At 54.1% G+C, this 56,548-nt stretch carries 59 protein-coding genes and 1 tRNA gene (2 of these 60 running past the window's edge); 22 read left to right on the forward strand and 38 right to left on the reverse strand.

Features of this window, described 5'->3' with window-relative positions:
- The 4 genes in view from JEM67_RS22515 to JEM67_RS22530 are tightly spaced (at most 21 nt apart) and all read left to right on the forward strand, a layout consistent with a single transcriptional unit that may run on beyond the window.
- Positions 1–559: the 3' portion of an HlyD family secretion protein gene (locus tag JEM67_RS22515; RefSeq protein WP_233527803.1), read on the forward strand. The gene continues 503 nt to the left of window position 1, outside the view; 559 of the gene's 1,062 nt are visible here — the last part of the coding sequence; its start codon lies beyond the left edge, outside the window; the stop codon is at positions 557–559.
- Positions 556–2,001, forward strand: coding sequence for an efflux transporter outer membrane subunit (locus JEM67_RS22520; protein ID WP_199637785.1), 1,446 nt, complete (start codon positions 556–558; stop codon positions 1,999–2,001). Before JEM67_RS22515 ends, JEM67_RS22520 begins: the two co-directional genes overlap by 4 nt.
- Entirely contained in the window at positions 1,982–2,752 is a 771-nt protein-coding gene (locus JEM67_RS22525; protein WP_199637787.1) for a siderophore-interacting protein, read from the forward strand. Before JEM67_RS22520 ends, JEM67_RS22525 begins: the two co-directional genes overlap by 20 nt.
- Before the next feature lie 21 nt (positions 2,753–2,773).
- On the forward strand, positions 2,774–3,217 hold the full coding sequence (locus JEM67_RS22530; protein WP_199637789.1) for a universal stress protein: 444 nt from the start codon (positions 2,774–2,776) through the stop codon (positions 3,215–3,217).
- Between the two features lie 16 nt (positions 3,218–3,233).
- On the opposite strand, the gene JEM67_RS22535 is transcribed toward JEM67_RS22530, so the two are convergent.
- Positions 3,234–4,778 carry a BCCT family transporter gene (locus JEM67_RS22535; protein WP_199637791.1) on the reverse strand — a complete coding sequence of 515 codons (1,545 nt, stop codon included), beginning with the start codon at positions 4,776–4,778 and terminating at the stop codon, positions 3,234–3,236.
- Positions 4,779–4,936: 158 nt separating this feature from the next.
- Here JEM67_RS22535 and betI point away from each other — a divergent pair, with 158 nt between their 5' ends.
- Complete coding sequence (betI, locus tag JEM67_RS22540; RefSeq protein WP_199637793.1) at positions 4,937–5,560, forward strand: transcriptional regulator BetI; 624 nt, start codon at positions 4,937–4,939, stop codon at positions 5,558–5,560.
- On the opposite strand, the gene JEM67_RS22545 is transcribed toward betI, so the two are convergent.
- The gene (locus JEM67_RS22545) at positions 5,518–6,462 is read right to left on the reverse strand and encodes a LysR family transcriptional regulator (RefSeq protein ID WP_199637795.1); all 945 of its coding nucleotides are present in this window, start codon (positions 6,460–6,462) and stop codon (positions 5,518–5,520) included. The two genes, betI and JEM67_RS22545, sit on opposite strands and share 43 nt — an antisense overlap.
- 148 nt (positions 6,463–6,610) lie before the next feature.
- Here JEM67_RS22545 and JEM67_RS22550 point away from each other — a divergent pair, with 148 nt between their 5' ends.
- Complete coding sequence (locus JEM67_RS22550) at positions 6,611–7,000, forward strand: tautomerase family protein (RefSeq protein ID WP_199637797.1); 390 nt, start codon at positions 6,611–6,613, stop codon at positions 6,998–7,000.
- 51 nt (positions 7,001–7,051) lie between these two features.
- Here the strand turns inward: JEM67_RS22550 and JEM67_RS22555 are convergent, their stop codons facing one another.
- Positions 7,052–8,812 (reverse strand): ABCB family ABC transporter ATP-binding protein/permease, encoded by a 1,761-nt coding sequence (locus JEM67_RS22555; protein ID WP_199637799.1) that lies wholly within the window; start codon positions 8,810–8,812, stop codon positions 7,052–7,054.
- Between the two features lie 369 nt (positions 8,813–9,181).
- On the opposite strand from JEM67_RS22555, the gene JEM67_RS22560 reads away from it, so the two are divergent.
- Genes JEM67_RS22560 through JEM67_RS22570 form a run of 3 tightly spaced genes read left to right on the forward strand, consistent with a single transcriptional unit; the run spans position 9,182 to position 12,796 of the window.
- Entirely contained in the window at positions 9,182–9,745 is a 564-nt protein-coding gene (locus tag JEM67_RS22560; protein WP_199637801.1) for a sorbitol dehydrogenase family protein, read from the forward strand.
- A 10-nt stretch (positions 9,746–9,755) separates the two neighbouring features.
- Entirely contained in the window at positions 9,756–11,411 is a 1,656-nt protein-coding gene (locus JEM67_RS22565) for a GMC family oxidoreductase (protein ID WP_199637803.1), read from the forward strand.
- Entirely contained in the window at positions 11,408–12,796 is a 1,389-nt protein-coding gene (locus tag JEM67_RS22570) for a c-type cytochrome (protein ID WP_199637805.1), read from the forward strand. Before JEM67_RS22565 ends, JEM67_RS22570 begins: the two co-directional genes overlap by 4 nt.
- A gap of 49 nt (positions 12,797–12,845) precedes the next feature.
- Here the strand turns inward: JEM67_RS22570 and actS are convergent, their stop codons facing one another.
- On the reverse strand, positions 12,846–13,601 hold the full coding sequence (actS, locus tag JEM67_RS22575; protein WP_199637807.1) for an amidase activator ActS: 756 nt from the start codon (positions 13,599–13,601) through the stop codon (positions 12,846–12,848).
- 145 nt (positions 13,602–13,746) lie between these two features.
- Here actS and JEM67_RS22580 point away from each other — a divergent pair, with 145 nt between their 5' ends.
- The 3 genes from JEM67_RS22580 to cbpM all read left to right on the forward strand — a co-directional run bounded on the left by JEM67_RS22580 (position 13,747) and on the right by cbpM (position 15,440).
- Positions 13,747–14,151, forward strand: a complete 405-nt coding sequence (locus tag JEM67_RS22580; RefSeq protein WP_199637809.1) for a DUF308 domain-containing protein — start codon at positions 13,747–13,749, stop codon at positions 14,149–14,151.
- A gap of 64 nt (positions 14,152–14,215) precedes the next feature.
- Positions 14,216–15,142, forward strand: a complete 927-nt coding sequence (gene cbpA, locus JEM67_RS22585; protein WP_199637811.1) for a curved DNA-binding protein — start codon at positions 14,216–14,218, stop codon at positions 15,140–15,142.
- Positions 15,135–15,440: a chaperone modulator CbpM gene (gene cbpM / locus JEM67_RS22590; RefSeq protein WP_013814347.1), complete on the forward strand. Its 306-nt coding sequence runs from the start codon at positions 15,135–15,137 to the stop codon at positions 15,438–15,440. The genes cbpA and cbpM overlap by 8 nt, the downstream gene beginning before the upstream one ends.
- Positions 15,441–15,597: 157 nt before the next feature.
- Here the strand turns inward: cbpM and JEM67_RS22595 are convergent, their stop codons facing one another.
- The gene (locus JEM67_RS22595) at positions 15,598–16,509 is read right to left on the reverse strand and encodes a LysR family transcriptional regulator (RefSeq protein WP_013814348.1); all 912 of its coding nucleotides are present in this window, start codon (positions 16,507–16,509) and stop codon (positions 15,598–15,600) included.
- Between the two features lie 81 nt (positions 16,510–16,590).
- On the opposite strand from JEM67_RS22595, the gene JEM67_RS22600 reads away from it, so the two are divergent.
- From JEM67_RS22600 to JEM67_RS22620, 5 genes are all read left to right on the forward strand, one after another.
- Positions 16,591–17,769 (forward strand): alpha/beta fold hydrolase, encoded by a 1,179-nt coding sequence (locus tag JEM67_RS22600; RefSeq protein WP_199637814.1) that lies wholly within the window; start codon positions 16,591–16,593, stop codon positions 17,767–17,769.
- A 1,150-nt stretch (positions 17,770–18,919) separates the two neighbouring features.
- Complete coding sequence (cspE, locus tag JEM67_RS22605) at positions 18,920–19,132, forward strand: transcription antiterminator/RNA stability regulator CspE (RefSeq protein ID WP_004952373.1); 213 nt, start codon at positions 18,920–18,922, stop codon at positions 19,130–19,132.
- Between the two features lie 588 nt (positions 19,133–19,720).
- A complete protein-coding gene (locus JEM67_RS22610) occupies positions 19,721–19,849 on the forward strand; it encodes a hypothetical protein (RefSeq protein WP_255520019.1) in 129 nt (42 codons plus the stop codon).
- A gap of 996 nt (positions 19,850–20,845) precedes the next feature.
- A protein-coding gene (locus JEM67_RS22615) for an IS3 family transposase (RefSeq protein ID WP_370576173.1) occupies positions 20,846–21,957 on the forward strand; the annotation gives its coding sequence in 2 pieces (ribosomal slippage) (positions 20,846–21,107 and positions 21,107–21,957; 1,113 coding nt in all).
- A gap of 994 nt (positions 21,958–22,951) precedes the next feature.
- Positions 22,952–23,386, forward strand: a complete 435-nt coding sequence (locus tag JEM67_RS22620) for a hypothetical protein (protein ID WP_199637818.1) — start codon at positions 22,952–22,954, stop codon at positions 23,384–23,386.
- A 1-nt stretch (position 23,387) separates the two neighbouring features.
- Here the strand turns inward: JEM67_RS22620 and JEM67_RS22625 are convergent, their stop codons facing one another.
- The 12 genes from JEM67_RS22625 to JEM67_RS22680 form a co-directional block, all read right to left on the reverse strand.
- Complete coding sequence (locus JEM67_RS22625) at positions 23,388–24,044, reverse strand: hypothetical protein (RefSeq protein WP_199637820.1); 657 nt, start codon at positions 24,042–24,044, stop codon at positions 23,388–23,390.
- Complete coding sequence (locus JEM67_RS22630; protein ID WP_199637822.1) at positions 24,041–24,934, reverse strand: DNA-processing protein DprA; 894 nt, start codon at positions 24,932–24,934, stop codon at positions 24,041–24,043. The genes JEM67_RS22625 and JEM67_RS22630 overlap by 4 nt, the downstream gene beginning before the upstream one ends.
- 136 nt (positions 24,935–25,070) lie before the next feature.
- On the reverse strand, positions 25,071–25,262 hold the full coding sequence (locus JEM67_RS22635; protein WP_199637824.1) for a hypothetical protein: 192 nt from the start codon (positions 25,260–25,262) through the stop codon (positions 25,071–25,073).
- A 406-nt stretch (positions 25,263–25,668) separates the two neighbouring features.
- Entirely contained in the window at positions 25,669–26,193 is a 525-nt protein-coding gene (locus tag JEM67_RS22640) for a hypothetical protein (protein WP_199637826.1), read from the reverse strand.
- Positions 26,194–26,247: 54 nt separating this feature from the next.
- Positions 26,248–26,766, reverse strand: coding sequence for a hypothetical protein (locus JEM67_RS22645; RefSeq protein WP_199637828.1), 519 nt, complete (start codon positions 26,764–26,766; stop codon positions 26,248–26,250).
- 21 nt (positions 26,767–26,787) lie between these two features.
- Positions 26,788–28,002, reverse strand: coding sequence for an XRE family transcriptional regulator (locus JEM67_RS22650; protein WP_199637830.1), 1,215 nt, complete (start codon positions 28,000–28,002; stop codon positions 26,788–26,790).
- Between the two features lie 5 nt (positions 28,003–28,007).
- Positions 28,008–28,637: a hypothetical protein gene (locus JEM67_RS22655; protein ID WP_199637832.1), complete on the reverse strand. Its 630-nt coding sequence runs from the start codon at positions 28,635–28,637 to the stop codon at positions 28,008–28,010.
- 66 nt (positions 28,638–28,703) lie between these two features.
- Positions 28,704–28,898 carry a PerC family transcriptional regulator gene (locus JEM67_RS22660; protein WP_199637834.1) on the reverse strand — a complete coding sequence of 65 codons (195 nt, stop codon included), beginning with the start codon at positions 28,896–28,898 and terminating at the stop codon, positions 28,704–28,706.
- A 518-nt stretch (positions 28,899–29,416) separates the two neighbouring features.
- Positions 29,417–31,549 (reverse strand): DUF927 domain-containing protein, encoded by a 2,133-nt coding sequence (locus JEM67_RS22665; RefSeq protein ID WP_199637836.1) that lies wholly within the window; start codon positions 31,547–31,549, stop codon positions 29,417–29,419.
- Positions 31,546–31,869: a DUF4222 domain-containing protein gene (locus JEM67_RS22670; RefSeq protein ID WP_199637838.1), complete on the reverse strand. Its 324-nt coding sequence runs from the start codon at positions 31,867–31,869 to the stop codon at positions 31,546–31,548. The genes JEM67_RS22665 and JEM67_RS22670 overlap by 4 nt, the downstream gene beginning before the upstream one ends.
- Positions 31,870–31,879: 10 nt before the next feature.
- The gene (locus tag JEM67_RS22675; protein ID WP_199637952.1) at positions 31,880–32,236 is read right to left on the reverse strand and encodes a hypothetical protein; all 357 of its coding nucleotides are present in this window, start codon (positions 32,234–32,236) and stop codon (positions 31,880–31,882) included.
- Positions 32,229–32,693: a host cell division inhibitor Icd-like protein gene (locus JEM67_RS22680; protein ID WP_370576174.1), complete on the reverse strand. Its 465-nt coding sequence runs from the start codon at positions 32,691–32,693 to the stop codon at positions 32,229–32,231. Before JEM67_RS22680 ends, JEM67_RS22675 begins: the two co-directional genes overlap by 8 nt.
- Here JEM67_RS22680 and JEM67_RS22685 point away from each other — a divergent pair.
- Positions 32,620–32,934: a YlcI/YnfO family protein gene (locus JEM67_RS22685; RefSeq protein ID WP_199637842.1), complete on the forward strand. Its 315-nt coding sequence runs from the start codon at positions 32,620–32,622 to the stop codon at positions 32,932–32,934. The two genes, JEM67_RS22680 and JEM67_RS22685, sit on opposite strands and share 74 nt — an antisense overlap.
- Positions 32,935–33,111: 177 nt before the next feature.
- Here JEM67_RS22685 and JEM67_RS22690 read toward each other — a convergent pair whose 3' ends face one another.
- From JEM67_RS22690 to xerD, 10 genes are all read right to left on the reverse strand, one after another.
- Positions 33,112–33,921 (reverse strand): antA/AntB antirepressor family protein, encoded by an 810-nt coding sequence (locus JEM67_RS22690; protein WP_199637844.1) that lies wholly within the window; start codon positions 33,919–33,921, stop codon positions 33,112–33,114.
- A 96-nt stretch (positions 33,922–34,017) separates the two neighbouring features.
- Positions 34,018–34,215 (reverse strand): helix-turn-helix transcriptional regulator, encoded by a 198-nt coding sequence (locus JEM67_RS22695; RefSeq protein WP_199637846.1) that lies wholly within the window; start codon positions 34,213–34,215, stop codon positions 34,018–34,020.
- Between the two features lie 184 nt (positions 34,216–34,399).
- A complete protein-coding gene (locus JEM67_RS22700) occupies positions 34,400–35,020 on the reverse strand; it encodes a hypothetical protein (RefSeq protein WP_199637848.1) in 621 nt (206 codons plus the stop codon).
- Between the two features lie 189 nt (positions 35,021–35,209).
- Positions 35,210–36,424 carry a tyrosine-type recombinase/integrase gene (locus JEM67_RS22705; protein ID WP_199637850.1) on the reverse strand — a complete coding sequence of 405 codons (1,215 nt, stop codon included), beginning with the start codon at positions 36,422–36,424 and terminating at the stop codon, positions 35,210–35,212.
- Between the two features lie 164 nt (positions 36,425–36,588).
- A tRNA-Gly gene (locus JEM67_RS22710) sits at positions 36,589–36,662 on the reverse strand.
- A 170-nt stretch (positions 36,663–36,832) separates the two neighbouring features.
- Entirely contained in the window at positions 36,833–38,350 is a 1,518-nt protein-coding gene (lysS, locus tag JEM67_RS22715) for a lysine--tRNA ligase (RefSeq protein ID WP_199637852.1), read from the reverse strand.
- A gap of 9 nt (positions 38,351–38,359) precedes the next feature.
- Positions 38,360–39,458 (reverse strand): peptide chain release factor 2 gene (gene prfB, locus JEM67_RS22720; protein WP_013814375.1). Its coding sequence is split into 2 segments (ribosomal slippage): positions 38,360–39,382 and positions 39,384–39,458, totalling 1,098 coding nucleotides; the frame shifts between segments, so codons are not numbered across the junction.
- Positions 39,459–39,626: 168 nt separating this feature from the next.
- A complete protein-coding gene (gene recJ, locus JEM67_RS22725; protein ID WP_013814376.1) occupies positions 39,627–41,360 on the reverse strand; it encodes a single-stranded-DNA-specific exonuclease RecJ in 1,734 nt (577 codons plus the stop codon).
- Between the two features lie 6 nt (positions 41,361–41,366).
- The gene (dsbC, locus tag JEM67_RS22730; protein ID WP_199637855.1) at positions 41,367–42,083 is read right to left on the reverse strand and encodes a bifunctional protein-disulfide isomerase/oxidoreductase DsbC; all 717 of its coding nucleotides are present in this window, start codon (positions 42,081–42,083) and stop codon (positions 41,367–41,369) included.
- A gap of 27 nt (positions 42,084–42,110) precedes the next feature.
- Positions 42,111–43,010, reverse strand: a complete 900-nt coding sequence (xerD, locus tag JEM67_RS22735; RefSeq protein WP_013814377.1) for a site-specific tyrosine recombinase XerD — start codon at positions 43,008–43,010, stop codon at positions 42,111–42,113.
- A gap of 106 nt (positions 43,011–43,116) precedes the next feature.
- Between xerD and fldB the strand changes: the two genes are divergently transcribed.
- On the forward strand, positions 43,117–43,635 hold the full coding sequence (gene fldB, locus JEM67_RS22740) for a flavodoxin FldB (RefSeq protein WP_004952413.1): 519 nt from the start codon (positions 43,117–43,119) through the stop codon (positions 43,633–43,635).
- A gap of 37 nt (positions 43,636–43,672) precedes the next feature.
- Here the strand turns inward: fldB and creD are convergent, their stop codons facing one another.
- The 5 genes from creD to sdhE form a co-directional block, all read right to left on the reverse strand.
- The gene (gene creD / locus JEM67_RS22745) at positions 43,673–45,037 is read right to left on the reverse strand and encodes a cell envelope integrity protein CreD (protein WP_199637858.1); all 1,365 of its coding nucleotides are present in this window, start codon (positions 45,035–45,037) and stop codon (positions 43,673–43,675) included.
- An 84-nt stretch (positions 45,038–45,121) separates the two neighbouring features.
- Positions 45,122–46,540, reverse strand: a complete 1,419-nt coding sequence (gene creC / locus JEM67_RS22750) for a two-component system sensor histidine kinase CreC (protein ID WP_199637861.1) — start codon at positions 46,538–46,540, stop codon at positions 45,122–45,124.
- Positions 46,537–47,232 (reverse strand): two-component system response regulator CreB, encoded by a 696-nt coding sequence (gene creB / locus JEM67_RS22755; RefSeq protein ID WP_013814380.1) that lies wholly within the window; start codon positions 47,230–47,232, stop codon positions 46,537–46,539. Before creB ends, creC begins: the two co-directional genes overlap by 4 nt.
- The gene (locus tag JEM67_RS22760) at positions 47,232–47,654 is read right to left on the reverse strand and encodes a protein YgfX (RefSeq protein WP_013814381.1); all 423 of its coding nucleotides are present in this window, start codon (positions 47,652–47,654) and stop codon (positions 47,232–47,234) included. The genes creB and JEM67_RS22760 overlap by 1 nt, the downstream gene beginning before the upstream one ends.
- Positions 47,635–47,901 carry an FAD assembly factor SdhE gene (gene sdhE, locus JEM67_RS22765; protein WP_199637864.1) on the reverse strand — a complete coding sequence of 89 codons (267 nt, stop codon included), beginning with the start codon at positions 47,899–47,901 and terminating at the stop codon, positions 47,635–47,637. The genes JEM67_RS22760 and sdhE overlap by 20 nt, the downstream gene beginning before the upstream one ends.
- 324 nt (positions 47,902–48,225) lie before the next feature.
- Between sdhE and ygfZ the strand changes: the two genes are divergently transcribed.
- A complete protein-coding gene (ygfZ, locus tag JEM67_RS22770) occupies positions 48,226–49,218 on the forward strand; it encodes a tRNA-modifying protein YgfZ (RefSeq protein WP_199637867.1) in 993 nt (330 codons plus the stop codon).
- Positions 49,219–49,355: 137 nt separating this feature from the next.
- Here ygfZ and trhA read toward each other — a convergent pair whose 3' ends face one another.
- On the reverse strand, positions 49,356–50,033 hold the full coding sequence (gene trhA / locus JEM67_RS22775) for a PAQR family membrane homeostasis protein TrhA (protein WP_004952439.1): 678 nt from the start codon (positions 50,031–50,033) through the stop codon (positions 49,356–49,358).
- A 190-nt stretch (positions 50,034–50,223) separates the two neighbouring features.
- On the opposite strand from trhA, the gene JEM67_RS22780 reads away from it, so the two are divergent.
- Complete coding sequence (locus tag JEM67_RS22780) at positions 50,224–50,832, forward strand: HD domain-containing protein (protein ID WP_013814383.1); 609 nt, start codon at positions 50,224–50,226, stop codon at positions 50,830–50,832.
- Positions 50,833–50,878: 46 nt separating this feature from the next.
- Here JEM67_RS22780 and JEM67_RS22785 read toward each other — a convergent pair whose 3' ends face one another.
- The 4 genes from JEM67_RS22785 to JEM67_RS22800 are packed head-to-tail and all read right to left on the reverse strand — an operon-like array spanning position 50,879 to position 54,969.
- Positions 50,879–52,204 (reverse strand): MFS transporter, encoded by a 1,326-nt coding sequence (locus JEM67_RS22785; protein ID WP_199637869.1) that lies wholly within the window; start codon positions 52,202–52,204, stop codon positions 50,879–50,881.
- Complete coding sequence (locus JEM67_RS22790; RefSeq protein ID WP_199637871.1) at positions 52,201–52,854, reverse strand: DUF4286 family protein; 654 nt, start codon at positions 52,852–52,854, stop codon at positions 52,201–52,203. The genes JEM67_RS22785 and JEM67_RS22790 overlap by 4 nt, the downstream gene beginning before the upstream one ends.
- Before the next feature lie 52 nt (positions 52,855–52,906).
- The gene (locus tag JEM67_RS22795; protein ID WP_199637874.1) at positions 52,907–54,256 is read right to left on the reverse strand and encodes an amidase; all 1,350 of its coding nucleotides are present in this window, start codon (positions 54,254–54,256) and stop codon (positions 52,907–52,909) included.
- The gene (locus JEM67_RS22800; RefSeq protein ID WP_199637877.1) at positions 54,256–54,969 is read right to left on the reverse strand and encodes a DUF2848 domain-containing protein; all 714 of its coding nucleotides are present in this window, start codon (positions 54,967–54,969) and stop codon (positions 54,256–54,258) included. Before JEM67_RS22800 ends, JEM67_RS22795 begins: the two co-directional genes overlap by 1 nt.
- A gap of 128 nt (positions 54,970–55,097) precedes the next feature.
- Here JEM67_RS22800 and JEM67_RS22805 point away from each other — a divergent pair, with 128 nt between their 5' ends.
- Positions 55,098–55,775, forward strand: a complete 678-nt coding sequence (locus JEM67_RS22805; protein ID WP_063200112.1) for a GntR family transcriptional regulator — start codon at positions 55,098–55,100, stop codon at positions 55,773–55,775.
- Positions 55,776–55,896: 121 nt separating this feature from the next.
- Here the strand turns inward: JEM67_RS22805 and JEM67_RS22810 are convergent, their stop codons facing one another.
- On the reverse strand, positions 55,897–56,548 hold the 3' portion of the coding sequence (locus tag JEM67_RS22810) for an SDR family oxidoreductase (RefSeq protein WP_013814389.1). It continues 95 nt past the right edge of the window; only the last 652 of its 747 coding nucleotides appear in the window; the start codon falls outside the window, past its right edge; its stop codon occupies positions 55,897–55,899.

A 56,548-nucleotide genomic window follows, 5' to 3' on the forward strand; every position in this document is an offset into this window, starting at 1 on the left:
CGTAGCTCAGACGGAAGCGGCGCTTAAGGCAGCGAAAAACATGCTGCAAGTGTTGCAGGCCCGGCAGGCGGACAGCGATGCCGAACTGACGCTGGCGCAGGCTAAAAAATCCATGGCTGAACTAAACCTGTCCTACACCCGCATTACCGCGCCGATCGGTGGCATTATCGGCAAAAAAAGTCTGCGGGTCGGTGAATTTGTCAAACCGGGCGATGCCCTGCTGGCCATCGTACCGCAGGACAAGCTGTACATCATCGCCAATTACCAGGAAACCCAATTGGAAAAAGTGGTGCACGGGCAACCGGTAGACATCCGCATCGATACCTTTCCCGGGCAAATGCTGAAAGGCCGGGTGGACAGCATTTCTCCAGCCTCCAGCGTCAGTTTTTCAGCCGTGGCGCCGGAAAACGCCACCGGCAATTTCACAAAAATTGTTCAGCGCATACCGGTAAAAATTGTTTTTGATATCAATAAAGAACACGCCACGCTGCTGAATGCCCTGCGCGTCGGTATGTCTGCGGACGTCCGCATCAATACGCTGGACAGGGGGCTGCAATGAACAGAACCGTCATTCCGCTACTGTTCATGGCGTTAACCGGCTGCCAACAGGTTGGCCCGAACTATGCCCCACCGCAAAATGTTCTGCCCAGAGATTGGGATCTTCACTCCGGCCGCGATCCGTTACCGGTAGCCTGGTGGTCAATATTCAATGATTCGCAGTTGTCGCAGCTGGTGCAACGTGCGGCGGTAAACAATCTGGATCTGCAATTAGCTACCTCGCGCATGCAACAAAGCCGCACATTGCAGGGGATCGCTGACGCGGCCCTAACGCCGGATCTGAGCCTGGACGGCAGCTACCAGCGCCAGCACGCTACCTCAGCAGGCAGCATGGATCCGTCCGGTAAAAACGGCGAGGCGGACTTTAATCTTTGGCGCGGCGGATTCAGCACCGTCTGGGAGTTGGACATGTGGGGCAAGCTGCGCCGCTCATCGGAAAGCGCCCGGGCCGGTTTCGCCGCTTCGCAAGAGAACCGTCGAGCGGTACTGACTTCGGTGACGGCAGAGATAGCGAGTGATTATCTGCGCCTGCGCGCCACTCAGAGGTTGCTGGAGGTCGCGCGGGAAAACCGCGCCACGGCACTGCGCACGCTGCAGTTAACTCAGAATCGATACCAAAACGGCGCCGGCAACGAGCTGGATATCGACCAGGCACAAGTGCAATTGGACAGGGTGGAAGCCCTGTTACCGGAGCTGGACGACCGGCAAAATCGGCTAATAAATGCCATCAGCCTGCTGCTGGGTGAACGGCCCGGTGCGCTGAAAGCGGCATTAACGCCGCCGGGTCCACTACCGTTGCTGACTCGCCCCGTGCCGATGGGGATGCCTTCGGAACTCGCACTGCGCAGGCCGGATATCCGTGAAGCGGCAGAGCGTTTGCATCAGGCCACCGCAGAGATCGGCGTGGCCACCGCCGACTATTATCCGCGAATTACGCTGACCGGTAACGCAGGCTATCAGGCTCTGGCCTTATCGGACATGGGCAATTGGTCCACCCGAACCTTCGCCATTGGCCCCGCATTATACCTGCCGATTTTCGACGGGGGGAAAATCACGCAGCGTGTACGTTTGAGCGAATATCGGCAACAGGAAATGGCCATTGCTTATCAGCAAACGGTTCTTCGCGCCTGGCATGAGATAGACGACGCCCTTTCCGGTTATCAATCTCAACAACGGCGCCAAGCGCATCTGGCCGACGCACTGGCCGCTAACCAACACGCTTTCGCGCTGGCTCGCGATAGCTACCTGAACGGTGCCAGCGATTTTATCAACGTCCTGAACACGCAGCGCGCATTGCTGGATCTGCAATCTGCTCAGATCGTTTCCCAACAGGAAACGGCACTCGCCGTAGTTAATTTATATCAAGCGCTGGGCGGCGGCTGGGAGCAAACCTATCCGTCAGCAGCGCCTAAGGAGCCCGTTTATGCACAACACGCTGAATAAAATTGTCGACGATATTCTGGAAAAAGATACCCGCCGCAAGCGTGAAGCCAGAGTCAGCGCAGTGAGGCAAATGACCGCGAAAACCAAGCGCATTACCCTGAGCGGGGACGAAGTGGATAAATTTATTGCCGATCCGCGCACGCTTGAGCCGGCCTCTTGGATCAAGGTGTTTTTCCCCTGCCGCGATACCTTGGCAGGCCGTGCTTACACGCTGAGCGGCATCGACAAATTCGCCCGTACCTTCGACATCGATATGGTGCTGCATGGCGAAGGTCCGGCATCAGACTGGGCACGAGATGCGATGCCGGGCGATAAGTTAGGGTTTGCCGGCCCTTGTTCCGGCGGTTTTCGGCTGTTGCCGCAAACCCGTTGGCTGCTGCTCGGCGATGAAACTGCCCTGCCCGCCATGCGTACCATCCTCGCCTCGCTGTCAGAGCCTTTACCGGTGTTGTGGTTTGCCGAAGTGAGCGATGCGCAGGAAATTCAGACCGTCGATTACCCCTTTCTGCGGGTTAACAGTTGGCAAATTCGCACCCGACATTTTGACAGCGTAATGAACAGCCCGTTGGTGCAGGCCGTCAGTCACTTCGCTCTGCCCGCCGGTCAGGGCCAGGTGTGGATAGCCTGTGAATGCCAGATCGCCGCTTATCTGAAGGACCGATTTATCAATGAATTGGATATCCCCAAAACCGCGCTGTTCGCCAAAGGTTATTGGAAAAAAGGGGAATCTAATTTCAAGGGTGCAATTTAAACCGCACGAACGGGAGTCACTATGATTGGTAAAGTGCTATTGGCAGTAGATAACTTTGAACACAGCGGCAACGCCCTGCAATTTATGCAACGCATGCAAAGCTGCATTTCCGGCATTATAGTGCTGACGGTGGTGGATAACGCTTTCACACTCAGCCACAGTGGGCTGCGCTTCGGCAGCGATGAAAGCGACGAATATCCGGCCGCTCAGCACGAAGAGGCATTGGCGCAAAAACAGTTGGGGCAAGTGATCCGGGCGCTGAACCAAATGGGGTTCCGTGCCCAAGGTCTGCTGGCCAGCGGCGCGCCCATCGACGTGATCCCTGAGCAAATGGTGCTGTTCAACTGTGACCTGTTAATCATCTCGCATCGGCATCTGTCTTCACTGGGGCGCTGGCTGAATGCCTCCGTTACCCGTGGCCTGCTGGACGAGATCGGCCAGCCGGTGCTGGTGATCCCGCGCTGATACCTGCACTCACGCCTCAAGACGTCACCGGCTTCATGGCGTAGCGATGCAGATCCTTATGCAGACTGACCATATACAGCACGATCACCGCCGAGAACGGCAGGCCGCACAGCACTACGGCGGTCTGCATCGCGCTGAAGCTGCCTGCATACAACAGGCCGATGCACACCACGGTGGTCACCGCGGCCCAGAAAATGCGCAGCCAGGCCGGCGCATCATCTTGCGCCGAGCCGCCTTGGCAAGACAGGTTGGCGATCATCAGCGTGCCGGAATCGACCGGCGTCAGGAAAAGTACAAAGCTGATCAACACGGTGAAACCGGCGGTGAGTTGGGTATAAGGCAGGTATTCGAACAGCTTGAATACCGCCATCGGCGGATCGCTCACCGCCACCTGGCCGAGGATCGCCTGCCCGCTTTCCAGCACCAGACTGATGGCGGTGTTACCGAAGATCGACAACCACGCCAGGGTAAAGCCCAGCGGGATCAGCAACATGCCGAAGATCAATTCACGAAGGGTACACCCTTTGGAGATGCGCGCGATAAACAGGCCGACAAACGGCGCCCATGCTACCCACCAGGCCCAGTAGAACAGCGTCCAGGCGCCCTGCCACTGGCGCGCCTTGCCGTACAGGTACATGTCAAAGCTTCTGCTGACAATCGAGGTCAGATAGTCCCCCACGTTCTGCAACATGCCGTTGACCAGGTTTAGCGTCGGGCCGGCCAGAAACACGAACAGCAGCAGCAGGCACAAAAAGCCGACGTTGATATTGGACAGTATCGCGATGCCCTTTTCTACGCCGGTGACCGCCGCCAGCGTGGCCACCACCATCATCACCACGATCAGCACCAACAACACGCCGTTGCTTTGCGGAATATCGAACAGGTAAAACAGCCCGGAGTTAACCAGTAAGGCACCGATCCCCAGATTGGTCACCATCGAGATCACCGTGACCAAAATGCCGAAGCTGTCCACCAGGTGGCCGATACCACCGTGAATGCGCTCGCCGAAAATCGGATACAGCGCCGAGCGCAACGCCAGCGGCAGGCCGCGACAATAGGCGAAATACGCCAACGCGGTGGCGATCAGCGCATACAGCGCCCAGCCGTGCAGCCCCCAGTGCAGAAAAGTGAGCGCCATTGCCTGACGCGCGGCCTGCACGCTGCCACCGCTGCCTTCCGGCGGCGACAGGAAGTGATCCAGCGGCTCGTAAGCACCGTAATAAACCAGCGCAATGCCGATACCCGATGAAAACAGCATCGCCACCCAAGAGGGATAACTGAACTGCGGTTGCTCGTCGTCCGGCCCAAGGCGGATATGGCCGAAGCGCGACAACGCCAGCCAAAAAACAAACGCCATACAGGCAACCATCAATAACATGTAGTACCAGCCGAACACATCGGCTACCCAGCTCTGAGCCAGGTTAAGCCACTGCTTGCTGCCGGCCGGGAACAGCACGATCAATACGCCCAGCAGCAGGATCACTGCCGCCGAGCTGAAAAATACCGGTGCATTTAACCTAATCGGTTGTTCACCGTGAGAGGGGAGACTATTCACTGTCATTGGCAGGGTTCCATGATGCAAAAGACAGACGGTTTAAATGCAACCTTTAGTTAACATTTAATCGCCATTTATTTGACATTTTTGCAGCATATAGAGTATTGATTGACCGTTCAATCAATCAAATTAAAACTGTGATTTGCCTATCAGTCGGGGAAAAAATGTACCGTAAAGACATTCCGGAGCAGCGTAAGGAACAGCTGATTAACGCGGCCTTCGAGGCCATTAACGTCGTCGGCCTGGCCGGCGTCACTCTGTCGCAGGTGGCAAAAGAAGCGGGGCTGTCTACCGGTATCGTCAGCCACTACTTTGGCGATAAAGAGGGATTACTGAGCGCCACCATGCGCAAGATCTTGCGCGATCTGCGCGACGCGGTCGCCGAGTGCCGCAGCCAGGCGGCCGCCGACAGCCAATCACAGCTATTTGCCATTATTCAGGGTAACTTTCATCCCAGCCAAACCAATGCGATCTCGATGCGCGCCTGGCTCGATTTCTGGGCGGCCAGCATGCACCAGCCGCCGCTGCGCCGCTTGCAGCGCGCCAACGATCGCCGGCTCTATTCCAATATCTGCAGCCAGTTCCGCCGTGAACTGCCGCAACAACAGGCGCGCGATGCCGCTCGCGGGCTGGCGGCGATGATCGATGGATTGTGGCTACGTGGCAGCCTGGCCGGTGGCGAAGCGGATCTCAGGCAGGACTGTCGCATTGCCTGCGACTATGTGGTGCGCATCCTGAACGAAGGTCAGCCGGCGGAAAACCCTTCGGCAAAAGCGCCGCGCAAGTAGCTGCTGAACTCCGTTACCGCACGCGACACCTGCGGTGCATAGGGCCGCACTACGTAAAGACTATCGGCGAAGGCGCCAATCGGGCGCCAGGCCGGCAGTACCTCAATCAACCGCCCGTCCGCCAGCGCCTGCTGCGCGCTGAAATCCGGTAGCAGAGCAATGCCCAGCCCTTCCGCCGCCGCATCGCGTATCGATTCGCTGTTGTTAGTGGCAAACGGGCCGCTGACCGGCACGCGAACCTTGTCCACTTTCCCCTCAGGCGAGTGCCTGGCGACAAAACTCCAGCCCGGCTGCTCACTCCCCCGCGGATAGTAAAGGCACTGATGCCGTTGCAGCTCGGCGGGGGATGCTGGCATGCCGTGCCGTTTAATATAGTCCGCCGACGCCACCGCCAGCGTTTCCGTCGGGCACAGCCGCCAGGCGACGTGCGTATCCGGCAGGTTATCGCTATGGCGGATCGCCAGATCGAAACCTTCGGTGGTTAACGATACCAGCCGGTCCGACACCTCGAGCTGTACCCGCACCTCCGGGTTGGCGCGCAGAAAGCCGGTAATGCGCGGCACCAACTGCTGGCGGGCAAACGCCACCGGCGCCGTTACCCGCACCGAACCGCGCAACGGCCCGGTGGAGTCGCAGATGCCGGAGAAACTCTGTTTAATCTGCGCGAAAGGCTGGCGCAGTTCCTCTACCAACCTCAGCCCGGCATCGGTCAGCCGGACGCTGCGGGTTGTACGCTGCACCAGCGGTACCCCGGCCAGCATTTCGATCTCTTTTATTTTCTGGCTCATGGCCGCTTTACTGACGTCCAGCCGCTCCGCTGCACGGGTGAAACTGCCCTGTTCGGCCAGTACGGTAAGCCAGTGCAAATGGGTCCACAGGGTGTCTATTTTTGGATTTTTCATCGCCAACTGTTCATTTATATAAACAATGAGTTCAAGTATAGCGCTTCTTCCCCTGCTGCGGCTTGGCTAAGATGGATTATCGGAAGCGATGCAAAAACGCTGCCCTACGCATCTGAAATTTTTTTAACTCACTGACAGGATTATCCAAATGCCATTACTTATCTTCGAAGTTATCGAGGGCCGCGGCGAAGCCGAACTGAAAATCCTGCTCGATGCCGCCCACCGTGCCGTGCTCAGCGCCTTTGAGGTGCCGCAGCGCGATCGCTATCAGATTGTTCATGAAAACAAGGCTCACCATATGGTGATCGAAGACACCGGCCTTAACCTGACGCGCACCCGCGATCTGGTGGTGGTGCGGGTGATCACCAGCCCGCGCGCCGAAGAGCAGAAACAGCGGTTTTACGCCGATCTCAGCCGTGAGCTGAAAGAAAGCTGTGGAATCGAAAGCAGTGACCTGATGGTGTCTATCACCACCAACAGCAAGGGCGATTGGAGTTTTGGCAACGGCGTGGCGCAGTATCTGACAGGCGAATTGTGATGCCTGCGGCTAACGCCCGGTTCGTTAGTGCCCGGACGTTAGCCAATGAAATTATGACTCCTCGCTGTACTGGTTTTGCCACATCGCGGCGTAACGGCCATTTCGCTGCAGCAGATCCTCATGACGCCCACGCTCGACGATTTCTCCCGCCTCCAGCACAATGATTTCATCGGCGTCCACTACCGTGGACAGGCGATGGGCAATCACCAGAGTCGTATGATCACGGCTCACTTCACGCAGATGTGCCTGGATCTCGCGTTCGGTTTGGGTATCCAGTGCGCTGGTGGCTTCGTCAAACACCAGGATCGCCGGGTTTTTCAAAATGGTGCGGGCGATCGCCACCCGCTGCTTCTCGCCCCCGGACAGCTTAAGCCCCCGCTCGCCCACCCGAGTTTCATAGCCGTCAGGCAGGCTGGCGATAAACTCGTGGATATGTGCCAGCTTCGCCGCCCGTTCGATCTCTTCTTTACTGGCACCGGTTTTGCCATAACCGATGTTATAGCCCAGCGTATCGTTGAACAGCACGGTATCTTGCGGCACGATGCCGATCGCCGCGCGCAGGCTAGCCTGCTTCAGGTTGCGGATATCCTGGCCGTCAATAAGTACCGCCCCCCCGTTCACGTCATAGAAGCGGAACAGCAGCCGGGACAACGTAGATTTGCCGGCACCGGAAGCGCCGACCACCGCCACGGTGTGACCGGCCGGAATGGTGAAGCTGACGTCTTTCAAAATCGGCCGACGCGCATCATAGCCAAAGCTGACCGCCTCAAAGCGCACTTCGCCACGCGACAACTGAAGGGCCGCGGCATCAGGACTATCGACAATTTCCTGCTCTTCCTGCAGCAAATCGAACATGTTTTCCATATCGATCAGCGCTTGCCGGACTTCGGCATAAATGAAACCGAAAAAATTCAGCGGCTGATACAGCTGAAGCAGATAAGCATTCACCAGCACAAAGTCACCCACCGTCAAGCGCCCCTGCACAATGCCTTGCGCCGCCATCGCCATCATCACTATTAACCCGATGGAGATAATGGCGGTTTGCCCGAGGTTGAGGGCGGTAAAACTGAACTGATTTTTGATGGCGGCATATTCGTACAATCGGCGTGACATATTGAAACGCTCGGCTTCAAAATCTTCGTTACCGAAGTATTTTACCGTTTCATAGTTCAGCAAGCTGTCGATGGATTTGGTGTTCGCATCGGCGTTAGCTTGGTTAAGCTCACGCCTAAATCGGGTTCGCCAACTGACCGCCATCACGGTAAACAGGATATAACAGCCGACCGTTGCCACAATTGCCAAGGCAAACCAGCCGTTTAACAGGTGCCACATAATCACCGACACCAAGGTGATTTCGAACAGGATAGGAAAAATAGAGAACAGCAACCGTGAAAGCACTGTCGCCACCGCTTGGGTGCCGCGTTCGATCGACAGCGACAGCCCGCCAGTCTGGCGTTCCAGATGAAAGCGCAGGCTCAGAGAGTGCAACTGCCTGAATACGCGCAACCCCAGCAATCGGGTGGCATTCTGGCTGACGTGCACAAACATCACGTTACGTAATTCTTCAAATAGCGCGGCACCGACGCGCGCGACGCCGTAAGCCACGATAAACACGATGGGAATGGCCAACACTTTGGCGCTTTCACCGCTCAGCCCGTCGACCATGGCCTTATACGCCAGCGGTACCAATGTGGTACTGACCTTGGATATCACCATGAAAATAAAAGCGATCACCAAGTAATAGCGCAGTTTGGGATTATCTTTAGGCCAGAGATAAGGCAGCAGAAAAGTCAGTAAACGGGAGCGATCCATAAGGTAATATTTATCTTCTTAGTCAAAGTGGCGACGTCGGCTAGTGATCCATTTTGGCACGTATGACGGCGAAACCCTTATGAAATCCGCTATCGCCGCCTTTTTTGTATCGCTGGAGCAAGCCCCCATAGCTCGGCGATTTTGCCGCTTTCCTTCGCCCCATTTATTCTTAAAGTGCGATCTTTCAGGCTCACCGTTAAAACTTGTTGTTGAGAAGTTATCACCACGTTAATATCCGAAAAAATTATTATAAAATGAATTATTGGCTATCGATCAATAATCAAAAGTATTTTATTTCATCATCTTGTATTCAGTATCTGCCCTACCTTCGCCTACTCAGGCTTTAACACCCGTTGCGAGAAATTCACCATGAGCACTGCATTACCCAGCGAAAATTTGCGTTCGGATAACAATGGAACCGGTTTCAGAAGAAGAGAGGTGTTATTCGGCATGGCTTCCGTCCTTGTCGCCACCTCCCTGCTTGGCTATCCATTTCTGACCCAGGCTGAGCAGCAAACCGCAGCAGCCAACCCGCTTGTCTTTGCACGTTTCTTCACTCTGTCCCGGACTATTACCGAACATCAGGACATCGATCAGGGCATGTCGGCGCGAATATTCACCGCCTTGAGCGACAGCATCCCCAATTTCTCTGCTCAGATTAAGCAGCTAAGCGCCCTGCTGCAGCCGGAGCAAAGTGCCAAACAGCTGCAAACGCTGGCAATCCAGGCCGGCCTGCAGGATCTGATCACCGCCATTATCAGCGCCTGGTATACCGGCACCGTCGGGCATGGCCAGCAAGCTGTGCTGATCGCCTACAAGGATGCGCTGATGTACCGCCCCGCCAGCGATGCGCTGATCGTACCGACCTATTGCGGCAACGGCCCACTGTGGTGGACCGCCGCTCCGCCGATGACCATGACACCCGTTCGCTGAGATTATCCTGATGAAAAAACCTGAATTTACCGCCAATGGCGACGCATCGGCCGATATCGTGATCGTCGGCTCCGGCATTGTCGGCGGCATCATGGCCGACCAACTGGTCAGCCTCGGCTATTCCGTCCTGGTGTTGGAGGCTGGCCTGCGCATCGATCGCGCCCAAGCGGTGGAAAACTGGCGCAACATGCCGTTCGATAACCGGGCGGGCTCAGATTTCCAGGGGCTGTATCCGCAATCTGAATACGCCACCGCACCGCTCTACTTCCCGGAAAACAACTACGTAGCCCTTAGTGGCCCCAGCGCCGGCAGCTTCAAACAGGGCTATCTGCGCACCGTCGGCGGTACCACCTGGCACTGGGCAGCATCTTGCTGGCGCCATTTGCCGAGCGATTTCCAGATGAAAACCCTGTACGGCGTCGGTCGCGACTGGCCAATTTCGTATAACGATCTCGAACCCTACTACTGCCGTGCGGAAGAGGAAATCGGTGTCGCAGGCCCCAACGATCCGGCGCAGCAATCGCCGGTGGAGCGCAGCAAACCTTATCCGATGGACATGGTGCCCTGGGCCTATGGCGACACCCGCTTCGCCGAAGTGGTCAACCCGCACGGCTACCGATCGGTGCCAATCCCGCAGGGTCGCAGCATCCGCCCGTGGAAAGGCCGCCCGACCTGCTGCGGCAACAACAACTGCCAGCCGATTTGCCCCATTGGCGCCATGTATAACGGCATCCATCATGTCGAACGCGCGGAAATGAAAGGCGCAGTGGTGCTGGCCGAGTCGGTGGTCTACAAAATTGATACCGACGACCAGAATCGCGTTACCGCCGTGCACTGGTTGGATAATCAAAAACGCTCGCATAAAGCCAGTGCCAACGCCTTCGCGCTGGCCTGCAACGGTATCGAAACGCCGCGCTTGCTGCTGCTTGCCGCCAATAAGCAGAACCCCAACGGCATCGCCAACTCTTCCGATCAGGTTGGGCGCAATATGATGGATCACTCCGGCTTTCACTGCACCTTCCTGGCTAAGGAGCCACTGTGGCTCGGCCGCGGCCCGGCGCAGAGCAGCTGCCTGGTGGGACCGCGCGACGGCGAGTTCCGTAAGGACTATTCTGCTAACAAGATGATACTTAATAATATCAATCAGATAGTTCCCGCAACGCAAAAAGCGCTGGCGCAGGGCCTGCTAGGTAAAGTGCTGGATGAAGAGATCCGTCGGCGCGCGGCCTATGGCGTTGATTTGTCGATTAGCCTGGAACCGTTACCAGACCCGAACAACCGCCTGACGCTGAGCGCCAACCGCAAGGACGCTCACGGCCTGCCGTGTCCAGATATTCATTACGACGTCGGCGATTACGTGCGCAAGGGCGCCGAAGCCGCGCATAAACAGCTGGAGCATATTGGACGCCTGTTCGATGCCGATGAATTCAAAATCACCACCAGCCTGAACGCCAATAATCACATCATGGGCGGCACCATTATGGGCCGCGATCCGCATGACTCGGTGGTGGACGGCAACTGCCGCACCCACGACCATGCCAACCTCTGGCTGCCGGGTGGCGGCGCCATTCCTTCCGCCAGCGTAGTCAACAGCACGCTAACCATGGCGGCGTTGGGCATCAAGGCCGCCGACGACATCGCCCAATCGCTGGCGGTAAAATCATGAAGATACAGCTTGGATTGACCCTGTTGCTGGGGCTGAGCGGCGCCGCCCTGGCGACCGACGATGGCACGGCGTTACTTAAACAGGGTGAGCAGCTTGCCGTAGCTTCGGACTGCCAGGCCTGCCACACCCAACCTGGCGGCGGCAAGCCCTTTGCCGGCGGCTACGGCATCAACTCGCCGATGGGCGTAATTTACTCCACCAATATCACCCCTTCGGCGCAAGACGGCATCGGTGGCTATACGGAACAACAGTTCGCTCGTGCACTGCGCGATGGGGTACGCGCCGACGGCAGCTATCTCTACCCGGCAATGCCCTATACCTCCTACAGCAAATTGAGTGATGCGGACATCCACGCGCTCTACACCTACTTTATGCAGGGAGTGAAGCCGGTAGAGCAGAAGAATACGCCGACCGCACTGCCCTTCCCGTTCAATATGCGCTTCAGTATGGCCGGCTGGAACTTGCTGTTTCTGGATAAGAACCGCTTTCAGCCCAATGCCGAGAAAAGCGAGCAGTGGAACCGCGGCGCCTATCTGGTCAACGGCCCTGGGCATTGCGATACCTGCCATACGCCACGCAACCTGCTGATGGCGGAAAGCGCCGATAAACCGCTGGCGGGGGGCATGGTGGGAAGTTGGTATGCACCGAACATTACGTCGGACGCCGTCAGCGGCATCGGCGGCTGGAGCAATGAAGAACTGGTGCAGTATCTCAAAACCGGGCGAGTCGCCGGGAAAAATCAGGCCGCTGGCGGCATGGCAGAGGCGGTGGAAAACAGCCTGCAATACCTGCCTGAACAGGATCTGATGGCCATTGCCGTCTACCTGAAAAGTACCGTACCGATCCGCGATGCTCAGGATAAGCAGGCGGCGGACCGCTTTGGTCAACCGCTGAACGTCGAACCGACGCTACGCGGTCTGCATCCGTCGAATGCCAATAATACCGTCAGCGACGGTGCGGCCTTATTCAGCGGCAACTGCGCCAGTTGCCACCAACCGGACGGCAGCGGCAGCAAAAACCAGGCCTATCCTTCGCTGTTCAACAATACCGCCACCGGTTCCGGCAACCCGGCCAACCTGATCTCCGCCATTTTGTTCGGCGTGCAGCGCAAAGCGGGCAGCGAGGACGTGCTGATGCCGAACTTTGGCCCGCAATCCTACGTCAATCCATTAACCGATCGGCAAATCGCCGCCATCAGCAATTATGTGCTGAAAAACTACGGCAACCCGGAGGTGACGGTAAGCGAGGAGGACGTGGCGATGCTGCGCACCGGCGGCCCGGTACCGCTGCTCGCGAAGCTGCAGCCTTATATGGCTCCGGCCATCGGAGTTGCAGTCGTGGTGCTGTTGGCGTTGATCTGGCTATGTGGAAGGAAGCGGAAATAGCCCGCGATAGGGGCCCGCTCCCTGTGGGAACGGGCCGTTATCTCCAGGCTTAACAGGATGGCGAAGAGCCCTGCGGCGGCAGATAGCGCTGCGGATCGAGTGCGGAGGCGCGATAGCGGATCTGGAAATGCAGGAACACCGAGTCGGTACCCGTGCTGCCCATGGTGCCAATCTTTTGCCCTGCCTTCACATCCTGACCATTGCGCACCAGCGTGGTGTCGTTATGCGCATAGGCGGTGATGAAGTCTTCGCCGTGCTTAATCATGATCAGGTTGCCGTAGCCGCGCAGCTGGTTACCGACGTACACTACTTTGCCCTTGGCGGAAGCGAAGATCGGCTGGCCGCGAGCGCCGGCGATATCTATGCCTTTATTGCCGCCGTCTGCTGTGGAATATTTTTGGGCAATTTTGCCGGTAGCCGGCCAGCGCCAACAGCGGGAAGTCCCCGGCGGCGGCGTCGATTTAGCCAACACCGCACCGGAAGAGGTATTTTTACGCCGGTTTGACGCAGTTTTGGTTGGCGCGCTGCCGCTCAGGCGCAGCTTTTGCCCGACTTCCAGCCCGTAAGGCGGGCGTATCTTGTTGATTCGGGCCAGTTCGCTGACTTCGCTGTCAGTGATCCAGGCGATGTAATACAGCGTATCGCCACGTTTGACGGTATAGGATTTGCCGCTGTAGCTGCCCTTCGGCAGTTTGTCGTAGTCGCGGTTATAGCTGTTTTTGCCCGAACAACCGGCCAACAGCAGGCTCAATGTCAGACACACTGCGGCGCGGCGCCACCACGCAAGTTTGCTTCCTGTGCTCAAATCCTGTCCTCAATCATATTTCCGGGCGCTGATACGCGTCAGCCGTCAATAGTAACATTTGCACCGGGGCAGTCAAAAAGCGCCAAAAGGACTATGCTAAACAAGTAGGGATTACTGAGTGCCAGACGACAAATGGAGGACTGTCATGTTAAGTGCTGACTATAAAAATCTGCCCCCCCTGAGTGAAGAACGTCTCAAAAAGCAACGCACTGCCCTGCTGATCATTGCCTTCCTGCTCTTGGTGGGCGGTATTCTGCGCCTGATTATCCCCCTGGCATCCGGCACAGTGCTGAGCATTCTGGTCGGCGTATTACTGCTGCTGAGCGGCACAACGTTGGTGGCAGGCATGATAGCCAATTGGGCGCAAAACGCCTGGCCGCTGATCGGCGGCATATTACTGGGCGAGGCTTATCTGATTGTCGGCTACCGGTTCATCACCAGTCCATTAGCCGGCATAAGGGGGGAGTTATCGTCCCGGCTTTTTCGCTCATTGGCGCCCAACCGCACAATTATGTCGACGTCCCGGTGGCAAGTGCCCCACCATGAGTAAGGTTTCATGCAATGCAGGCTCAGCCATTCCCTCAGATGAAAGATTGAAATGAGATGATAACGTTATGGAATTCAAGGATTATTATGCCATTTTAGGGGTTAAGCCCTCGGACGATCTCAAGGCTATCAAAACTGCCTATCGTCGTCTGGCGCGAAAATATCACCCCGACGTCAGCACCGAATCGAATGCCGAAGCGCAGTTCAAGGAGGTCGCGGAAGCCTATGAGGTGTTAAAAGACGATGAACGTCGCGCCGAATACGATCAATTGGTGCAACACCGCAACGACCCCAATTATGGCCGCCAGACACAGCACGGCAACGCCAATAACGCCGAAGATTTTTCCGATATCTTTTCCTCCATGTTTGGCGAGCGCACGCGTTCGCAACACCGGCGCCAAAGCCGCGCCATGCGCGGGCAAGATATCGAGATGGAAGTGGCGGTTTTCCTTGAGGAAACCCTGGCCGAGCAAACCCGGACCATCCGTTATAGCCTGCCGGTTTATAACGCTTTCGGCATGGTGGAGCAGGAAATACCCAAAACCCTTAATGTGAAGATCCCCGTCGGCGTGGGCGATGGCGAACGCATCCGCCTGAAAGGCCAGGGTGCGCCGGGTACTGACGGCGGCGCCAACGGCGACCTCTATCTGATCATCCGCATCGCGCCGCACCCGCTGTTCGACATCGTCGGCCATAATCTGGAGATCGTCTTGCCGGTAGCGCCATGGGAAGCGGCGCTCGGCGCCAAGGTACCGGTTCCGACCCTGAAAGACGCTATTCTGCTGACCATTCCCGCCGGCAGCCAGACCGGCCAGCGGCTGCGTATCAAGGGGAAAGGCCTGGTCGGCAAGAAAGAAACCGGGGATTTATATGCGGTGATCAAGGTCGTGATGCCACCGAAGCCGGACGAAAAAAATGCGGCGCTGTGGCAACAACTGGCGGAAGCTCAACCCGCTTTTGACCCACGCAAAGAGTGGAGTAAGCAAAATGGCTAACGTACAAGTCACTTTAACCATTACCGAATTTTGCCTGCATACCGGTGTTTCAGAGGATGAGTTAACGGAAATTGTCGGGCTGGGGGTGATCGAACCACGTAACCCGGCGGCTACAGACTGGGTATTTGACGATCATGCGCTGACCATTTTTCATCGCGCTCAACAGCTGCATCGCGAATTGGCGCTGGACTGGCCCGGCATTGCGGTCACCTTGACGCTGCTGGAGGAAATTGAGCACTTACGTAAAGAAAACAGCCAATTGCACCAACAGCTTGCACGGTTCGTCAGCAGGCCCTGATATCCTGGGATCGGCCCGTTGCGCCAGCAGCGGGCTACGCCAGGCGTCGAATAGCGGTTTCTGCGGCAACATAAAATCGACGCATTAACGTCTCCCCGCCCCGTACTTCGCAATTCTGAGCGACTCAAGGTCGTAATGCATACTGGCAGCCCATTATCTAGTCAGACAAATCAGCACTGCCACTCAACTTCTGTTGAGCATCCGAAAAAACACCGCGCAGAAATTCAATGGTGGCATGAATGCGTGGAACTCGGCGTATATCACGATGTGAAATCAGATATATGTTCTGAAGCAATCGTGCCTGCCCCACCGGGACAAGACCGTCAGCAAGAAATGAAGGCAATGCAGCAATCCCCATGCCTGCTGCTGCCGCCTCAATCTGACTGCGCAGTGACGAAGCCGTGAAACATGTTTTACTCGCAGGAATGACCTCTTCGAGCCATTGGGCAAGCGGTAAATCCTGAAGTGTGTCATCCCAACCGATACGTAAATGGCCAGCACCATCATCGGCCAGGGCTTCCGCATGGGCGGCCAGGTAAGCTTGGCTCGCATAGAGCCTACTCTCCATCTGTCCGACGCGTAACATAAAGAAATTACCCTGGATCGGCCTCGACAAACGGATAGCCATATCGGCATCACGGCGAGTGAGATTCTCCATTCGAACATGTGTCACGATTTCAATTCGAAGGTCTGGGTATTTTTCCTGAAAAGGAGATAAGGATGGAATGACCAGCTCTGTGGCAAAGTTTTCCGGGAGAGCAATGCGAACACTTCCCGCAACATTGAGGGAAAAACCGGAGCTTTTCCTGATGAAATCATCAATAGCCGACTCGGCCGTTTCAGCATGCTGGAGAATCATCCTTGCAGCATCAGTAAGGGTATAACCTTGAGGGGTACGCTGAAACAATATTGTTCCAAGCTCAGCTTCAAGATGTTCAATATGACGAGCAACCGAAGATGGAGCCATCTTTAGTTTTTGAGCTGTCGCAGTGAGCGTGCCAAGACGGGCAAGTATCAAAAAAATGGGAACACCTTCCCATCCGATCGTTTTCGATTTTTCGAAACCCATAATCAATAACTGCCTGTTCGCTTTCGATATATAGAAAGATAGAGTGTTCTTCTACTAGTTTCCAGCAGAACAGAGGCAACAATGACTTATAAGCAGATCGGACGGAAAGAATTGACGGCAATCACTGGCCCACTGGGTAAAAATAGTGTGAAGAAAATGAGAGAAATATCTCCTCTATTAGCGGAAAGCCTTGTTGAACATGCCTTTGGCAACATATTAGCTGCATCAACGCTGCCACGCCGCGAGCGAGAACTTGTCACCATCGGTTTGCTCGGTGCTATGGGCGGCGCAGAGCCGCAACTGCGCACACACCTTGAGGCCGCATTGCGCGTCGGTGCCGATCCAGATGAGCTTATTGCACTTGCTGAACACCTTTCTGTTTATGCTGGCTATCCACGAGCATTGAACCTATTGCGTGAGACTCGATCCATCTTGGCAGATAAAAATCTATGCACTCTAAAGGAAACGCGTAAGGTCAGCCTCAATGATCATAACACTCGCGTTTTCGACAGTGGCGGCGTCAAACCTGCCTTGGTGCTAATCCATGCTCTCGCAATGGACTGGAGAATGTGGCGAGAAGTCATCCCAAATCTCACCACAAACTTTCGGGTGATAGCCTATGATATTCGCGGCTTTGGCTGCGCGGCTGGAGCGCCGCCTGCTCAGGGTCTTGAAACCTATGCGCTTGATCTCTCTAGTTTGCTGAATAAACTTGGTGTAGCTAAGGCACATATTGCAGGCTTGTCATTGGGTGGTTCAATAGCTCAACATTTGGCACTGAAGGCCCCCTCCAGATTCCATTCGCTGACAATTATCGCCACGACAGCTTGGCCATTCGAGGCTTTCGCACAACGCGCTGACGCGGCCATTTTTACCGGTATGGATGCCCAGATCATTCCAAGCTTGACCCGTTGGTTCAGGCCGGAAGACCTGGCCGAGAATGGCTGGGGCGTTCGCTATGCGCGCGAGAACGTTCAGCGAGTTTTCGTTTCCGACTGGCAAGCCGGTTGGATGGCTCTTGCCACTATCGAGACAGGAAAACGACTGAATGAGATCACGGTCCCAACACATATCGTCGCTGGTGAGCTTGATGCGTCAACTCCCCCCGAATTGATGAAAGGCTTTTTGGACATACCCAAAGCAAGTTTCGAGATGATCGCAAATGCTCCTCACATGATATCGCTGGTTTATCCACATGAACTTGCAGCCGCCATTACTCGAGGTACAGGCCTGAAACCGCCAGCACCGAATACTAAGTAAGTTACTGGTTTATAATAAGTTTATGGCTAACACCTGAACATTGTTTTCGGCGAGGAGACTCATGAAGAATCATACAACTTAACTAAACAGGTTCGTTGGTAGATAGAAAAAGTTAAAGCAGAATTCACATTGTGGGCACACTCATCATGAAGCATTCCAGGATCGTTATCGCTGGATAAATTATTTCATATAAACACTGTAAATAAAAACATGTTATTAAAAACATGTCATTAAAAACAGTATTGACACCCTTTTAAAAACCCGTAGATTGGTTATCAGCAGCAGCGAAATGGTAGCTAGCTGTTATTACCAAAAGTGTTAATCAAGTTGATTTGAATTTATTTTGCGATAAAGGCCACGAAGTATTTTTTGTATGGGCATCAATGCCGAGGAAAATTTACACCCTTGCTTGATGACGCTTTAAGGCCACGTAGTCAGTATCTACAATCGCAGGGTGTGGACCAAAACGCGATGATGTAAGGCCATGATTTGATTGTTTTTTGTTTGCGATTGATTTTCAAGATAGTGTAGAAAACAGTGCAACAAGATCGCAATGGAAGTGAGGCTACGCATCAAAAGTCTATATCGCGAGGGGAGATGTACTTGTTTAAAATGCCATACCTAGGAATATTCACTCAGGTTGGCGGATAATGTGAACTGGTAAATAGAGGGGAGGTTTTAGTTAGTATTAGCACCCAATATTATCTGTGATAAACGTGTACATTTAAAAGTAGTACCTTAGCAGTAAGAAATATTAAGTTCATTAATGTTAAATCTGAAGTCAATAGTACCATAAAAGCCCTGGCTGCAACGGTCAGGGCTTTTATCTTTTATGCATCAACCACATTAGCCTGTCCCACGCTCCAATTCCTCGGACAATCATCACACAGCATCAGGAATGTGATAGCCAACCCACGACATTAATAAAATTAATCCTTGCTTAATAAATCAAACCAAGCCTACTATGACGTCATCGGTTTGGAACACAGACCTTATGAAAGCAGTTTTAGTAAAGCAGTCCTCAGTCCAAGCGTTATCTCTAGATACCCCTTCTTCATGAGCCTCCTCCTAAGTGCCCCATAAGTAAAATTCTGCAAAACAGGCCATGTTCGCCACGATGAGTGGCTCAAAAATGAAAAAGGATGTATCTATGTCTACTAAAATGACTGGTTTAGTAAAATGGTTTAACGCAGATAAAGGCTTCGGTTTTATCACTCCACAAGATGGCAGCAAAGATGTATTCGTACATTTCTCCGCTATCCAGAGCAGCGATTTTAAAACCTTAGACGAGGGTCAGAAAGTGGAGTTCTCTGTTGAGAGCGGCGCTAAAGGCCCTTCTGCTGTAAACGTTATCGCGCTTTAATCGCCGATAATCTCGCTAAAACTTACAATCGCGATGAAGGCAACAGCCTGAGCAGTTAAGTATTAGTGATCAAAAACCCGCTTATGGCGGGTTTTTGCATTTCTGTAATGTAGAAAAATGCTTCTAAACCCATAAAATGGAACGCGGTGTTTCACTTTTCCCGTTGAAAAGAGAACCAGAAACCCAAAGCGCAAAGCCAGTCATCGCAGGAAACAATAGACCAATCCCCTGCCATAAGTTCACCTGCTCTCCTGTCAGATTGATAATGCTTTATGTTCATTCCAATATGCCGCAAAAACCTGTATGCAAGCCGGCAGCGCAGAGGTTGAGCGGGCACAAAAGCGGGTGCTGGCCACGCTGGCACAGGAAGGAAAATGCCATTGAACTTTAGGTTCCAACCAAAACCGGCGAAAGATAGCAACCCAACGAAACCATATTAAAATCATTGTTTTTGTTGGTATTTTATCGGCCACCCCTCATGTTTTGTTAAGATTTTTACCCAAAAATACGCATTAAATTTAATAGCATTAAGATTCATCTTAAAATATACCCACAGGAATTTAGGGATGTTAATTTCCAGGGAATGTGATGAAAAGAAAGGATGTCAGCCCCGATTATCGGGTTGAATATGGCGAAGAATGGAAGCCGGAAAAAACCTCTAAATGGTTTTGGGTCGTGTCGATCGCAATTATCGGTTTTTTGGTCGCCATTTCATAAAGCTGACCAGCAGGTAAGCATGACACGACAAAAGAAAGTTTGAAGAAGGTCTTGGAGCGGTGAAGGGAGTAGAACGCCGCAGCAAAAACCCAGTGAAACTGGACCACATCGACTTTATAAAAACCAAACTACACACATTTCTATACACATTAGTTTTTGCTTGGGCTTCTGTCCTCACGCCTTTCCTGTCTCAATGGCCAAAGTGGGAACGATCTGAACTGCTGACGCCAGACAGCACCAAATCTATTAGGTGAAACTTGCCCCGGCTTCTGGCCGCCTACTCTAGTACCTAAGACTGCACAACGCTTGACCAAAGTTATCAACCCACTTTATAACTCTACAATACTTTAATCATCGATACAGATAGCTAACAATATGAATTATAAGCCTCTTATATTTACCCTATTAATAAGCCTACCGGCGATGGCATCAGAACCATCCCTTATCGTGTGTGAACCGCAAAATGCAAATGATCAAACCGCTACAGGTATTTGGCCTGCACCATATTTGTCACAGAATCAACTATGTTTCGACATTCGAGTAGATTCCGGTAATGCATGCGTCAGTAACATGCAGACCACGACTTGGTTTACGGAGGCAGTGATCGTTGACATAGACGGTGAATCACGGGGCCGGGATGATACCTGGTTCAGAGTCGTACACCCGACCATCACCGACAAGAGCATTGAGTACAAAATAGAAGGCTCAAGGGATAAGAAAACTTGGGGGTTAGTGTCAAACGTGTCAATTAATCGACTTTCAGGACAAGCTGTAGATTGGCTTATTGGCGAACATGGCGGAACTTCTTACAAATGCCATCTGGAAGGGCGAAAGATCTGAATTGGCATAATGTGTATATATACAGAAAATGTGTCAGTTCAGTTGGTTCACGGGCATCTAGCCCTTACCACTCCTGGTGTAAGTATCCCAGCAAAACGAACCATTCACTTTTAGAGATCTTCCGACATACTGATTATGTCCCCTGAGGAGATCGCCATGCGTAAAGCCCGATTCACCGAACACCAGATCATTACCGTTCTGAAGTCCGTCGAAACCGGACGTACCGTCAAGGATGTTTGCCGTGAAGCCGGTATATCTGAAGCCTCGTACTACAACTGGAAAGCAAAGTATGGCGGTATGGAAGCCTCTGATATCAAAAAGATGAAAGACCTGGAGGATGAAAACCGACGCCTCAAACAGATGTTTGCTGATCTCAGCCTTGAGTGCCGGGCACTTAAAGACGTCATCGAAAAAAAGCTTTAAAACCAGCGATAAAGCGAGAACTCGTCAGCTATCTGACGGCGCAATTTGCCATGAGTTTACGCCAGGCCTGCAGGACGTTATCGCTGAGCAGGACAGTATATTTTTATCAGCCCGATGCCCGGCGTGATGAACCGGTGATCCATGCGCTGACTGAACTGGCAGAACGCTATCCGCGCTACGGTTTTAAGAAGCTGTTCCAGCTGCTGCGCAGGCAGGGCAATACCTGGAACCATAAACGCGTTCACCGGATTTACTGCCTGCTGAAACTGAATTTTCGTCGTAAGGGAAAACAGCGGCTGCCAGTGCGTAATCCAGCACCACTGGCGACGCCGCAAGCGTTAAACCAGAGCTGGTCCATCGATTTTATGCACGATGCGCTGGTCTGCGGCAGACGCTTCCGGACCTTCAATGTGGTGGATGATTTTAACCGTGAAGCTCTGGCGATAGAAATCGACCTTAATATCCCGGCGCAACGCGTCGTCCGGGTGCTGGACAGGATCGTGGTAAATCGCGGCTACCCGTTGAAGATGAGGATGGACAACGGGCCAGAACTGGTTTCACTGGCGCTGGCGCAATGGGCCGAAGTACATGGCGTGCAGCTCGAATTTATCAAGCCGGGTAAGCCAACACAAAATGCTTTTATCGAACGGTTCAACCGGACATACCGGACAGAAATCCTGGATTTTTACCTGTTCAGAACACTGAATGAAGCACGGGAAATTACAGAGCGCTGGCTGACGGAATATAACAACGAGCGGCCTCATGAATCCCTGAATAACCTGACGCCGGAAGAGTACCGGCTGATGGCTGAAAAACCGGAACTCTCAAAAAGTGCGTGGAACTAATGCTGGGATACTTACACTGGGTTTGGCTGAACCAACACACACGAAAAAATGTTGGTTCATCCAGAGGTAGAACCTTTAACATGATCTATCCCCTTACCGTAACCTTACCGCCGTGCATTTTTGCACTCTGCCAAAAACCTTGCCGTAATCTTGCTCTACTCATGGGGTAAGTATTTTAGAAAGAGCGTTTTAGTGCGTACCTGGCTGTGTACCATTCCACGAAACGCCGAGCTATGTCTAAGTAACCATTAATGGTAACCACTGCGAACTGGTTACCAATCTGTAGGAGCGCACCTTCTGACCAATTTTTTGTTTTACATGCTCCGCCTTTGGGTGGCCCTATAAAGCTGACCAAAGGCAAGGTGCAGAAGGGTTTAGCACTACCGATAACACGCCATTGGTCACCACCACGACAAACATAATAAAAGTAATCAGGTTGAATTCTGGCCGCAGGATGACAATCCAAATAAAGCTAATCGGGCCAATTTATTTAAGACGGGCTTAATCGTTTTATGACGCTATCAAAATCACTCGGAGCCAAGCGGAGCACGGGTTGGGAGTTGTTGATGTTGCTTCGCTTGGTGTTCATTCTGTCTTAAGCAGTCCAAAATTTAACGGTCCACGGTTGCCACACTGAAACCCTGTTTTCGGTGGAAACCTGTTTGGAAAACTCACGTTTGGAAACCAAGTTTTCAGTGCGAACCATCATTGCGAACTTTAGTGCGAACCGCCAAAAGGTATGCTTTCTGTGCGTACCGATCTGCGTACTTTTAAGTCAGTATCTAATATGTGACTGCCCTTAGGGTAATGAGTGTAAGACCCAGAGCCCGTGCATTATTAATTTTGTTGTGTTGGTTCAGTGCCAATCATCTCGTCTTGTGCGTACTGGTCCCAAAACTCTCTAGCGTGTCCTTAAATTCAGCCACCAGCCATGTATAACGATGTTATACAGTAGTACACTGTATGCCTATCAATTGGCTATCAAGGTGCGAGCGTGAGCAAATCCAACTTAGTGGCGTTCCGGGTTCCGGCAGATTTACAGGATGCCTTTAATCAGGCCTTGGCGGCGTCAGGTGGCGATAAGTCGGCTTGGCTTGTCGATGCCATCAGAAGCAAACTAAATCGCCCTGTAGCTGATTCTGATAAGCGTATGCTGGCGCTGGTGGAGCGAATGGAAACGGCTGCGGCGGCACTGATTGTCGGTAAGTCTGGTATTCCTCCGCATCAGTATAATGAAAAGGCAGTAGTTGCCATTGCGGCACAGACGATTAGGGATGGTTTCGATAATGGCAGGGTCATCGCTGAACGGTTGAATGATGCCGGTTATCAGACGAAGGCAGGAAAGGCATGGGATAAGGATATTTATAGCGCCTGGAAACGACAGGGTGACATCAAAAGCAAGATAACTTTAGCCATTACTGTTGTATAAATTAGAATTCTGCATTTTCATCTAAATTTTCAAACCAATCAATCTCAGCCTCTCTGGCTGTTCTTGCAACAAAGAGGCCTACAATCACAGATTCGGGTAAATGAGTTTTAATGACAGTTTTCATCGCCTTGTAATGACTACCAGCGGTTAGAACATCATCGAATATCACTATCGTTTTTCTGAGGTTTTGTGCCTCGCTGTGCTCAAATATATAGTTACTAGCTATCTCTTCAGGGGTTTGACGTACTTCTGAATTATGGGATGCTGCTCGTGACTCTCGTTGCCTGACCAATTCTCGATAATCAACATCCGCATTAATTCTTTTACCATTCTCTAGTACTTCAACCATTCGACCATCATAAAGGGGGTCTTCGTGGCACTTTGAAGGTGGGATAGGAACAAAGGTCAAATCCTGCAAGTTTGTTATCCCTGTAAGCATCCGTGCAATCTCATTGATAGCTTGTCCTTTATAGCGATACTCATAGGAACCGCATTTTTCCACTGATTTTTTAAAATTATGTATCAATTGGTTTGTTTCGCTGAAGCCAAATCCTTTTCTAGCCGTATATTCACCAAAAAAATAACAGGAGTCGTTTGCATCTAGGTGATAATGCTGACCTATGGTTAATTCATCAATTTTAGTTAAACGGAATGTCATTTCAGTTGCTTCCGAATATCGTCATAGTCACTAACCCTGATGGCTCCCAGTGCTTCATATTTCGCAGGCCATGAGATAGAAGGATTCTGGAAGCATGACTCCAGAATAAATAATTTTCTGCCCTGCGCTAACGCTGCTCGAGCCTGAGTCAGAGTGCCCGAGGTGTCAGATGCTTCAACAATGATAGTTGCTTCGGTCAGAGCAGACATCGTTACGTTACGTTCAGGGAAAAATATCCGGTTGCTACGATAGTCCTGATCCAGATAGCGCTGGAATGGCACTTGGCTGATAAGCAAAAAGTTCTCTCTTATCTTTTTCTGCAAATCGACATTTTGCTTTGGGTAGTTATGTGACAGCGGCGTACCAATAACAGCAATAGTGTTGCCGCCCATTTCTAAAGCGGTTTCATGGGCGCAGGTGTCAACACCTTCAGCTAAGCCAGAGACAATCGTGAAACCATCATTAACGAGACACTTAACCAGCTTTCTCGTTCTCCGGGCACCTTCCTCAGATACTTTTCGAGAGCCGACAACCGCTACAGAGGGGGTGTTAACTAAATCCCACCAGCCCTGATAGTAGAGAACCTCAATAGGGTGTCGCGCATCGCGCAGCTTTTCCGGGTATTCACCAGCTCCATGCACGCGAACGCCAAAATCCTCAACATTGTACTTGTCGAGGATGTTTTTCAGCTTCGATTTGAAGGTTTCGATCGTGCTATCTGGAACCAACTCTGACGGCAATACGTTGCCGTGAGCATGACGAAACTTATCAGCAATCGTTTTGAAGGTTGCGCCTTGTTCCGTCCACAAGGCCTCGTAAGCAGCCATCTCCCTGAAGGGAGACACAGCACGCTCAAATGAGTTGTGTGATGCGAAATCAAGTAGTGACATAGGTTTGCTCTGGCTAATTTAAAAGTGCTCACCTTCCAGTGAGAAGCAGCTATAGAAAGCGACAACAACTGTGTGTGCGATCAGTACTATGGTTTATAGTATAACAATTATGCTGTCAACAATGGCACTTTTAAAGCTACCTTCTGAAGCTCTTAGGCTTCTTCCATTGGTAGGCAGGTGTGCTCATCCTCTGGCGATGTCGCTCTTTGGCTGCCAGGGTGCCCGCAACGCTGGTGTGCAGATCAAGCAGGTCTTTGCCGTTCAGTTCCACCCCTTGCTGGTGGGCTGAGCTGATTAGCGCCTGTTCTATGGAGTGGTGATCTAACATGGCGTTACCTCCCGGGTGGTTTGGCTCTCGCGGCTTGGATGTTATCAAATGTTATCATTCGGCCACAGGCTCCGTTCGCCGTGTTTCACTGCGTTCGTGTTGCCGATTGGTGCGCCAGCACTGGCACGTCGACCACACCAACCGTTATAAAGCGTTAGGATTCGTTAGGTTGACACTTTCTGCGCAAAAGGCGGTACATTTCGGACATGACAGGTTGACACTTTTCGGGAAAATTCGCGATTCGGACCTAACAAATCTCTACATCCCATGCAGAGAAATCTCGCGAGAAAAGCAACAAAAGCAGCTACACCAAGGGATACAGCGTGGTTTACACTTTCGTGAGTCGTCGTAAAAGTGTAAACCTATCGGGTTTCGTATTTCAGCGATTTTCCACCAGGCATAACAATTATGCTTTTGCCCACGTGGAGAGGGCCTCCAGCCCAGCAGGACTCCAGTCACTCACTTCATCGGGAAAGAGGGTTGAGGTATACAAAAGCTCACGCCTGAGCGCCATAACGGCAAGTTCAGCATTCTGGCGTAAATCGTACTTCTCAAAATAATATTCGGCATCGCAATCTTCCAGGCAAATGCCACCATCATCGAGGAAACTCACTTCCACCCCTAACTCGTCAGCAGCATCTGCGACGCGCTTTTGTATTTCCTCATCGGTTTTCGGTGCCGGGCTTTTCCCATCGCTGGCTTTTACCGCCTCCCAGAAGTTGCTCCACGTCATTTCCAGCGTTCTATGTGGCCACGGATCAACGGTAGTATTTTCTGATGTAGCCTCGTCGACGTTTTGCTGCTGGCGCTCTGTCGCCTCCACATCGATTTTGCTACCGGACATCACAACATCGCCTTTGGCTATCCAGTCGTAGATGGTCTGGCGGCTGACACCTCGATGTCTGGCGTACTCAGATTTGCTCATCAACATAAACCGCACATCCTTTCACTATATATAAACCACGTGTTATATCTTTATTGTGGATTAATATTTATCTCGCTTGAGACCACTAAAGTCAGAAAACCATCCTAACTTGCCTAATTCGATATAACAAAAATTGAAAGCATTTAAAACTTCATTTAGATTAGCATGCTGAGTAACAAAGGTTACGAAAGCATCTGTGATATCATCTCGCTGCTTATAGAAAAAATAGTTAGCTAATGGGTGTTTTTTTTCAGAATAAATTGGCTTAGATATGCCATCAAATCTGTCCCCTAACCAAGACTGAAACTGATCTAACGTAAGATCATAGACTTTCTTATCTACTTCAACCCAGAAGTGATGATAGTTATCATCCCCTCTTGTTGTCCCGTGAATTATCTTCACTGTTTTTTCCGGGAAAAGTTGCTGTAAACAAATACCTAAAAAAACCGATGCACTTTGGCAGGAGTTTGTTGGGAATTGAGAAAAGAATGGAAACGAGAGGTCATCTAATAATTCATTATGCCTCTCAAAAACAGCCCTTATATCAAGGGCTAATTTTATACAACTATGATCCTTCATAAATTCTTATCCTCAAACGCACTAGTCTTCTCTAATTTTTCGACTGACAAAGTCTACTACACTACTAGTTGATGAGTGAGATTGCGTACGCGCATTTTGAATTTGTTTTTTTAAAGTTGCTAAATGCACAACTGATGCCTGACTTTTGAGATAATTATTTGGTAATCCTAATAACATTTCAAGGTCAGTTGCCGACAACCCGAAAAAACCAGTGATACCATCCAGAGTGAATAATCCTGAAGATATCAACAAATCGATTGTACGTTTAAGCAACCGAGGTAACTCTGGCTTCCTGTAATCATCCCCTGGTTCAGATTTCGCCCCCCAGCGTGCAGAACGACGCTTAAACAAGTTCAATTTTTCTTCATCGGATATCAATTTCAGAGCATGTAAGCGCATTATGATTGCGGCTACTGATACGCCACAACGCTGTTTTATTAATAATAAACTATCTAACGTTACAGGTAATCTGACTTGATCTGCCAGTAATTCAGCCGGTAATAATAAGGCCCCCGCAAACTGATGAGCCTGACTCTCTTTAAGTTTATAACGCTCAGAATCCAGTTCATTTCCAACTTTTTTATGCAGGATTAAATGCCCAATTTCGTGAGCAAGATCAAAGCGACTCCTAAAAGCATTTTCCTTATCCGAAGAGAGTAGGACAAATGGCCTTTCAAGCTCCTGACTCCATGCTGATAGCCCTTCAATTTGAGCAATCCCAGTCTCTTCCCTTATTAAAATTATGCCATTACTTTCAGCAGCTAATGCCAGGTCTGGAATTTCGTTCTTCCCTAATCCCCATTTAGCACGGCACTCAAGTGCAGCATCTTCTATGTCAGAATCGCTGATTTCATCAATGTTTGAGAAAAAGCGAATCGGCAAGCATAGATCTGGTAAATCTACATATTCTTCTAACCTAACCACCAGTTCATTGGCCCATTCAATACGGGCTTCCAGCATTAACCTTGCCGCTGCATGAGCGCTCGCATTACTGCGGAAAAGTGGCTTTGACATCTTGGCAGGTAGCGGACGGGTAAACCATTCGGGCGCAACGTTCACAACCGTGGCCAATCTTTCAAGAGCCTCTGCTTCTGGTGTTTGCTGAGCTGAGCGCCATTTGCTTATGGTCGCGGGTGAAACCCCAACCATCGTGGCTAGTTGCGTTTGAGAGAGTCTCCTGGCTGCGAGCACCTGCATTAACCTTTCTGGCTGGAACTCTGCAATACCTCTACTCATTCAATTTATTCCTCTGTTCCATCTTTTTTAACTTTGTTGCTTTTAAGCTTCGGTAAGGCCTTGTCGCTCTGAGAAATCACTTGATCGTATCGTCTCAAAAAGACTCCGATGTCCTCACGGAACAACCAAGATCTCATATCAGAACTCGGAACAACTAACTCGACTGAAAGCGGTGATTCCGGTTGCTCGGAAAAACTACCCGAAAAACGGGCAAGAAAAAACACTGTAGCAGTAAGGATATCCTCAGGATCACCAAAGAGGCTGGGCTGAACAAGAGACTCGATAAAACGGTTATGTTCAGCCAATCTTTGCCTGGTTTTAGCCCGTGTTAAATTATTCCATGACACATTATTGTCATTGATACGACCAATGTTAAAAATGCCACTTTTTCCAGTGACCAAGTTGTTCCCTTTCAACGGGCTAGGTGAACAGCCGTTTGCCAGTAAGGACTTATAAAACTCTTCGTTCATGCACCAATGGCGCATGTTTCCGAGGATGGACGCCCGGTGCCCAGTAGCATCATGCTTCGCTCGAACAAAAGCCCGTTCTGCGCCTGCATATAGTGACTCATTGATCCCCATAACTAAGTCTTTGGCTAAATTACTTACTAACGTACCTGGTATGTTTTGACGCATCTTGCCACCTTGTTCACGTTTCGCCTAAGGGGATTTTATACCTATTTTTTTTCGTGTGCGAGGATTTTAGTGAAAAATTAAAACTGGAAAATTAACGAAGGCTCTGATTTTCAGTGCCACCACAATGCACCGTTCCCGGCGCTGGGCGACACGCTCCCGTTCCGCATCGTCGGTACTGCTGTCCATCACATCCAGCCAGCAACGAGCGGCGCGACGCCATAACCCGGCCAATTCTAATGCCTCGGTTTTCTTCGCTGTCATTCGTCCACACTCTGGGCCTGCTGCGCCGTACGCTTTTTCTTGCTGGTGGATTTCAGCCCTGCCAGCAACACCCGGGCGTTTTTCCTGCTGTTCAGGCGTTCCTCGCCGCATGGCTGGCCGTGCAGATCATAACGCTGGCCACCAGCCGGCCGTATGCTGCGATTTGTGCTGTCATGCTCTTATTCCAATAAAAAACACCTATAGATCAACAAAAGTAGTTATCCCACTTGTCCCACTTATCCCAGCAAGCGTAACTCAATGATTTAATTGGCACTGAGTTTTATTTCTGGGATAAGTCACCCTCATTTGGGGACAAGTTGGCCTGTTTTCGACTTGTCCCAGGCACCAGCAGCGAATACATATCCCAAAATTGCCACGACTTATCCCAAAACGCCCTCGACTTGTCCCACTTTTATCCCAGAACAACACTTTAACATCCATATATAACAACAGGTTAACAAATAAAGCATCCCTCTGGGATAAGTGGGATAAGTGCTTTTACACGCACATGTAAGCTATTAGGCTTCGCTTTCCTCTGATTCCGGCGCAAAGAGCAGAACGTAAGTCCATGGGCGGGCGTTGTTTAAGTGCTTCAACCGCGGGGTTCTTATTTGCCAATTTTTGCCGCTGGCAGGCCTTTTGAGCATTCCGGCTTCATGGAGAACTCGCGCGGCGGCGTCTTTGTTGTGAGTTCCAGCAACGTGTTTTTTAAACGGTGCAGGCAGCACATAGAACAACATAGGATCATCGAACTGTTTGCCGTTATCGCGATACCCCATCAGTTCGGAGATCGGCAAATCTCGCGGGTCATAGTCCAGTGGGGCGAACCGGCTCATACCATAGGCATTAAGGAATTCCTCGGCCTGCTCAATAATCTGTTGGTACTCTTTGTTGCCGGTACCGAATTCCTTTACCCAGGCGTTAAAGCTGTGCTGAATGGCATCTCGACACGCCTGCGCACCCCAGCCAGTAATATGGGCCGCCAGTATCAGCGCCGCTTCCATCAACGCGAATTTTTCCCCGACACGGTGGATCTGTTCGCCGTAACTTTCCGGGATAAGTCCGCGCCAACGTTCACGCGCTGCGTCTGCGGCCTCCTGCGCCTCCCGCTGGTGGTCGGCAAGCCAACGCACCCACTCACGACCCGCCGCACCATGGTGAGCCGTCCAAGCATCACGCAGGGCGTCAGCATGGGCCTTGCCTGACGGTAAGCCATGAAATACCGTCGTTTTCTCCATCGGCACATTGAGTAAGCGCACCAGTTGGCCGGCTTTGGGTTTAATGCCGTGGCTCAGCAGATAGGTTTCAATGTCCATTTCCCCGGTACTGATCGCTACCGTTCGCCAGCGTTTTAACTCACGGTTGCCGCCATCTTTAGCGCCCTGCAGTTTTCCCGAACCGTTAAACAGTGTGTAAGCCGAGGTAGCGACAGATTTGGGATCTGCCCCTTGGCCGACCTCATCCAGCGCAAGCAACCCGTCATGGTGCGCCTGTGCCTCGTTGGCAATCCCCAGCGCCGTGCCGTACCACGTCAGGCGCAGCATTTCAGGATTACCGTAGAGACTGCTGGCAATATTCGCTGTGGTGGTTTTCCCGGCACTAGACTGCTGGAAAAAGTGCACACCAAAACCGTCAGCGCCCACCAGCCCCACCAATGGCGCAACCAGCGCAGCAGCAACGCCCAGCATCATCGACGGATTGCCCGCCACCAGCGCAGCCACATTGTCACGCCAGCTTTCAGCCGTTCCCGATACGGTATAACCCGACGTTGTGGCACTTCGCCCATGGAATACGACGCGCTTTTGGCTGTCGCCGATGATCTCCCCGTCAGGCATGATATAAACACCGTGCTGCCAGCCTGACAGAGTGGCGACGTTCCACAGTTCCCCGGTATCACTGTTCGTTAAATGGTCGGCAAGGATTGCCCGGAGGTAAGGCTTCGCCGTGACACGTAACCCCCGATTACTCAATCGCGCCCAGCCCTCACGATTACCAATATCACCCGCCGGGATAGCTTCTGTCCGCTCGGGGCGGTTTCCGGTCGGTTGCCAGCGTAAAATAACAAAATCGCTGCCGTCACCTTCACCAGCTCCCAGCACGTCCACCGCACCACACAGCCATTGCCCAGGCCGGATCACTTCCCCAGACTGCTTATCAATTTTCGGCGTGACCCAATACAGGCCACCAGTACGGGATTCTACGCGGGGGGCCAGCTCATCCGCTGGCGCACGATTTCCGCTCGCCTTGCGCATATCTTCAACCAGGCTTTCCCCACGGTCGGCCTGCTCGCGCACCCTGGCTAAATACTCCCGCCAGTTCTCCGGATCCCGGTCGGGAATACCCTTGTAGAGTTTCGCCTCCTGCACGCCAGCCAGCGCCAACTTTTCGCCAATGGCATTAATCTGGATGGGTTCGATCTCGCCAGCTAAATAAACGCGGGCAGATTGTCGCCCTTTGTCGATAATGCGCAGGTTACCCAGCTCGGCCAATTGTTTTTTACCCAGGTAAACAGGCGGAATATTATCACCGTGCTTTTTACCTTCGCTCTCGATCCAGTGCTGAGCGTGGGCAAAAGCATCAGCACCGGCGAAAATAATCGCCTCAGTGAGTTTATCTTTCGGGAGTACCTTCACGTTTGGTGCGGATTTCATTTCGTTCCCTTCCTGTGAGCAATAATCAGCTCCCGTAATTTACGGGTTTTCTCCAGCGGGTTAATTGCTTCTCGCCATTCGGTGAATGTCTGTGTTTCAACGCAGGTAAATTCACTGCGGAAGCGTTCTGTCGGCATTTCGCACGGAAATTCATACCCATCACGAATAAACTTCACCCGGTAAATACTGGCCCCAGTCACCATTACCCCATTGCCGCGATGGTCTTTCCAGCGCTGGCCGGAATAAGGCGTAATATCGGCGTTATCTGTTTTCGGGGTGAGTTTGGCCCCCGGCAGTTTGCCGGTTAATTTTCTGCTCATAAATTTCGCCTTACTGTTTGGTGTCTGGCTTTTTCGTGATAATGCCGACTTGCTGCGCCACTTCGGCAATATCGCCGAGCGTCGTCACAACATGGTTAGCCGATAATTCTTGCTGGCGGATCACTTCGCCATTCAGCGCGGTCACAAGGATTTGTCCGGTAAATTTCGTCGGAACCGTGATTTTCTGGAACCCATCGCCGCAACGCCTGGCTAATTCAATAAACGCATCGAGAGAACAAACCAGGTGATCATCGGGAACGGGAATGTCTGATTTAACGAGCCCGTCCTCCAGGTAAAGCATGACGCGGCCTGTAAAGTCAGGGGCAGCATACAGATTGACGGTAAGCATAGGGGTTTGGTTATGCATGGATTCCCCCCAGCACTGGCAGACGGCCAGCGAATACCAGAACAAAGCGGCCAGCCAGCAAAGAGCGGGCTTTGCGCTCGCTAATGGCGGTGATTTCCTCGCGGTGCGGGTGGGCCTGTGGATTGGCACGAACTACAGCCAAAAACAGGAAGGCGAAGCGCTTCGGCGCTGTGGTAATATTCGACATAGCTACCTCGATACTGGTTCTATCGTTGTGGTTAGAGGCCCGGTTAGTGTTGGCGCACTGCCGGGCTTCGCCGTTTTTTGCCATCTGAATATTCATGGTGTGATTTAAATTAAATTTAACTGAATCACAGGTCAAGTGTTTTTTGTGATTCATTTTTGTATATACTGAATCACAGTCAGTTATCAGGAGAATGTACGTGGCAAAGAACACCATCAATGACAAATCAAAACAGATCTCTATCCGCATCCCCCACGACATCATGGATGGCATGGATGCAGTTAAGCGCACGGACGAGAGCAACGCCGGGTTTATCGTCGCAGCCATGCGCGGGGAGATAACCAGGCGCCAGACAGACGGCACGACAGAAAGCCACTTGCTTTCGTCGCTCGATGCGCTGGAACAAGTCGAAGCGATCGGCGTTACTGCCAGTGAGGAAATTAACCGACTGGTCAGCGTGGCGCGTGAGGAATTACAGCGCCGCAAAGCAAAGCAGGAAACGCCAGAAAGTTGAGTTTTGTTCAGGTGATACCAAAGGGCGGGGGTGCAATCCTCGCCCTTTTTTCTTGCCGTTGGCCCGCCAGCTAGCCGGCTGCACATGTGGAGTTTTGACTGGTGCCAGGTATACCGGGTGCCAAACTGTGATAATTGGCCTGCCAAGGAAAAGGCCTCTTTCTGGCTGGCAGCGCAGTTATCCATGGTTCACCCCCAATCGCTTAGCAAGCCAGCGCTGTGATAGGCGCACCAGTTCGGCTTTGCGCTGGTGGTATTCCTGGCCTAACTCAATCAACGTTATGTTGGTGCTTTCCAGATAGGCAAGGTGATCCAGTTGTTCCGCGCTCATGCTGTCGCGTGGATCGCCGTCAATGCCATTTACCTGCGCCCACTGCTTAGCTGTCAGGCCGCCCAGCACAATCTTGGCAATCATGTTGCTTTCGTTGTTGTAGTGGTGCTGTAGCGTCTGCTTACCCTGTTCGGCGCGGGCGGCATCCAACGCGACGCACATTGGCTTAAACAGGTTGGCAGCGCCCATGCGGGCCTTAAGCTGACGACGGAACCGGGCGGCCACTTCTGGTGCACTGCGCTGTAATGCTTCTTCGCACTGAATGAAATAACGGCGGACGGCTCGCCCCTGCTCATTGCGTTCAACCATTGCCAACTCTTTAGCCATACCCAGGGTTATCAGGTAGTCATGTTCGAGCTGTTGTCTGGCTTTTGCGCTCGCCCGTTTTGGCGTGCTCAAATTCTCAACAAACACATAATCGGCAGTGGCTATAAATCCATATTGGCTAATACGGCCTTTAATCCAGTTGGTAAAGTCACGGCCTACACCCAGCGTTTTATGTAATGCCTTCGCGCTCACAATATTACTTTCACGCCCACCTATCCGACCATGAGAGACCGGCACCAAAGATGCAAAGTTGTTGCTGTTAATATCGCTGTGACTTTCTTTAGGATGTGTTTGGCCCCGACCAGTATTGGCCGTTTTTTCGATTTCCATTGGTTATCCCTCGTTAAAGTTTTTGATTGCTACCGATGAATATTGAATGCAACTCACCGCAAGCGCCCGCAAAATATGAACTCCCGATATTTTTTATCAGAAAAGCTCCTTGCGGGATTCAGCAATGCGTTGATTGACCCACTCGTCAATCTCGCTTTCAACAAAGGCAATAGCTCTAGTTCCGATCTTTACGGACGTAGGGAATTTACTCTGGGACATGAGACGATAGATCCAAGCCTTGCTGTAGCCTGTGCGCCGTTGAACCTCAGATAATCGGATAAATGATTTTGACATATTTACCTCATAATGTTTATTACGGTATACAAGGTACATTTCATCAGATTAGTCACATGAGATGTGGAACTGAACAATAAATTTATGGAAGCCGGGGGATTAGTTCTTGGAAGTCGGATTTGCAATTGATTGCCCGTAAAAGACGCTTTGGAAGTCTTTCAATACGGGCAATTTTATTTGGAAGTCACTCTTTATCCAGTTTTGGGGTATGCACTTCCAAAGCAGAATTCAGTAGGTTTGTTAGCGCTTTTGAGGTTATCATTGTACCCCTACCATACTCATTGATCGCGCTTACCGCCGCTTGTGCCACTGATGATTTGTTCAGACTTTGCCCACGCAGATATTTTCCTCCTGCTTTTTCTAATGCAACGGCCATCCCAGCGATAAGCATCAAGGCCGTATCTCTTCCTGCAAACTCACCCCACTCTATGTCATGGGTGGGAGCTATATTTTTTTCAGTGTCGTTATCTTTTATTTTAGAGCTGTACCATGACGAGCTGCTGCTCATTTCATTTTCAACCCAAGGCCATATATCTGTTGCCAAAAACTCAGCATCAACGATATACGTGTTAATTCCTATTTTTTCATTTTCAAGAAGCATTAAATCATCTACACCACCATTATATTCCTCTGGTAAATATGTAAATGCTCGAATAGGTATTATCTCTTTTAAAGTTATGGCTTGTTTGATAGCCATTCTATAAGTTTCGGCTTCCCTCCATCCGGTATAGTTACCATCAATGGCATCATCAACACAACGAACATCATTCGATAAACCAGCCATGACCAGGGCAACCTGATCCATAGTTACTATTCTTAGACGTCCAATATGAACAGGCAATTCCACCATTCGCCACCTCACGCCCTCTCAATTTGGCGGCTATACCAGCCCGTAGAGGTGTACGGGTTTTCGGGGATCAGCCTAGACATAGCCTTATTCTTTTACTGTATACCAAAGTCTACTACCGTCCATAGATACTGTCTATTTGTACAGTTACGCACTCTTGCCGAACGTGCCATGTACAACATTATCGCCACGCTCCAGGCTATCCATATAGTCGGCATACCACTGGAGCATGTCCCGGCGACCATCCAAGTACTGAGCATGATTGTAGGTACCACGGATAGAGTTTTTATCAACGTGCGCCAGCTGAGTTTCGATCCAGGCGGTGTTATACCCCTGCTCGTGGAGGATAGTACTCATTGTGTGGCGGAAGCCGTGCCCTGTTACACGCCCGGCATAACCAATACGGCGAACCAGCACATTCATAGCCATTTCGCTTATTGGCTTGCTGTGGTGGATCCTGCCCGGAAACACAAAGCTGTAATGACCGGTCAGCGGTTTTAACTGTTCCAGAATACTGATTGCCTGGTCAGATAAAGGTACACAATGAGGGCGGCGTTTCTTCATGCGTTCAGGCGGTACTTCCCAAAGTCGGTTATCAAAATCAAACTCCGACCATTCAGCCTTACGCAGTTCTCCCGGCCTTGTCCCTGTGATAATAAGCAAGCGCATAGCCAGCTTGACGATCAGACTGCCGGTGTATGTGTTAAAGGTGCGGAAAAACTCGGGCAACTCAGCAACTGACAAGAAGGCGTAGTGTTCTTTTTTATGCGGCGAGAACGCGCTGGCGAGATCCGGGGCTGGGTTATATTCAGCCCGTCCAGTAACGATGGCGTATTTCCATACCTCCCCGCATCGCTGGCGCACCTTGCGCAATTTCTCTGTTGCGCCGCGTTCATCCAGTTTAGAAAGCGTCCCCATAAGCTCCATTGGCTTTATCTCGGCAATTGGCCGATTGCCGATGTATGGGAAAACATCGCTCTCAAACGTTTTCATCATCTCTTCTGCGTATGACTCTGACCAGCGATCGCGCCGCTTTTCGTACCATTCCCGCGCAATCCCCTCAAAGGTATTGCCAGTAACATCTTGCCGATCTCGTTTCTGCTGCTTCCTGGCTTCGCTGGGATTGATACCTGACACCACCAGCTTTTTAGCCTCATCGCGCTTTTGCCTTGCGTCGGTTAGTGAAACTGTGGGGTATGTGCCGAGGGAAAGCATTTTTGGTTTACCGTCGAAGCGGTAGCGAAAGCGCCAGCCTTTGGAACCGTTCGGCTCAATGAGTATAGAAAGCCCACCGCCATCACTGAGTGTATAGGGCTTGTCTTGCGGCTTAGAGCGCCGTAGCTCAAGGTCTGTGAGGGGCATTGTGTATAGCTCCGAGGTAAATCAAACGTCCTATACTCATTACTATACACATGGATGTATAGATTTTGGTAGATGTGTGTAGACGTTGAGATAACGAGCTTTTACCGAGAGGCTTGTGATTACTGGGTTTAGTGGGCTTTGGTAGACGTTGGGAGAAGTGTGTTTGGAGCGGGTGAAGGGAATCGAACCCTCGTATGCAGCTTGGGAAGCTGCCGTTCTACCATTGAACTACACCCGCATCGGTGTGCGACTGGCATTATAACCGGTTATCCACGTCGGGCAAGCGGAGATAGCACGTAATTGCCGATGTTTTAAGCAGTTAGCCGCATCGGCCCCCTGTTTCTTTCCAACATGCGAAAAAAAACCGGCGCAGTCGCCTGCACCGGTTGGTGTTCACACCGCAAAAGATTATTTCTGCGGGCGCATTGCCGGGAACAGGATCACATCGCGAATGGTATGGCTGTTGGTGAACAGCATAACCATGCGATCGATACCGATACCCAAGCCAGCCGTCGGCGGCAGGCCGTGCTCCAGCGCAGTGACGTAGTCTTCGTCGTAGAACATCGCTTCGTCATCGCCTGCATCTTTCGCATTCACCTGGTCAGCAAAGCGCTGCGCCTGGTCTTCCGCGTCGTTCAGCTCGGAGAAGCCGTTACCGATCTCACGCCCGCCAATGAAGAACTCGAAACGGTCGGTGATTTCCGGGTTCTCATCATTACGGCGCGCCAGCGGGGACACTTCCGCCGGGTATTCGGTAATGAAGGTCGGCTGAATCAGGTGGCTTTCCGCCACTTCTTCGAAGATCTCGGTGACTACACGGCCCAGGCCCCAGCTCTTCTCAATCTTGATACCGATAGATTCAGCGATAGCCACCGCCTTGCCCATGTCAGCCAGATCGGCCAGCTCGGTTTCCGGACGGTATTTTTTGATCGCCTCGGTCATGGTCAGTTTGACAAACGGCTTGCCGAAGTCGAACACTTCGTCACCGTACTGCACCTGAGTTTTGCCCAGCACGTCCTGAGTCAGGATGCGGAACAGCGACTCGGTCAGCTCGATGAGGTCTTTGTAATCCGCGTAAGCCATATAGAGTTCCATCATGGTGAACTCTGGGTTATGACGCGGAGAAACGCCTTCGTTGCGGAAGTTACGGTTGATTTCGAACACCCGCTCGAAGCCCCCCACTACCAGACGCTTCAGGTACAGCTCCGGGGCAATACGCAGGTACATATCGATGTCCAGCGCATTGTGGTGAGTCACGAATGGACGCGCAGAAGCGCCGCCCGGGATCACCTGCATCATTGGGGTTTCGACTTCCATGAAGCCGCGTTCCACCATGAAGTTACGGATCCCCGCCATCACCTGAGAGCGCACTTTGAAGGTATTGCGCGACTCATCGTTGGCGATCAGGTCCAGATAACGCTGGCGGTAACGGGTTTCCTGATCGGCCAGGCCGTGGAACTTGTCCGGCAACGGGCGCAGGGCCTTGGTCAGCAGGCGCAGTTCGGTACAGTGAATAGACAGCTCGCCGGTCTTGGTTTTGAACAACTTGCCGCGAGCGCCAAGGATATCGCCCAGGTCCCACTTCTTGAACTGCTCGTTATAAATGCCTTCCGCCAGATCGTCGCGCGCAACGTACAGCTGGATACGGCCGCCGACGTCCTGCAGCGTCACGAATGACGCTTTGCCCATGATACGGCGAGTCATCATGCGGCCTGCAACGGTAACGTCTACGCCCAGCGCTTCCAGCTCTTCGTTATCTTTATCGCCGTATGCAGCGTGCAACTTGTCGGACGTGGTGTCGCGACGGAAATCATTTGGGAACGCAATGCCGTTCTCGCGCAGCCCGGCCAGTTTCTCACGGCGTGACTGCAACTCGTTATTGAGTTCCAACGCCTGATCGGCGCCCTGTGGTTGTTGCTCAGACATTTCTGTTCCTCATAACCCGGCTTTCAAACTTGCCTCAATGAATTTATCCAGGTCGCCATCTAATACGGCCTGCGTGTTACGCGTTTCAACGTTGGTGCGCAAATCCTTGATGCGGGAATCATCCAGCACGTAAGAACGGATTTGGCTGCCCCAGCCGATGTCGGACTTGTTGTCTTCCATCTGCTGTTTATCAGCATTTTTCTTTTGCATCTCAAACTCGTACAGCTTGGCTCGCAGCTGTTTAAACGCTTGATCCTTGTTCTTATGCTGAGAACGGTCGTTCTGGCACTGCACCACAATGTTGGTCGGCAAGTGGGTAATACGTACCGCCGACTCGGTTTTGTTTACGTGCTGACCACCCGCACCGGAGGCGCGGTAAACGTCAATACGCAGGTCTGCCGGGTTGATGTCGATATCGATATCGTCGTCCACTTCCGGATAGATAAACACCGAGCTGAACGAGGTATGACGGCGGCCGCCGGAGTCGAACGGGCTCTTGCGCACCAGGCGATGCACGCCGGTTTCAGTGCGTAACCAGCCGAACGCGTAGTCGCCGATAATCTTGATGGTGGCGGATTTCAGCCCCGCGACGTCGCCGTCGGATTCTTCAATCACTTCCGTTTTGAAGCCCTTGGATTCCGCCCAGCGCAGGTACATGCGCAGCAGCATGCTGGCCCAGTCCTGTGCTTCGGTGCCGCCGGAGCCGGCCTGGATGTCCAGGTAGCAATCCGCGCTGTCATATTCACCGGAGAACATACGGCGGAACTCTAATTGTTCCAGCTTGGCAGACAGTTGATCGAGTTCGGCTACGGCTTCGTTAAAGGTTTCTTCATCGTCGGCTTCAACCGCCAGTTCCAGCAGGCCGGTGACGTCTTCGCCGCCCTGTTCCAGCTGATCGATGGTTTCCACGATGGCTTCAAGCGCCGCGCGCTCTTTACCCAGCGCCTGTGCGCGCTCGGGGTCGTTCCAAACATCAGGCTGTTCCAGCTCGGCGTTGACTTCTTCTAGGCGTTCTTTCTTGGCATCATAGTCAAAGATACCCCCTAAGAACGGCAGTCCGCTCGGACAGGTCCTGAATTCGGTTTTTTACCGGATTAATTTCAAACATGGTTTTTAGCGTTCTTTTACGTTGATGTCGTCGATGGCGAAATGCCATTAGAACCGGTAATTCTATCGGATCCGGGCGTCAGTTTATAGCGAGTTGGTCAGTTTTTGTGGGGGGGGAAGGATGTGTATCTGAATCAGGCGCGGCATCACCGCGCCCGTTCAGGAAAAATCAACGCGGCCAGAGGTGCTGGATCAATAACTGCACGTTGCGGTTACCACGGAACTCATTGACGTCGAGCTTGTAGGCCAGCTCAACTTCACGCACGCTGCTGTCGGGCCACAGGGTGGTGTCCACGTTGAAGGCGATGCCGTCGAGCAACGGGCCGCCGCCAAGCGGCTCCACCATCAGCTTCAGGTGTTTCTCGCCCACCAGCCGCTGTTGCAGGATACGGAACTTACCGTCGAAAGTCGGTTCCGGGAACGCCTGCCCCCAGGGGCCCCCCTCGCGCAACAACTCCGCCGTTTCCAGCGAAAGCTCCTGCATAGCCAGTTCGCCGTCAGACCAGATCACCCCTTCCAGCATCGCCGGATCGAGCCATTCCCCCACCAGTTCGCCAAAGCGCTGACGAAACTCGTCGAATTTGGCCTCTTCCAGCGACAACCCGGCCGCCATCGCATGGCCGCCAAACTTCATCATCAAGCCCGGATTCAGCGTATCCAGCCGCTCCAGCGCGTCACGCATATGCAGGCCGGCTATCGAACGGCCGGAACCTTTCAGAATGCCCTCGCCCGCCGGCGCAAATGCAATCACCGGGCGGTGGAAACGTTCTTTGATGCGCGAGGCCAGAATACCCACCACGCCCTGATGCCATTCCGGATGATACATCGCCAGTCCATACGGCAAGGCGGTACTGCTGCGCTCCAGTTCGTCGCACAGCTGCAAGGCCTCGACCTGCATGCCCTGCTCAATCTCACGCCGTGTCAGGTTAAGCGCATCGAGATCGTTGGCCAGCATGCGCGCCTGCGCAATGTCATCGCTCAGCAACAGCGCCACGCCAATCGACATGTCGTCCAGCCGCCCGGCGGCATTGAGCCGCGGCCCCAGCGCAAAGCCAAGATCGTTGGCCGCCAGTTGGCGCGCATCACGGTTGGCCACTTCCAGCAGCGCCCGGATGCCCGGCCGACACTTGCCGGCGCGAATGCGATTCAGGCCCTGATACACCATGATGCGGTTGTTGGCGTCAAGCGGCACTACGTCGGCAACCGTGCCGAGAGCGACCAGATCCAACAACTCTGCCAGGTTCGGCATCGCCAACGCACGTTGTTCAAACCAACCGCTGTCACGCAGCCGGGCACGCAACGCCAGCATCAGATAGAAAGCCACACCGACGCCGGCCAAGGATTTGGAGGGAAACTCACAGCCGCGCAGGTTCGGGTTGACGATCGCTTCCGCCGCCGGCAAGGTTTCCCCCGGCAGGTGGTGGTCGGTAACCAGAACCTGCATGCCCTTGGCGTGCGCCACGTCGACGCCCGCGTGGGAAGAGATGCCGTTATCCACGGTCAGGATCAACTCTGCGCCGCGCGCCGCCGCCTGCTCGACCACTTCCGGGCTCAGGCCGTAGCCGTCCTCGAAGCGATTCGGCACCAGGTAGTCAACCGCACTACCGCCCATGCTGCGCAACGCCAACACCGTCAATGCGGTACTGGTGGCGCCATCGGCGTCGAAGTCTCCCACCACCATGATGCGGCGACTCGCGGCCAGCGCCTGTTGCAGAATGCCAACGGCGGTGTCGATGCCGTCCAATTGCTGCCAGGGCAGCATGCCTTTGACGCTGCGCTCCAGTTCCTGCTCAGCCTTAACGCCGCGCAGCGCGTATAAACGGCGCAGTAGCGGGTGCAGGCTGGCTGGCAGATGGCTGTCGTCCGTCGCCGCACGGCGGCGTAGTTGTGTTTTGATGCTCACCGGCGATTAACCACCGGTTTTGGTTGCGGTCTGATGCGCATCCAGCATGGCGGCCATCTCTTTCGGCCCCTGATAGCCCGGGATCATCATGCCGTTTTCCAGAATGATCGCCGGGGTGCCCTGAATGCCGAACTGCACGCCAAGCGCATAGTGTTTACTGATGTCGGTTTTACAGGTCGCCGGGGACACCGCATCGCCTTTCATGGCGGAATCGAAAGCCTTGGCCTTGTCGGCGGTGCACCAGATTGACTGCATGTCTTTCTCGGCCTGGGAGTTCAGCCCCTGGCGCGGGAACGCCAGATAGCGAACGGTAATGCCCAGATCGTTATACTCTTTCATCTGCTGGTGCAGCTTGTGGCAATAGCCGCAGGTGATGTCGGTAAACACGGTGATCACGTGTTTTTCTTTTGGCGCTTTGTAGACGATCATCTGATCTTTCAGCGCTTCCAGTTTGCCGGTCAGCAATTGATTGGTGACGTTAATCGGTTCTTTGCCGCTGACGTCGTACAGCGGGCCTTGCAGAATGTGTTTGCCGTCTTCGGTCACGTACAGTACGCCGTTATCGGTCAGCACGGTTTTCAGGCCGTTAACCGGGGAAGACTGTACTTCCGCCTGCTGAATGCCCAGGCTGCCGAGCGCTTTTTTGATTGCCGCATCGTCGGCGTGGGCCGCGCCGGTCACCGAAGCCACCAGCAGAGAGAGCAGCATTAAACCTTTCTTCATTCTTCCAATCCTTTTGAGCCCGGCGTGTCACGCACGCGGGTGATGCTGTTGATGTAGCTGTTTAAGTCGTTCGGTCGCTACATGCGTGTAAATTTGCGTGGTCGAGAGGTCGCTGTGCCCCAATAACATCTGTACGACACGGAGATCGGCTCCGTGGTTCAGCAAATGGGTGGCAAATGCGTGACGCAACACGTGCGGTGACAGCCTCTCGCTATCAATACCCGCTAGGATCGCATAGTGTTTGATGCGATGCCAGAACGTCTGTCGGGTCATTTGCTGGCAGCGGTTGCTTGGGAACAGCACATCCAGCGCCTGGCCGTTGACCATCCACGGGCGACCGTGCTCCAGATAATTTTCTATCCAGTACACCGCCTCCTCGCCCAGCGGCACCAGCCGTTCCTTGTTGCCTTTACCGATCACCCGCACCACGCCCTGGCGCAGGCTGACGTCGCTGATGGTCAGCCCGACCAGTTCGGACACCCGCAAACCGGTGGCGTACAGCACCTCCAGCATCGCCTTGTCTCGCAGCTCCAGAGGCTGATCGACGCATGGCGCCTGCAACAAGGCATCGACTTGCGCTTCGCTCAAATCTTTCGGCAGCCGCTGCGGCAACTTCGGCGACGCGAGCAGCGCGGTCGGATCGTCTTCCCGCAGTTTTTCACGGTACAGATACTGGAACAGGCGGCGCATGGCGCTCAGCAAACGCGCAGAGCTGGTTGCCTTGTAGCCCCCCTCCACCCGTTCGGCGAGAAACGCCTGCAAATCCAGCGCCTGCGCCTGTAACAGTGAGGTATTTTGATGGTTCAGCCAGGCGGTCAGCGCCTGCAGATCCAGCCGGTAAGAGGCCAGCGTATTTTCTGCCAGATTGCGTTCGAGCCACAGCGCATCCAGGAATTGCTCAATCAGCGCACTCTCTTGCTGTTGCACGCGGTCCTCTCTTTGTTAGCTTTCCACCTGCGCCATTATGCCTTAAGCCAGTACAAATCTGGTACACTCGATGCCATTCCACGAACGGTAACATAACGGTTTAAAAATGAAGATTGGTCTGTTTTACGGCTCCAGCACCTGCTACACCGAGATGGCGGCAGAAAAAATCCGTGAGATTCTGGGCGAAGACCTGGTCGACCTGCACAACCTGAAAGACGTCTCCCCGCAGTTGATGGAAGAATATTCCATCCTGATCCTCGGCATTCCTACCTGGGATTTCGGTGAATTGCAGGAAGACTGGGAAGCGATTTGGCCGCAACTGACGACGCTGGATCTGAAAGGGAAAATCGTCGCCATGTACGGCATGGGCGATCAACTCGGCTACGGTGAATGGTTCCTCGATGCGCTCGGTATGTTGCACGATCACATCGCCCCGCTCGGCGTGCAGTTTATCGGTTTCTGGCCTATTGAAGGCTTTGAATTCACCAGCCCGAAACCGCTGAGCGCCGATGGCAAACACTTCGTCGGCCTGGCGCTGGATGAGGTGAACCAATACGACATGAGCGAAGATCGCCTGCAACAGTGGTGCGAACAGATCCTGCTGGAGATGGAACCGCTGCTGTAATGCCAATGGGCGCGATTGCCGCGCCCAACGCCTCTGCTTATTTCCACAACCGGAAGCGGTTTTCTCCGTCACCGGTCGGCGTTTCGCCGCTCAAGCGCGCCGGATCAGCCACCTGATACCAGTCCAGCTTACGCGTCAGCAGCATGATCCCCGCCAGAATAGCGAACAACAGCCCGGCTCCGAGCACCAGCGCATTATCTTCCGACTGCAACAGCAGGTACAACACGCCATAAAGCATCAGCAGGCTGCCGGCGAACATCGCCCCTCGCCGCTTACCGCGCAGCACCGCGCTGAGATAAAAGGCAATCAGGCCGCTGCAGGCCACGCTGGCCAACAGGTAGGCGGTGGCGAAGCCGAAATGTTCGGAGAACGCCAGCAGGATCAGGTAGAACAGCACCAGCGCGGCACCGACCAGCAGATACTGAATCGGGTGTACCCGCAAGCCGGTCAGGGTTTCGAACAGGAAGAACGCCATAAACGTCAGCCCGATAAACAGCACCGCATATTTCACCGCACGCTCGGCCAGTTGATAGTGATCCACAGGTTCAATCAGGCTGGCGCTGAAGGCCGGCAACTTGTCTTCGTCAATGATCCCATCGTCATAGTGAAACGCGCTGTTGATGTTGTTGGCGAACCAGGTGCTGCGCCAGCGGGCGCTGAAGCCTTTTTCCGTCACCTTGCGTTCATCCGGCAGGAAATTGCCGAGGAAATTGGGGTGCGGCCAGTTGCTTTGCAGCGTTAATTCGCTGCTGCGGCCGAGCGGCACCAGTGACAAGCTGCTGGTACCCGCCAGCGTCAGGGTAAAATCGGCATCCAGCCCCTCTTTTTGCAACGCGGCAAGCTGTAGCGGCGCATGAATGCCCTGTGGCAATGCATCCACTCGCGTGCCCGGTTCAAAGGTGGTTGGCGGCTGGGTGCTGGCAAGTGGCGAGATGCTCTTGATGCCGCGTGAGTCGCTGAGCGCAACCAGCAAATAGGGCTGTTCGAGAGTCACGTTGCTGCGCTGCAAATCAGCCAAATCCGGCTGACCGAATTTCACCTGAAACCTTAACGGCCCCTGATATACCTGGGTTTGATAGATACCCAGCTTGCGTACCTCTACATTCGGCTTACCGCTGACCTGTAAACTCTCCGGCAGCAGATAACGATAGTGTCTCACTCTCTGCACTACCGGTTGCCCCTTGTCATCCTTCTTCTCTTCCCGCTCGATATAAGGGATGACAATCAACGGCCCCAAAATGCGCTGCGCCCGGCTGGTGCTTTCGCTCACCTGCCCAACCACGCTCTGGCGATAGCCACTGCGCTCCTCAATCACGTTCATCAACTGCGTCACCGGGATAATCATTAAAATCATCAATCCCAGCAGAGTGGTTATTTTCCAAAACAGTACCGATTTCATCATCGCTGCGCGCTCCTTGTAGGTAATGGCGCCACGATAAAACCGGCAGGTGAAAACAGGATGTGGTTATGTGAAGGGACGGTGAAGTCAGAGCGATAAAGTGAAAACGGCTATCACGCCCTGTGGTGGGCGGTTGTGCAACTGAATGCCGCCCCGGTGCAGTCGTGCCACTTCCTGCACAAAGTTCAGGCCCAGCCCGCTGCTTTTGGGCTTATCGGCCCGTGCCAGCGAATAGAAACGCTCAAACACTTTGTCCAGCGCGTAATCCGGGATGCCGCTGCCGTTGTCACTGACGGTGATGAGGTAGTGACTCTCCTGGCGTTCGCCGCACACGCTGACGGCCCCGCCCGGCGGGGTGAAATCCAGCGCGTTGTCGAGCAGATTGGTCAGCGCCTGACTAATCAGCAGCCCATCGCCGATCAGCGTGATCTCCTCCAGAGCATCCACCTGCAACGCAACGCCGCACTGCGCCGCCTGAGCTTCTTTGCCCACCACTGCCTGGCGCACCAATGTCGCCATCGCCAGCGGTGCCAATTCCAGGCCGGGCCGGCTCTCGAGCCGCGCCTGCACCAGCAATTTATCCACTAATTGCTGAATTCGGGCGCTTTGTTGCTCGATATTGGTCAAAAATCGCCGGGCGGTCGCCGGCGGCGGCAATTCCTGCAACAACTCGGCTGCACCGCGGATCGCCGCCAATGGGCTTTTCAACTCGTGGGTCAGGGTATGTACGTACTGTTCGATATAAGCTTTACCTTCCAGCTTCATCCGCATACTTTCCAGCGCTTGCGCCAGTTGCGTCAGCTCGTGGCTGCCCATTTTTGGCAACGGCACGCTTTCACCCTGCGCTACGCCATCGGCATAGCGCACCAGCCGGCCAATCGAGCGGTTGATCCACCAGACGAAGCCCAGCCCGATCAGCAAGGCGATGCCCAGCAGCAGCGCGCCGGCCCACAGAATGCGCCGCTCGCTGCGCTTGATCACCGGTGCCATGGTGCTGTTCGGTTTACCTACGCTGAGCACGCCGATAATCTTGCCCTGCTCCAGCACCGGCGCGGCGACGTACATCACCGAGCTGTTTTCATCCTGCGGATTGCTGCGCGTACTGCGTGCGCCATATTGGCCGCGCAGCGTCAGATAAACATCATTCCAGCGTGAGTAGTTCTGGCCGACCGCCTGGCCGGCAGAGTCAAAAATAACCGTGCCGCTCGCATCGGTGAGGTACACGTGATATTCGCTGCGATCCTTGCGGATACCGGAAATATTGGCGCCAATCGGCCGTTGATTCAGTTGGATGAATGCCTGCGCCAGTTGCCCGTGCGCCACATCGTCGCGCTGCAGGTCCAGGCGCGCTATTTGCGCCAGCAGGTTAGCCGTGTCCACCAAGGTGCCTTCGGTCGCACGCCGCACGCCAGGCTTTACTTCCTGTAGGAAAATGCTCAGTACGAAATAGCCCGCCACCGCCACAATCAGGAAATACCCCAGCAGCAGGCGCAGGCCGATTCTCATGATTGGCGGCTCACGCTGTAGCCCATGCCCCGGTGGGTGTGAATAGGCGGTTCACCGGGATCGATCGCTCGCAGCTTGGCGCGCAGCGTTTTGATGTGGGTGTCGACGGTGCGATCCAGGCTTTCTTCCGCCTGCGTCCAAACGCTGTCCATCAGTTGCTGGCGTGAAAACACCCGACCAGGTGCCAGCAGCAGCGTTTTCAACAGCAGAAATTCGTAGCGGGTCAGCGGCAGCGGCTGCTGATGGTAATAAAGGGTCGCCGCAGGTTCATCCAGGTCAAAAGGGCCAAAGGTGTACAGCGCGGGCTGTTGCAGACGCTGCTGTTTTTGCAGGCGACGCAGAATGGTACGCACGCGGGCGCTGACTTCGCGGGGAGAAAAAGGTTTGGCGACGTAATCGTCCGCGCCAATCTCCAGCCCGATCAGGCGATCGACTTCGTCACTGCGAGCGGTGAGAAACAGAATGGGTAAATCCGCCGACTGCGACAACAAACGGCGGCACAGTTCAAAACCGTTGATGTCCGGCAAGCCGACATCGAGGATGGCCAGCGCGGGCGCTCCTTGCGCCAATGCCAGCAATGCCGGTTCGCCACGTTCGAACCAGCGTACCTGAAAGCCTTCGCTCTCCAGGGTGTAAATCAGCGTATCGGCAATACTGGGCTCATCTTCCACCAGCCAGAGCGTCGGCTTCATCAGGGTTCCTCGTCATCATCGGCCGACGGGTGCAGCAACAACTGGCGCAGATGCCGCCATTCGGCTTTGCCCATGCTGTCGGAGGCCAACCACAGCCGGCGGCATTTTTTGCCCTGTATCGGCTGCAGCGTCAGCAAAATGCCGTAACGCGGCATCCAGGGTTGCTTTACCAGCAACCATTCCTGTCCGTGCCAACTTAACCGCTTATTCGCCAGCAAACGCAGCTCGCCCTGCCGTGACGCAATGCGCTTTTGGCTGCGGATGCATTCAAATACCACCAGCGTCAACAACACCAGCCAGATCGGGCCGTAGCCTTCCGGCCAGGGCGAAATCAGGATCAGCAGGATAAGAACGCCGTGGGTCAGCAGCGAAAGTAACTGGGTGCGCCAGGAAATACGGACATTACATCGCCACTGGGCCACGGTCTTTATTTCGCGTCTGGATCAGTGTCACCATTCTCTGCAGTTCACTGTCTTGCGGAGCGCCATGATTCATCAACCAGTTGAACAGATCGGGATCGTCGCTCTCAAGCAGGCGGATAAACAACGCTTTGTCTATGTCATTCAACTGGTCGTACTCATGCTCGAAGAACGGCATGATTGAGATGTCCAGCTCACGCATGCCACGGCGGCAGGCCCAGTGAATACGTGCTTTATTATTAATATCCATGTTGTTATGACTAACCTCTTTTCGGCGTGGCAAAAGCCATCGCAGGGTTCAACCGACACACTGTATGGCAACGCCTGCGCGATATAATTCCATCGGCCAAAGATCTGTCTGCAAGGGTTACCTTTGGCCGTAATCCCATAGAGTAACAATTTGACATACTCGCCGGGAAGGACGTTCTCTACGTAAAGTGGAATAAAGCGCTAAATGTCAAAAAAAGCGCTGCCGAGGCGGCAAGCGTGAATAACAGTTTGCAAAGCCCGCCGCCTCTTTTACCATGGGGCCAACACACCTTCAGGTAAGCTAAACGTTAAGCAGGATCTTACTATGGCGTATAACATTCCATTTCCACCCCGTCAGCCTTCCGCCTCTTCCCATCTGCCCCTGACCCTGATCTCTTTGGAGGATTGGGCGCTGGTGACGCTGAGCGGCCCGGACAGGGTGAAATACCTTCAGGGCCAGGTGACTGCAGACATCGAAGCGCTGGCGGCCGATCGTCACGTGCTGTGCGCCCACTGCGATGCCAAAGGCAAAATGTGGAGCAACCTGCGTCTGTTCCACCGCGGTGAAGACTTTGCCTATCTGGAACGCCGCAGCGTACTGGACAGCCAACTGGCGGAAATCAAGAAATACGCGGTGTTCTCCAAACTCACCATTGCCGTCGATAGCGAAGCGGTGCTGCTGGGGGTAGCCGGTTTTCAGGCACGCGCAGCGTTGGCGGGCGTATTCAACAGCCTGCCGGATGCTGAGCATCAGGTGGTGCAGGACGGTGAAACCACCCTGCTGCACTTCTCTGTGCCGGCGGAGCGTTTTCTGCTGGTGACCACCGCGGCCATCGCCGAACAGTTGGCCGACAAGCTGAACGAACAGGCAGAACTGAACGACAGCCAACAATGGCTGACGCTGGATATCGAAGCCGGTTACCCGGTGATTGACGCCGCCAACAGCGGGCAGTTGATTCCGCAGGCCACCAACCTGCAGGCGCTGGAGGGCATCAGCTTCAGTAAGGGCTGCTATACCGGCCAGGAGATGGTAGCTCGCGCCAAGTTCCGCGGTGCCAACAAGCGTGCACTGTACTGGCTGGAAGGCAACGCCGGACGGGTGCCGCTGGCCGCTGAGGATCTCGAACTGCAGTTGGGCGAAAACTGGCGCCGGACCGGTACGGTGCTGGCCGCCGGCAAGCTGACCGATGGCCGGCTTTGGGTGCAAGCGGTGTTGAATAACGATTTGGATGCCGACAGCAAGCTGCGGGTACGTGACGATGCCGCCAGTCAGTTGACGATCAAACCGCTGCCATACTCGTTGATAGAGGAAAAATAAAAACGGGAATCAGTCAGACCATCCGCAACAGATTTCGCGCTGCAGCAAGCAAGTACATTCCCAGTCACTTATTCAAGTAAGTGACTGGGGTGCGCACGCGCAACCAACAACGCTGCAGTGTGAAAGATTTAGCGGAATTAGACGTACAGATAAATCGCCATGAAATGGCACAGGCTGCCGCCGAGCACAAAGCCATGCCAGATAGCGTGACCGAAGCGGAACCGTTTGGAGGCGTAAAAAATCACCCCCAGGGTATAGACCACGCCCCCCACCGCCAGCAACGTTACGCCGCCGATCGCCAGGCGGGTCGCCAACTGATAAATCACAATCAATGACAGCCAGCCCATCGTCAGATAGGTGACCAACGACAACGCCTCAAAGCGATGGGCGAACGCCAGTTTGAACAATACCCCCAGCAGCGCCAACCCCCAGATAACCGCCATCAACCCTTTGGCCAGCGGCGAGTTGAGCCCCACCAGCAGAAACGGCGTGTAGGTACCGGCAATCAAGAGATAAATGGCGCAATGGTCAAACTTCTTCAGCCAGTGTTTGGCTTTCTGATGCGGAATGGCATGGTACAAGGTTGAGGCAAGGTACAGCAGGATCATGCTGCCGCCATAAAGACTGTAACTGGCGATGGCCGTGATACCGGCGCCGGTATCCACCGCCTGTACCAGCAACAACACCAGCCCGACAATGCCGAAAACCAGTCCGATACCGTGGCTGATGCTATTGGCTATCTCTTCTGCCCACGGATACGCCGTAGCGGTATTTCTGTCGTTCTCGGCTTTCATCACTACGCCAGTATTCCCCATAAATCACAAACCCTCAAACGCACAATATTGTTCGAAATTACCGCAAACCAGCTTAACTGAGAACAATTCCAGTGTACACGTGTACGCTAAAATAAAACTGTGAATGCGTGTAACGCCACAAACATCGAAATCCCCTGCCCGCTGGTCTACAATCGACGAGCTTCAACCCACCTACCTTGAGGTTTACACCATGTCATCCGCTGTACCCGCGTTAGATTTCGGCTCAATGACCCAGGTCATCCAGTTCCTGATGGAAATCGACAAGTTGAAAAGCGTGCAACGCCGCACCAAAGTGCTCGGCACCCAACGCCAGGAAAACTCCGCCGAGCACAGTTGGCACTTTGCCATTGCCGCTCTCAGCCTGGCGCCATACGCCGGTGAAGGCGTTGATATCCAGCGAGTGATCCAGATGGCGCTGCTGCATGACATCGTGGAAATCGACGCCGGCGACGTGCTGGTTTACGATCTGGCGGCGCGCGCAGCAATCCACGATCAGGAAGTGGCGGCGGCGCGGCGGCTGTTTGGCATGCTGCCGACGCCACAACGCGAGTCTTTCACCGCTTTATGGCAGGAGTATGAAGATGGCGAGAGCGCCGACGCGCGCTTTGCGCTGGTGCTGGACCGCACCATGCCGATGCTGATGAATCTGCATAACGAAGGCCAAAGCTGGGTCGAGAACGGCATCAGCCTGGAGCAAGTGCTGTCACGCAACGCGATGATCGCTGAAGTCCACCCGGAGCTGTGGAAGCACCTGCTGCAACACCTGCAGGATGCGCAGCGCAAAGGCTGGCTGAAGTAATCCCTCAGCCGCAGCAAGCCGGGTGAATCCCTCACCCGGCCTTCCTTTACAACGGTTTGTGCGCCGTCTCCTTCGCGGCAATCACCGCCCACAGCGTCATCAGTAACGCCACCACCACATAGGCCGAGATCGCCAGCGTGCTGTCGTAGGATTTGAACAACGTAGCGATAATCAGCGGCGCAAAGCCGCCACCGAGAATGCCGGCCAGCGTGTAGGCCAGCGACGAGCCGGCATAACGTACCCGGGTCGGGAACTGTTCGGTGATAAATGCCGCCTGCGGACCGTACATTGCCGCATGGATCAGCAAGCCGATCACCACCGCCAGGCAGATCAGCACCGGCTGGCTGCTGTCCAGCAACGCAAAGAACACGAACGCCCAAACCATCGCCGCCAGCGCCCCGCCGATATACACCGGCCGGCGGCCAAAGCGATCGGACAACGCGCCGAACATCGGCACGGTAATGGCATTGCCAATCGCCCCCAGCATGGTGGCAGTCAGCGCCAGCGGGCGCGGCAGATTCAGCACCGTAGTGACATAGGTCAGGGTAAATACCACCACCAGCGCATACAGTACGTCGGAACCGATGCGCGAGCCGCCGGCGATCAGCAACGGCCGCCTGTGTTGAATAAAGACTTCACGGATAGGAGCCTGAGTCACATCCTTCGAAGCCTCCAGCTTCAAGAATGCCGGCGTTTCCCCCACGCCGCGGCGCAGCCACAAGCCAAAGACCACCAGCACCAGGCTGAGCAGAAAAGGAATGCGCCACCCCCACTGCTGGAAATCATCCGCCGACATCGCCACCGTCACCAGCGTGATCAACCCTGTGCCGATCAACGTGCCGCAGGAAGGGCCAACCTGAGCAAACGAAGCATTGCGTCCCCGCTGATGCGATTTACCGTGTTCCATCGACAACAAGACCGCACCCGCCCATTCGCCCCCCAGCGCGATGCCCTGAATAAAGCGCAGCGTCACCAACAGCAGCGGGCTCCAGACACCCCAACTGGCGTAACCGGGCAGCAGCCCCATCAGTGCGGTGGTGACACCCATAATCACCAGCGTGGTAACCAGCACAAATCGCCGACCCAATACGTCGCCGAGATGGCCAAAAACGATGCCGCCGATCGGCCGCGAAACATAGCCGACCGCATAGGTAGAAAATGCCAGAATGGTGCCCACCAGCGGATCGAACGACGGGAAGAATACGTGGTTGAAAATCAGCGCCGCCATAATGTTGTAAACGGTGAAGTCATACCACTCCAGTGCGGTGCCGATCGAACTGGCAGCCGCCAGCCTGCCGGTTTTTGGCGGATGGGCAGCAGAGGCGGCGGCAGACGAATCGACGATCGGCGTTTCAGTGGTTGATGTGCTCATGATGTCAGCTCCTGCTTGGTCAGTTGCCAACCAAGGACATAGTGTTGAGTGGCCTCAGCAGCGGTTTTCAACTGGCGACAGGCCAGCTCATTTAGCTGCTGACCGGCTGTGGCGCTGCTGCTTTCAATCAGCAGCATCGGCAACAGGCGACGGTTTTCCCGCGATTCTTTTGGCAACGGCGAGCTGAGTTCAACGTCGGGCGAGAGCAGGCTGCTGCGGACAAAACCGGGGTGTTCCGCCAGCATGCTCCCCAGATGTGTCATGGCGAGCTTAAGCCCCTCAGGCTCTGCCTGCTCAAGGGTGATGATGGCCAAGTGACTGCCGCAGCCCTGCCCGGTTACTGCCTCCACCGCGCACACCCGACGCATCGGATCACGCATTTTATCGAGGCTCGACACCGACCAGGGGGTTTGTTGGGTAAAGGCGGCGCGGTAGGCCGCAGAGGTAAAACTGGCCAGGGATTCGGTTTTATACAGCCCAAGGTATTTACGCCCGCCCTGCAACGCCTGATAGCGCGTGCCCGACAAGAAACCGGGAACACGTACCCGCTCTTCCACGTGCTCACGGTCGTACCACTGATTGAAATCCGCCTCGTCCTGCGCGGCGACATCTGTTGCGACAAACAGCATTCCGTTCGGGGAACCGGTCATGGGTACTCTCCTGTTAGCTCAAAGTATGGCGGGGCTATGCCCCACCGGAAAATCACGCACCGGCGAGACAGCGTTCAATCGCCAGCGCCCAGCCCAGCAACGCCTCGTCATGCATAGGGAGCCCAGCCAGCATCAGGCCAACCGGCGCTCCGCCGGGCCGCTGACAAGGCAGCGACAGCGCGCAGCCGTCGAGGAAATTGATCACCGAAGGATTGCGCAGCGCAGCGCCATTGATACGGAAATAGGCGTCTTCATCCGCTTCAAGCTCGGCAATAGTCGGCGCGACCAGCGGTACGGTCGGCATCAGCAACGCGTCAAACGCTTGCACGGCGGCAGTCACCCGCCGTTGCCAATCGGCACGCAGTTGCTGTAGCCGCTGCAAATCCCCCTCCCCCAGCGGCTGACCGCGGCGAATGCGCGACAGCACCCGTGGGTCATATTCCTCGGCATGCTCAGCGATCAGCGCCTGGTGCCAGCGCCAGGCCTCCAGCGCGCTAAAACCGCCGGCGGCATTGATGGCCGCCAGTTCGGCGAATTCCGTGCAGGGAATGGTTTCAATCTGCGCGCCGGCCTGCGCCAGCCGCTGCAGGCTGAAGTGAAACGCCGCAGCGACCTCTTCATCCAGGCCGTCCAGCACCAGGGTTTGCGGTACCGCAAAACGCGCCTGACTCACATTTTTTAACTGCGGCTGTAACGGCCGATCGGTTATCGCCGCATCCAGAGCGATGCAACCGGCAACGTCGTGAGCGATCACGCCGATCGAATCCAGCGACGGTGACAGCGGCAACAGGCCGCCATCATTAATTCGCCGGGCGGTAGGCTTAAAACCGGTCAGGCCGCAGAAGGCCGCCGGGATCCGCACCGATCCTCCGGTGTCGCTGCCAATCGAACCAAAACACATACCGTCGGCCACTGAGACCACAGCGCCGGAGGATGAACCGCCGGGAATACGACGTGCAGCGCGATCCCAAGGGTTGGCAGGCGTGCCGTAGTGAGGGTTGATCCCAAGCCCGGAATAGGCGAACTCGGTCATGTTGGTTTTACCGATAACCACCGCACCCGCCTGCAACAAGCGTTCCACCACGGCGGCATGTTTTGCGGCGGCCGGTGCTGCGGCCAGCAGCCGTGAGCCGGCGGCGGTGGCTTCACCGGCCACGTCGAACAGGTCTTTGACCGACACAGGAACGCCGTCCAGCGCTGACAAAGACTTCCCCTCCACACGCCGACGATCGGCCGCCAGTGCCTGCTGTTGCGCCCACTGCGCATAAACGCGGGTAAAAACGCGCCCCCCCTCGCCCCGCTCATCGGCAATGTGCGCCAGCACGGCGGCGGTCAGTTGCACGGCGGTCAATTCACCGCTGGCCAGCCCGGCGGCAGCTTGCTCTAAAGTCAGTTTTTTCATCACGCCACCACCGGCAGTTCAATGCTGTGATAGCCATGAGTGATAGAGCGCCCCAACACCTCGTCCGCCAGTTCCATACGGAACTCGGCCGCCGGCCGGATGCCGCCAATCGCTGCCACCGTACCGCAGGTCATAGCTAATCCATCACGCGGCTGCGGTACCGTCAGCCCGCCTTCCGGCAACTGCTGGCCACCCAGATAGCGCTCCAGCAGATCGCCCGGCGTGCGCAGGCTGGCGAGACTTCCCTCCTGATAAAGCCGGAATTCCCCGTCTTCCTTGATCCACGAACGCAGGATCAGCGAATCCCAGTGCGCGATCACCTCTCGCAGCGGCCAGGCGGTGCGCGCAACCGGCTTAACGCAGATCTGTTTGGAGAGCGCTACGCTGTGCGCTTCCAGTTGACGATCGGTATGATCGGACGCCAGCGAAACGTACAGCTCGCCGCGGTGGGCGAAGATCAGCGGTTCAGCTTCCCCGGAGGTGGCGTTGCCGATCACTTCGATGCGTTCGCTCTGGCTAAGCTGGTTAACCGCCACCCGGTAAAACAGTGGGATTGCACTGGGTTGGGGCACGCCCAGCTCGGCCAACTCCCGAATATGGTGCAGGATCGCCTCGCGGTCGCGGCCGGTCCAGCCGGCGATCACCAGATGATCAATCTCGACATCCAGCGCCCCGGCGCCGCAGGATTCGGGTAAAGTGAAGGTCAATCTCATGGCATTGTGCCTCTTTGGTTAAAATACTGTGAAATTTCACTATATCTTTAGTAACCAAATAAGCGATTTCCGTGCCATGTTTTTGTGTACTATGTCTAAAAACTTTCTTCTTGCAGGAGCAGAACGTGATGACCGTTGACGCAGAGAGCCAGGCACTCCCGACGGCAGAGGAAGCCGGGCTGTCACTGAATGAACTGGCCTATCGGCGCTTCAAGCAGGCGCTGGTGACGTTAAGCTATAAACCCGGTGAGTATCTCAATACCGCGCAGGTCATGAGCGAACTGGATATGGGCAGAACGCCGATCAATCAGGCGATCCACCGTTTGGCTAATGAAGGGTTGCTGCAGGTGATCCCGCGCAAAGGGGTAATGGTATCGCCGCTGTCGATGGATGACGCGCTGGAGCTGATCGAAGTGCGGCTGGCCAATGAAATGCTGTGCATGCGGCTGGCGAGCAAAAGGATTACCGAGCCACAGATCGCTGCGCTGACCGCGCTCAACCAACAAATCGAAGCCGCCTGCCAGAGCCGCGACCGGATTCGGATGATGACGCTCGATCATGCGTTCCATCAGGAACTGGCGCTGATCGCCGGCAATAACATGTTGGTGGATATCTTGAGCGTGCTGCATGCCAGGGCGCAGCGTTTCTGGGCCAGCACGTTGTCGCGGGAAGGGCATATGCGGGAAGTGATCGAGGAGCATCGGGCGATTATCGCCGCACTGGCCGCCCAGGACAGCGACGCCGCAGCCGACGCGGCAGAAGCGCATATTCTGTCGTTCCGCAGCGCGCTGTTGCACGAGGGCTGAGCAGACTCAGAGAACAAATCCGGTGACCTGAAATCACCGGACAATTAGCCACAACGCCAACTCGATTTTACTCTTCGTGCTCATGCTCCTTCAGCATCGCTTCACGCAGCACCGCGTTCAATCACCGCCCACCGGCAGCCTCGATAAAACTGCCGGTCACGTAAGACGCGGCATCGGACAGCAAAAAGGCGATGGCTTCCGCCACCTCTTCCGGATAGCCGCCACGCTGCATCGGTAACCCGCTTTTTACCCGGTCGACACGCCCCGGCTCACCGCCGCTGGCATGCATTTCGGTATAAATAAACCCCGGTCGCACGCCGTTGACCCGAATGCCCTGCGCCGCCACCTCCAGAGAAAGCCCGGTAGTCAGCGTGTCGACCGCGCCCTTTGATGCGGCATAGTCGACATATTCCCCCGGCGCCCCCAAACGGGCGGCGGCGGACGACACATTAACGATTGCCCCGCCCTTCCCTCCATGGCGCTTCGCCATGCGCTTCACCGCCTCGCGGCAGCAGAGAAAATAGCCGGTCACGTTGGTGGTCAATACCTTGTTGATGCGCTCGGCGGTAAGTTGCTCGATACCGGCCTGCTGAAACAGAATGCCGGCGTTGTTGACCAGTGCGTCGATCGGACCAAGGGTCACGTCCAGCGCCGCAAACATCGCCACTACCTGGCTTTCATCGGCGATATCCGCCCGCAGCGCCAACGCCCGGCCCCCCAGGGACGCGATCTCCGCCACCACCTGCCGCGCCGCCGCTTCATCTTTCAGATAG

The organism is Serratia sp. PAMC26656, from assembly GCF_016469055.2.
In the GTDB taxonomy this organism is placed as follows: Bacteria; Pseudomonadota; Gammaproteobacteria; order Enterobacterales; family Enterobacteriaceae; genus Serratia; species Serratia plymuthica.

Excerpts from the sequence above, each read along its gene's own strand:
- JEM67_RS22520 (WP_199637785.1), top strand. The coding sequence starts at position 556 with ATGAACAGAACCGTCATTCCGCTACTGTTCATGGCGTTAACCGGCTGC.
- JEM67_RS22525 (WP_199637787.1), top strand. The coding sequence starts at position 1,982 with ATGCACAACACGCTGAATAAAATTGTCGACGATATTCTGGAAAAAGAT.
- JEM67_RS22530 (WP_199637789.1), top strand. The coding sequence starts at position 2,774 with ATGATTGGTAAAGTGCTATTGGCAGTAGATAACTTTGAACACAGCGGC.
- JEM67_RS22535 (WP_199637791.1), bottom strand. The coding sequence starts at position 4,778 with ATGACAGTGAATAGTCTCCCCTCTCACGGTGAACAACCGATTAGGTTA.
- betI (WP_199637793.1), top strand. The coding sequence starts at position 4,937 with ATGTACCGTAAAGACATTCCGGAGCAGCGTAAGGAACAGCTGATTAAC.
- JEM67_RS22545 (WP_199637795.1), bottom strand. The coding sequence starts at position 6,462 with ATGAAAAATCCAAAAATAGACACCCTGTGGACCCATTTGCACTGGCTT.
- JEM67_RS22550 (WP_199637797.1), top strand. The coding sequence starts at position 6,611 with ATGCCATTACTTATCTTCGAAGTTATCGAGGGCCGCGGCGAAGCCGAA.
- JEM67_RS22555 (WP_199637799.1), bottom strand. The coding sequence starts at position 8,812 with ATGGATCGCTCCCGTTTACTGACTTTTCTGCTGCCTTATCTCTGGCCT.
- JEM67_RS22560 (WP_199637801.1), top strand. The coding sequence starts at position 9,182 with ATGAGCACTGCATTACCCAGCGAAAATTTGCGTTCGGATAACAATGGA.
- JEM67_RS22565 (WP_199637803.1), top strand. The coding sequence starts at position 9,756 with ATGAAAAAACCTGAATTTACCGCCAATGGCGACGCATCGGCCGATATC.
- JEM67_RS22570 (WP_199637805.1), top strand. The coding sequence starts at position 11,408 with ATGAAGATACAGCTTGGATTGACCCTGTTGCTGGGGCTGAGCGGCGCC.
- JEM67_RS22580 (WP_199637809.1), top strand. The coding sequence starts at position 13,747 with ATGTTAAGTGCTGACTATAAAAATCTGCCCCCCCTGAGTGAAGAACGT.
- cbpA (WP_199637811.1), top strand. The coding sequence starts at position 14,216 with ATGGAATTCAAGGATTATTATGCCATTTTAGGGGTTAAGCCCTCGGAC.
- cbpM (WP_013814347.1), top strand. The coding sequence starts at position 15,135 with ATGGCTAACGTACAAGTCACTTTAACCATTACCGAATTTTGCCTGCAT.
- JEM67_RS22595 (WP_013814348.1), bottom strand. The coding sequence starts at position 16,509 with ATGGGTTTCGAAAAATCGAAAACGATCGGATGGGAAGGTGTTCCCATT.
- JEM67_RS22600 (WP_199637814.1), top strand. The coding sequence starts at position 16,591 with ATGACTTATAAGCAGATCGGACGGAAAGAATTGACGGCAATCACTGGC.
- cspE (WP_004952373.1), top strand. The coding sequence starts at position 18,920 with ATGTCTACTAAAATGACTGGTTTAGTAAAATGGTTTAACGCAGATAAA.
- JEM67_RS22610 (WP_255520019.1), top strand. The coding sequence starts at position 19,721 with ATGAAAAGAAAGGATGTCAGCCCCGATTATCGGGTTGAATATGGCGAA.
- JEM67_RS22625 (WP_199637820.1), bottom strand. The coding sequence starts at position 24,044 with ATGACATTCCGTTTAACTAAAATTGATGAATTAACCATAGGTCAGCAT.
- JEM67_RS22630 (WP_199637822.1), bottom strand. The coding sequence starts at position 24,934 with ATGTCACTACTTGATTTCGCATCACACAACTCATTTGAGCGTGCTGTG.
- JEM67_RS22635 (WP_199637824.1), bottom strand. The coding sequence starts at position 25,262 with ATGTTAGATCACCACTCCATAGAACAGGCGCTAATCAGCTCAGCCCAC.
- JEM67_RS22640 (WP_199637826.1), bottom strand. The coding sequence starts at position 26,193 with ATGTTGATGAGCAAATCTGAGTACGCCAGACATCGAGGTGTCAGCCGC.
- JEM67_RS22645 (WP_199637828.1), bottom strand. The coding sequence starts at position 26,766 with ATGAAGGATCATAGTTGTATAAAATTAGCCCTTGATATAAGGGCTGTT.
- JEM67_RS22650 (WP_199637830.1), bottom strand. The coding sequence starts at position 28,002 with ATGAGTAGAGGTATTGCAGAGTTCCAGCCAGAAAGGTTAATGCAGGTG.
- JEM67_RS22655 (WP_199637832.1), bottom strand. The coding sequence starts at position 28,637 with ATGCGTCAAAACATACCAGGTACGTTAGTAAGTAATTTAGCCAAAGAC.
- JEM67_RS22660 (WP_199637834.1), bottom strand. The coding sequence starts at position 28,898 with ATGACAGCGAAGAAAACCGAGGCATTAGAATTGGCCGGGTTATGGCGT.
- JEM67_RS22665 (WP_199637836.1), bottom strand. The coding sequence starts at position 31,549 with ATGAAATCCGCACCAAACGTGAAGGTACTCCCGAAAGATAAACTCACT.
- JEM67_RS22670 (WP_199637838.1), bottom strand. The coding sequence starts at position 31,869 with ATGAGCAGAAAATTAACCGGCAAACTGCCGGGGGCCAAACTCACCCCG.
- JEM67_RS22675 (WP_199637952.1), bottom strand. The coding sequence starts at position 32,236 with ATGCATAACCAAACCCCTATGCTTACCGTCAATCTGTATGCTGCCCCT.
- JEM67_RS22680 (WP_370576174.1), bottom strand. The coding sequence starts at position 32,693 with ATGCCATCCATGATGTCGTGGGGGATGCGGATAGAGATCTGTTTTGAT.
- JEM67_RS22690 (WP_199637844.1), bottom strand. The coding sequence starts at position 33,921 with ATGGAAATCGAAAAAACGGCCAATACTGGTCGGGGCCAAACACATCCT.
- JEM67_RS22695 (WP_199637846.1), bottom strand. The coding sequence starts at position 34,215 with ATGTCAAAATCATTTATCCGATTATCTGAGGTTCAACGGCGCACAGGC.
- JEM67_RS22700 (WP_199637848.1), bottom strand. The coding sequence starts at position 35,020 with ATGGATCAGGTTGCCCTGGTCATGGCTGGTTTATCGAATGATGTTCGT.
- JEM67_RS22705 (WP_199637850.1), bottom strand. The coding sequence starts at position 36,424 with ATGCCCCTCACAGACCTTGAGCTACGGCGCTCTAAGCCGCAAGACAAG.
- lysS (WP_199637852.1), bottom strand. The coding sequence starts at position 38,350 with ATGTCTGAGCAACAACCACAGGGCGCCGATCAGGCGTTGGAACTCAAT.
- dsbC (WP_199637855.1), bottom strand. The coding sequence starts at position 42,083 with ATGAAGAAAGGTTTAATGCTGCTCTCTCTGCTGGTGGCTTCGGTGACC.
- fldB (WP_004952413.1), top strand. The coding sequence starts at position 43,117 with ATGAAGATTGGTCTGTTTTACGGCTCCAGCACCTGCTACACCGAGATG.
- creD (WP_199637858.1), bottom strand. The coding sequence starts at position 45,037 with ATGATGAAATCGGTACTGTTTTGGAAAATAACCACTCTGCTGGGATTG.
- creC (WP_199637861.1), bottom strand. The coding sequence starts at position 46,540 with ATGAGAATCGGCCTGCGCCTGCTGCTGGGGTATTTCCTGATTGTGGCG.
- creB (WP_013814380.1), bottom strand. The coding sequence starts at position 47,232 with ATGAAGCCGACGCTCTGGCTGGTGGAAGATGAGCCCAGTATTGCCGAT.
- sdhE (WP_199637864.1), bottom strand. The coding sequence starts at position 47,901 with ATGGATATTAATAATAAAGCACGTATTCACTGGGCCTGCCGCCGTGGC.
- ygfZ (WP_199637867.1), top strand. The coding sequence starts at position 48,226 with ATGGCGTATAACATTCCATTTCCACCCCGTCAGCCTTCCGCCTCTTCC.
- trhA (WP_004952439.1), bottom strand. The coding sequence starts at position 50,033 with ATGGGGAATACTGGCGTAGTGATGAAAGCCGAGAACGACAGAAATACC.
- JEM67_RS22780 (WP_013814383.1), top strand. The coding sequence starts at position 50,224 with ATGTCATCCGCTGTACCCGCGTTAGATTTCGGCTCAATGACCCAGGTC.
- JEM67_RS22785 (WP_199637869.1), bottom strand. The coding sequence starts at position 52,204 with ATGAGCACATCAACCACTGAAACGCCGATCGTCGATTCGTCTGCCGCC.
- JEM67_RS22790 (WP_199637871.1), bottom strand. The coding sequence starts at position 52,854 with ATGACCGGTTCCCCGAACGGAATGCTGTTTGTCGCAACAGATGTCGCC.
- JEM67_RS22795 (WP_199637874.1), bottom strand. The coding sequence starts at position 54,256 with ATGAAAAAACTGACTTTAGAGCAAGCTGCCGCCGGGCTGGCCAGCGGT.
- JEM67_RS22800 (WP_199637877.1), bottom strand. The coding sequence starts at position 54,969 with ATGAGATTGACCTTCACTTTACCCGAATCCTGCGGCGCCGGGGCGCTG.
- JEM67_RS22805 (WP_063200112.1), top strand. The coding sequence starts at position 55,098 with ATGACCGTTGACGCAGAGAGCCAGGCACTCCCGACGGCAGAGGAAGCC.